Source organism: Edaphosphingomonas haloaromaticamans, from assembly GCF_001853345.1.
Classification (GTDB): Bacteria; Pseudomonadota; Alphaproteobacteria; order Sphingomonadales; family Sphingomonadaceae; genus Sphingomonas_E; species Sphingomonas_E fennica.
In genome coordinates this window covers 2,248,275-2,305,064 of record NZ_MIPT01000001.1, presented here as the reverse complement: position 1 = coordinate 2,305,064, position 56,790 = coordinate 2,248,275, and the positions used below count along the sequence as shown (strand labels likewise).

Below are 56,790 nucleotides of genomic sequence, written 5' to 3'. Positions count from 1 at the left end.
GATCGCGACGTGCGGCCGGTCACGTCGCCCGCGTTCAGATACCACATCGCCGGATAGCTGGTCTGGTGGACGGCGGTGGACAGCAGGTCGACGTCCACGTCCCTGCCCTGCCCGCTGCGGCCCGCATCGAGCAGCGCCGCCAGCAGGCCGATCGCCATCATCGTACCCGTCATGAAATCGACGATCGACAGGCCGAAGCGCGTGGGCAGCGCATCGGGCTCGCCGGTCATCGCCATGAAGCCGGCTTCCGCCTGCATAAGATAATCATAGCCCGGCCAGCGCGTGCGTTCGTTATCGCGCCCATAGGCCGAAAGATGCGCGCACACGATCGCCGGATTGGCCGCCTTCAGATGATCGTAGGTAAGGCCGATCTTCTCCGGCAGGTCGCCGCGCAGATTGTTGACCACCGCGTGCGACTGCGCCGCCAGCCGGTGGAGGATTTCCTTCCCCTCCGCCGTGTTGAGGTCCAGCGTCAGCGATCGCTTGTTGAGGTTGAAGCTCTGGAAGAACAGGCTTTCATTTTCGCGCAGGAAATGAGGCCCCACAGCACGCGCGCTGTCGCCCGACCCCGGCTGCTCGATCTTGATGACCTCCGCGCCGAGCTGGGCCAGGAACATCGTGCCATAGGGTCCCGCCCCATATTGCTCGGCTGAAAGGATGCGGTATCCGGCCAGTGGAAGATGGGACGTCACACCGGGTTCCTCTTGATCCACTGCTTGGCGATGATCATGCGCTGCATCTCGTTGGTGCCCTCGCCGATGCACATCAGCAGCGCATCGCGATAGAAGCGCTCGATCTCATATTCCTTGGAATAGCTGTAGCCGCCGAAGATGCGCATGCCTTCCTCGGAATTGCGGACGGCCGCTTCGGAGGCGAAGAATTTCGCCATGCCGGCCTCCATGTCGCAGCGCTCGCCCCGGTCATAGGCCTGGGCTGCATTGGCCACGAGCAGGCGGGCCGCCTCGGCACGCGTCACCATCTCACCCAGCTTGAGCTGGATCGCCTGGTGCTGGGCGATGGGCTTGCCCATCGTCTTGCGGACCTGCGCATATTCGGTGGCCAGCCGCAGCGCGCCCTCGGCCAGGCCCACGCCACGTGCGGCGACGTTGATGCGGCCCAGCTCCAGCCCGCCCGTCGCCTGGAAGAAGCCCTCGCCTTCCACGCCGCCGATCAGGTTTTCGGCCGGAATGCGATAATCCTCGAAAACCAGCTCCGCGCTGTCGATCGCCTTGTAGCCCAGCTTGTCGAACTTCTTGCCGACCTTGAAGCCTTCGCCCTTGGGGGCGATGAACAGGCTGATCCCCTTATAGCGGGGCTCTGCCTTGGGGTCGGTCTTCACCAACAGCGCGAAGCAGCTTCCCTGGATGCCGTTGGTGATCCAGGTCTTGGTGCCGTTGATGACATAATCGTCGCCGTCGCGCACCGCTGTGGTGCGGATGCCCTGCAGATCGGTGCCGGCATCCGGCTCCGTCAGGGCAAGGCCGCCGCGCACCTCGCCACTGGCGAACAGCGGCAACCATTTGCGCTTCTGCGCCTCGGTGCCGAACCGCTCCACCGCCGCGGACATGATGAGGTGCGAATTGACGATGCCGGTGATCGCCATCCAGTAGGATGATATCCGGGTAATGATCTTGGCATAGGTGGTCGCCGGCAGGCCGAGACCGCCATATTCCTGGGAGATGGTGGCGCCGAAAAGCCCCATCTCCTTCATCTGCTCGACCAATGCTGCCGGCCATATGTCGCCATGGTCGTGATGCATCACGACGGGGCGGACCTCGCGTTCGATCCAGCGATCGATCGCGTCGAGGAAGGCGGCTTCCTCGGCCGGATCGATATGCCTTTGGGCGTGTTCGGACATGCCAGCGCCCCTCAATCGTCCATCGGACCGCAACCGCGCTTCCAGATCAGCATGGTGCGGTTGAAGGTGCAGACGATATCGCCGTGCTGGTTCTTGCCGGTCGTCTTGACGGTGACGACGCCCTGTTCGGGACGCGAGCTGGATTCGCGCTTCTCGATCACCTCGCTCTCGGCATAGAGCGTGTCGCCGGGGAACAGCGGCTTGGTCATCTTGATATTGTCCCAGCCCAGATTGGCGACGGCCTTCTGGCTGATGTCGGACACGCTCATGCCCACCATCAGGGCGACGGTGAAGGGCGAGCAGACCAGTGGCTTTTCGAACTCGGTCTTCTTGGCGAACTCATAATCGAAATGCGCCGGATGCGTGTTCATCGTCAGCAGCGTGAACCACACATTGTCGGTATCGGTGATGGTGCGTCCGGGCCGGTGTTCGTAGATATGGCCGACGACGAAGTCCTCGAAATAACGGCCGAAGGTTTCCCGGAAACGACCGGGGCTGACTTCCACTACACCCTCACGCATCATTCTTGCTCCGCATGTCCAAAATCCTTTGGTATCGCCGCATGATCGGTGCTTCGAGCATGCGGCCATTGAAACGAACGGCGGCGCCACCGGCCGCCTGAAAAGCGTCTTGCGCCTGCCTGGCCTCGGCCACTTCCTCGGCCGTCGGGCGCAGCACCGCGTTGATCGGATCGACCTGCGCGGGATGGATCGCCGCCTTGCCGGTGAAGCCCATCGCCTTGGCGGCGCGCGTCTCCTCGACAAGCCCCTGCTGGTCGTCGAGGCGGATGAACGGCACGTCGATCGCGGGAACGCCCGCCCCGGCGCAGCCCAGGATGAAGGCCCCACGCGCCGCCTGCAGCGGCCCCCAGGCCAGATCCACGCCAAGTTCCGCCGCGAAATCGCCACCGCCGAACATCATCGCGGCAACGCCGGGCGCGCCGGCGATCGAACCTATCGCATCGAGACCCTTCACGGTTTCGATCAGCGGCACGATGCCCGGCGCGCGGGCGCCGAGCACGGATCGGATGATCGCGATCTCGGCGGCGTTTTCCACCTTGGGCACGAACAGCAGGGACGGCAGGCGCGGGGCATCCGCCAGCGCCAGCAGATCCTCCAGCCCGGCCCGCGTCGTCATTCCGTTGATACGCAGGACGAGGCGATCGACCCCTTCCGCGATCGTGGCGATCGCGGCGGCGCGCGCCTCGCCCTTCCCGGATTCGGGAACGGCATCCTCGAGATCGATGCACACGACATCGGCGTCCGACGCCAGCGCCTTGCCGAAGCGATCCGGCTTGCTGCCCGGAACGAACAGCATGGTGGATATGATGCCGATGGCGGTCAACGGTGTCTCCCTGTCAGGCCCTAAGAATTTGTCCGGACAACTTATAAGTCAAGCGCAAAAAGCCCGGCGCTCCCCCTGGCCTCAAAATGGCTTCACGGCGCCGAGATAGGATGTGGCGATCAGCAGGGCATAAACGACGAAAACCCAGATGCGGGTGCGATCCATCGTCCGGCGGAGCGGCACCTCGGTCTCGTCGCTGGAACCTTCCTTCAGCAGGCGGCCGAGCTGCGGCCCCACCGGCTTGAAGGCGACGTCGATCATGATGGCGGCGGCGAAAATGAGGCCGAAAAGCAATGCCTTCATCGCCAGCCAGGTCTCGGCGAGGGGCGCGCCCTGTGCCAGCGACTGAACCCCCAGCCAGAGATAGCCGAGGGTGATCGCGTTCTTCAGCCAGAATTCGATTCGCCGGTTGCGCGCGGCGCGCGGCGTCATGTCGTGGAAATGCGCGTCCCACACGAGCCAGAGCCAGACCAGCCCCGCCGCCCAGGCGCCCGCCAGCAGCCACGCCGGCACCGCCCAATAGCCGCCCAGGGAAACCACGGAGAGCGAGACCGGCACCATCAGCGCCCAGGCCGTGCGCGGCGTCATATCGATCAGCACGAGGAGCTTGAGCAGCGCGATCCGCTGATCGAGCGTGTAGACGAAGCGCTTGCGGAAATGCTGCCCCGCCAGGAACACGCCCACGTCGCCGCCAAGCCACAGAACGAAGAGCAGAAGGTGGAAATAGACCAGGCTCGGATAGGCCAGATCGGCGACGCTCATAAAATTCTCCCGTTTGCCCCGCGATGGGTTGACACACCCGATCGTACATGAAAATTTGTCCGGACAAATCATAAAAAGAAGCCGCAGGTGGATACGCGACACCGGGTCATCAGGGAGATTAAAAATGAATCGCTTTCTGCTCGCCGCAACGACGGCGCTTACCGCTGGATTTGCAATTGCTCCGCTTCACGCACAGACCGCCGCGGCTGATGCGCAGGCCGCGACGGACGCATCGATGGGCGGGATCGACGACATCGTCGTCACCGCCCAGCGCCGTCAGGAAAGCGTTCAGAATGTGCCGATCGCGATTTCGGCCTTCTCGGGCGATCAGCTTCGCAACCAGGGCGTTTCGAATACGCTGGAACTGGGCCGTTTCGTCCCCAACCTGGTGTCGATGAACAATACCGGCATCGGGTCCGCCAACGCCTTCTACCTGCGCGGCCTCGGCAATACCGAAACCATCCCCACCTTCGATCCGCCGGTCGGCACCTATGTCGACGACATCTATCTCAGCCGCCAGAATGCGAATAATATCAACCTGTTCGATGTGGAGCGCGTGGAAGTGCTGCGCGGACCGCAGGGCACGCTGTTCGGCCGTAACACCACGGGCGGCGCCGTCAGCGTCATCCTGAAGGAACCGGGCAAGGAATTCGGCGGCTTCGCCGAGGTCGGCTATGGCCGCTACAACAAGCGCGTGGCGCGCGCCTCGGTGGACGTGCCGCTGGCGGACAGCTTCGCAATTAAGATCAGCGGCTATTGGCAGAATGACGATGGCTATGTGAAGAACGTCACCACCGGCCAGCGCCTCAACGACGATGACGGCTGGGGCGTGCGCCTGGGCGTGCGCGGCGAGCTCAGCCCTTCGGCCCGCTGGACGAGCTCCTATGCCCATATCGTCGCCAATGGCGAGAATATCCTGAACTTCGATTGCAATCCGGCCGATCCCACCGACTGCAAGGGCCGGTTCGCCACGACGGGCATTCCCACGGGCAAAAGCTCCACGTCGTCGCCTTTCGCCTCGCTGCCGATCAGCGGGCGCAAGAAGAATTTCCTGATGGGGAATTACACGACGACCGATCTGATCACGTCCAACCTCGAATTCGACGTCGGCAAGGATCTCACGCTGAACCTGATCACCGGCTATGTCAGCCAGGATCAGCAATATGCGCTGGATTTCTATGACGGCCGCTCCGGCCCGTCGCTGTCCAATCCGGTGCCGCCGGTGATGGGCTATACCCGCGGCGGCTTCGCCATCCTCACGGACGGCCAGCACGAACAGTTCAGCCAGGAAGTGAAGCTCAACGGCAGCCTTGCGGATGGGCTGATCGACTTCGTCGGCGGCGCCTTCTACCTCGTGGAGAACAACCGCACCGATTTCGCCGACACCTTCACCCTGGCACCGACGACCACGCTGGTGCTGGCCGATCGCCTGCTGCGCAACAAGACGGAAGCGCTCGCGGGCTACATGCAGGCGGATTTCAACGTCACCGACCAGCTCAAGCTGACGGCCGGCATCCGCTATACCGACGAGACCAAGACCTTCAGCCTGCACGACAACCGGGCGAGCTGCAACGACGGCACCGTCGAGGCGACCTGCATGGATACGCCCAACCTGATCGCACCTTCGGGCCTGCTGGTGCCGGACAAGCTGAAGGCCAAGCTGTGGACGCCGCGCTTTGCGGTGAACTACAAGGCGACGGACGACGTACTGCTGTTCGCGTCGGCCACGCGCGGCTTCAAGTCGGGCGGCTGGAATGCGCGCGCCACCGCGACCAACGCCTTCCTCCCCTTCGGCCCCGAAAAGGTCTGGAGCTACGAAGCCGGCATCAAGTCCGACTGGTTCGATCGCCGCGTCCGCGCCAACCTGACCTTCTTCTACACCGACGTCACCGATCTGCAGACGCCGTCCGCGCTCGTCGCGGCCAACGGATCGGCCACCTTCATCACCCGCAATTTCGCCGACATGCGGAACAAGGGCATTGAGGCCGAATTCGTATTCGTGCCGGTGGAGAAGCTCAACCTCTACGTGAACGCCGGCTATCAGGACGCCAAATACAAGATCGATCGCAACGCGCCGGATCTCGACGAATATGGCATCCAGTCGGTCAATGCGCAGCAGCAGGCCTGCCTGGCCCTGCTGGCGGCGGGCAACATTCCCGGCGGCACCGGCACCACGGCGGCCTGCGGCGCGGGCATCGTCACGCCCGACGGCAAGATCGCCAAGCCCACCCGCACGCCGGAACTGACGCTGGCCTTCGGCGGCAATTACGAACTGGGCCTGGGCAATAGCGGGCTGACCCTGGTTCCTTCGATCAACGCCAGCTTCCGCACGAAGCAGGAAACCAACGCCGCCAACTACACCATCTACAGCGGCGAGATCACCGGCACCAACGGCACCTACCCGGCCAATCCCTACGAAGGGGATATCCTGACGGGTTCGCACGCCCCTTCGGCCTGGTTCATCAATGCCAGCCTCGCGCTGAACGGCGTGGACAAGAAGTGGCAGCTTTCCGTCTCGTGCACCAACTGCTTCAATGAGACGGCGGCGAACACCTCGCTCGTCAACACCCGCTACATCGACCAGCCGATGACGTGGATGGCGCGGGCCCGCTACAACTTCTGATCCGGCATCGCCGGCAATAAGGACGACGAACGCATGACGAGAGCCACAGGCGCGCGCTCGGAATTCAGGCTAGGCGCGAAACCGCTTGCGGCGGCGTTGATCGGGGTGGCGTGCGGCGCATCGCCGCTTCCGTTCAACGTGTTGCCGCTCGTCATGGGGCCGATCAGCGCGGAGTTCCATTGGGATTTCGCGGCGACCAGCGCGGGGGTGACCGTATTCGGCATCATCGCCGCGCTGCTCGCGCCCTTTTATGGCGGCCTTTCCGATCGCTTCGGGGTGCGGCCGGTGGTGCTGTGGTCGCTCCTGGCCTTCGCGGCGGTTTTTGCCTCCTTCTACTTCCTGCCGGCATCCAAGACGGGATATCTGCTGTTCTGGGCGGTGCTGGGCGCCATCGGCATCGGATCGACCCCCGTTACGTGGAGCCGGGCGATCAGCCTCTGGTTCAACCGGCATCGCGGGCTGGCGCTGGGCATCATGCTGCTCGGCACCAGCCTGGCGGCCATGGTGGTGCCCCAGATCGCCCAGGCGGCGATATCCCGCGGCGGCTGGCGCATGGCCTTTCCCGTGGTGGCGCTGCTGCCGCTATTGATCGCCATCCCCATCGCGCTGCTCTGGTTCCGCGAGCCGCGCGTCGACGAAAGGCCAGCGGGCATTGCCGATACCACGGGGGCCATCTTCGGCATCAGCCTGCGCGATGCCGTGCGTGGCCATCGCTTCTGGATCCTGTTTACCTCGATCCTCCTGACCGCCTTCGCTTATGGCGGCGCCCATATCCACATCGCGCAGATCGTCGGGCTCCACGGCTTCTCGGCGGAGGTCGCCGCCAGCGTGCTGGGCGTGGTCGCGGTCGGCATCCTGGTCGGCCGGCTTCTCGTCGGCTTCCTGTTCGATCGCTTCTGGGCGCCGGGCGTGGCCTTTCCGGCCCTGCTGCTGCCGGCCATCGCCTGCTGGCTGCTGATGGGCACCGATGCCGGCATGTCCCATGTGATCGTCGGCGGCTTCCTGCTGGGTTTCGCGGCCGGCACCGAATCCGATGTCATCGCCTATCTCGCCGCCAAATATTTCGGCATGGCGCATTATGGCCGGATCTATGGCGTGCTCTACATGCCCTTCGCGATCGGCTCGGCCATCTCCCCCATCATCTACGGCATGGTTCGCGATCGGACGGGCGGCTACGATCCCATGCTGATCGCCGCGATGGTGATGTTTGCCGCCGGCGGCGCGCTGCTGCCGCTGCTCGGCCGCTACCCCGATCCCCGGACATCAGGAAATGACTGACATGACTACGCTGGCCCCGATCGACCAGACCGCGCTTTCCACGATTTCGGCGGCGGTGGGCGCGGCGGCGCTCGTCACCGACGAGGCCGAGCTGCGCTATTATTCGCAGGACGTCTACAGCAACGGGCCGACGGTACTCGCCGTGTTCCGCCCGGCCGACAAGGCCATGCTGGCGCGCGGCATCGCCGCCGCCACGGCCGCCGGGGTGATGATCGTGCCCCGCGGCGGCGGCATGAGCTATACGGGCGGCTACCTCGCCCCCGCGGCCGGCGCCCTGCTGATCGATACCGGATCGATGAACCGGGTGCTGGATATCAATGCGGAGGACATGACCGTCACGGTCGAGGCCGGCTGCACCTGGGACAAGCTGCATCGCACGTTGAAGCCGCACGGCCTGCGCTCGCTCGCCTGGGGCACGCTTTCCGGCATCAACGCCACGGTCGGCGGCGGCATGAGCCAGAATGGCGTGTTCTGGGGTGCCGGCGGCGGCACGGTCGTCGATGCCGCGCTCAGCTTCGAGGTGGTCCTGGCCGATGGCACGATGGTCAGCACCGGCAGCAGCTTCTTCCGGCCGTTCGGCCCCGATGTCACCGGCATCTTCGCGGCCGATTGCGGGGCGTTCGGGGTCAAGGCCACCGTCACGCTGAAGCTGGTGCGCGAAGGCATGGCCTTCGCCTACGGCTCCTTTTCCTTCCCGGATGCCGCCGCTTTCTTCGGCGCGATGAGCGCGGTGGCGCGCGAGGGCCTGGCATCCGAAAGCTTCGGCTTCGATCCCTATCTCCAGGCGCAGCGGATGAAGCGCGAAAGCCTGACGAAGGACGCCAAGTCGCTGGTGAACATGATGAAGGCGCAAGGATCGGCGTGGAAGGCGCTGAAGGAAGGCGCCAAGGTCGTGGCCGCCGGCCGCTCCTTCCTCGATGACGTGCCCTTCTCGCTCCACCTGATCTGCGAGGGGCGCCATCAGTCCGCCGTCGATGCGGATATGAAGGCGATCGAGGCGATCGCCGCCCGCCACGGCGGCAAGGTGATCGAAAACACCATCCCCAAGATCCTCCGCGCCAACCCGTTCCCGCCGGTCAATTCCATGGTTGGCCCCGATGGCGAGCGCTGGGTGCCGGTGCACGGCTTCCTGCCGCACAGCCGGCTGGTGGAAGGCTGGAACCGCATCCAGGAGCTGTTCGATGCGAACAGGGCCGAAATGGAGGCCAACGGCGTCGCCGCCGGCGCCATGCTGGCCGCGGTCAGCCGGTCGACCTGCCTGATCGAGCCGGTTTTCTTCTGGCCCGATGCGCTGGAGGATATCCACTGCCGCTCGCTCGAGGCGGATCATCTCGCCAAGCTCAGCCGCTTTCCGGCGAACGCGAAGTCGCGCGCCCTCGTCGGCCGCCTCCGGGCGGAAATCGTCGCCATTTTCCGCGATCTGGAGGCGACGCACCTGCAGGTCGCCCGCACCTATCCCCTCGCCGCCGCCAGCGATCCGCGGGCGTGGGACATGCTGAAGGCGCTGAAGGCACTCGTCGATCCCCGGGGGTTGATGAACCCCGGCAGCCTGGGGCTCTAGGCCGATGACCGCCGCTCCCACGCCCCCGGCCCCCAAGCCCTATGCCGCGCTCGCGCTCCAGATCGCGGCGCGATCCGTGGAAAAGCAGCCCGATCGCGCGGCAGCCAGCGCCCAGATGCTGGCGATGATCGCGGAAATCGGCGCCAAGCTCCGTTCCTCCGCCATCTTCATCCAGCAATATGGCGGCACGCCGGTGCGGCTGGCGGTGCTGCCCGAATATTTCCTGACGAGCTATCCGGGGCGGATATCCATTCCCGATTTCGCCGAGAAGGCGGCGCTCGACATGGACGGGCCGGAATATGCCGCGCTGGGGGAAATCGCGTCGGCGCAGAATCTCCATCTCGCCGGCAACGCCTATGAACGCGATCCGAACTTTCCGGGGATCTATTTCCAGACGAGCTTCGTCATCGCGCCCGATGGCAGGGTGGCGCTGCGCTATCGCCGGCTGAACTCGATGTTCGCGCCGACGCCGCACGACGTCTGGTCAAAATATCTCGACATCTACGGGATCGATGGCGTGTTCCCGGTGGCGCACACCGAAATCGGCAACATCGCCGCGATCGCTTCGGAAGAGATCCTCTATCCGGAGATCGCGCGTGCCCACGCATTGCGCGGCGCCGAGATCTTCGTCCATTCCTCGTCCGAGATCGGATCGCCGCTGGCAACGCCCAAGCAGATCGCCAAGCGCGCCCGCGCCTTCGAAAACATCGCCTATGTCGTGTCCGCCAACACCGCCGGCATCGAAGGCACGACGATGCCGCTCGCCTCAGCCGACGGCAATTCCACCGTCATCGACTATAAGGGCAATCCGCTGTCGGAATCGAACAGCGGCGAAACCTTCACCGCCTTTGCCGATATCGATATCGCCGCCCTGCGCGCGCAGCGCCGCAAGCCGGGCATGACGAATTTCCTGGCCCGGCAGCGGCTGGATCTGTTCGCGCCCGTCTATGCGGCGGCCACGCACCAGCCGGCGAACAGCCTGATCGAACCGGACGGCACCGTCCGTCAGCCGGACCGCGATCACTTCCTGCGCGTTCAGGAACAGGTGATCGAACGCCTATCCAAGGAGGGTCTGATATGAAGCAGGATGTGCCCCCGCCTTATACGGCCGTCGCGCGCCACGCCGTGTTCCCGGCACCGCGCCATGACGAGGCCGCCCGCTACAACTTCCTCACCGGCCTCAACAAATATCTGTCGGGAACGATCGGCGCCGGCAACAAGCTGGCCTATGACACGCGCGTCCTGCCCGCCTTCCGGGCCGAGCATGGCCGCGATCCCAGGGATCGGTTCGAAATCCGCCACGCGATGAACCGCGATCCGTGGCACCGCTTCTGGTCTGCCTGCAAGCGCAACTCCATGGAAATGCGCCAGCAGAACGGCCGCTCCATCACGCTGCGCCAGATCGACGAGCTGGCCGGCAAGGTCCGGCAGTTCAACGAAGGCCGCGATACGCTGGAACTCGATCCGGCGGTGAAGGTGCCGCGCTATCAGGATGCGGTCGACATCCACTGCATGCCGGGCTGCTACCATGGCGAGGAACGGCCGGGGGACATGTCGGCCGGCGCCAATTACGATAGCGGCCTCTTCGCCACCACCGGCGGCGGCCTGGGTGCCCTTTCCGACGGCGGCGGGCAGGCGCTGGTGGAATGGATACGCAAGGAACGGCCCGGCTGGGCGCCGAAGCGCATCCTCGATCTGGGCTGCACCGTCGGGCACAATATCGTGCCGCTGGCGCTGGCCTTTCCCGAGGCGGAGGTGATCGCGATCGATACCGCCGCGCCGGTGCTCCGATATGGCCATGCCCGCGCGCAGGCTCTGGGGGCGACCAACCTGCGCTTCATCCAGATGGACGCGGAGCATATGGGCCGCTTCGCCGATGGCCATTTCGATTGGGTGCAAACGACCATGTATCTGCACGAGCTGTCCGGCAAGGCGCTGCCCGCGATCATCCGCGAAGGGGTGCGCGTGCTGGCGCCGGGCGGGCTGATGTTCCACCTCGAACAGCCGCAATATACCGATGACATGCCGCTCTACGAGCAGTTCATTCGCGACTGGGATGCCTTCAACAATAACGAGCCCTTCTGGTCGGCGATGCACGCCATGGACCTGAAGCAGATCATGGCGGATGCCGGCCTGCCGCTCGACTGCCAGTTCGTCACCGGCGTCCGCGCCGTGGTGGATCGCGACATATTCCCCCAAGCGCCCTCGGGCGAGCAGGAGGATCATGGCCGCGCGGCGGTGTGGAACGCCTATGGAGCCTGGAAACCGAAAGCATGAGTGACGACAGCATCGACTGGATCGCCCGCGCGGGCACCCGCGCCAAGGGCAAGCGCCCGGATTTCCTGGGCGATCCCACCTCCGAACGCATGCTTTCCATCCTGCTTGCCGTCGCCGGCGAGGTTTCCGTGCTGAAGGAACGGCTGGATACGGTGGAACGGCTGCTCGATGCCAAGGGCACGATCAGCCGCGCCGACATCGAAAGCTATAATCCGGATCGCGACGCGGCCTACGAACGCGCGGTGATGACCAAGGAATATATCGCGCGGATCATGCGCGGCGTGCAGCAGGAGATGGAAGCGATGCAGGTGCAGGAACGCCCCGTCGCCGATATCAGCGCCGATCTGAAGGACAATTGATGCAGCACCGCACGATCAGCGGCCACATCCGCTACACATCGAAGAAGCCCGAGATGCTGGATCGGGAGCGCGGCCGCGAATGGTTCAGCTTCACCCGCCATGGCGACGGCAGCACCATCTTCCGCGCCCGTTGCGAAATCGAGGAACCGGCGCCCACGGTGCTGCGCGACATCATCTACGCCCTCGATGCGGAAGGCCGGCCGCAGGACCTCCACATCCACCTCACCGTGGGGGACAGGTTCATGGGCTCGGGCTGGATGCATCATGTCCCCGGCGAACAGGGCGGCACTATCGAATGCGAAAGCTTCGGCCCCTCGATCGGCCGGCTTTCACAGGTGATGCCCTATGCTGGCACGATCGACGGCTTTGGCACGCACCCGATCGCCGGCGATGGCTACACCACCCGCTGCATGGATGTTTCGCGCGGGCCCCACCGGCGCAACATCCGCGTGTTCCTCCCTTCCCCCGATCATCGCGGCGCCACGCCGCCGATGATCGCCGAGGTCAATATCGGGCTGGAATATGTCGGCGACGAAACCGTGACCGTGCCGGCCGGCACCTTCGCCTGCCGCCACTTCCGCTTCGTCGACGATGAAGGCCCCGGCATGGGCGGCACCCAGCATCCCCATTATGACATGTGGGTCACGGCCGACGAGGATTCGATCTTCGTCCAGGGCGGCGTCGGCGGCTATATGCAGACCTGGTACGAACTGGTCGAATTACAGCGCTGACGGTCCCGGCCGTGGCCGGGGCCGGAGAATCTATTTCAGCAGCTGATTCATCTCGATCAGCGTGCCGTCCGGATCGAAGAAGTTGCAGCCCTTCACCCGGATCGGCGGCGCGCCGTTGCGGCCGGGATAGACCTGCAGGCGTGGCGGGGCCGTCATGGCGATCCCGGGCAGCTTCGCCGCCGCCGCGCAACGCCTTTCTACATCGTCGGTGTTCATGACGATGACGTGGCCGCCTATCCCCATGCGGCGGGGATAAGGCCCCGGATCGGCGAGCGGCGGATCGATCCACTGCATCAGCCCGATCCAGCCCACCCATGCATCATTGCCGTTGAGCAGCACGAGCCGCGCCCTGGCGCCCGGCTCGCCCGCGGGGAGCGCCACGCCCGATGTTTCGACCACGGTGTCGTAATTGACCTTGAGCCCCACGACATCGCGATAGAGGCGGAGCGAGGCATCGATATCGCGGACGATCAGCGTGACGCGGCGGATATCGGTGGGCACCGGCTGGGCGGGCTTTTCGACGCCGGGGGATTGCGTGACGGGAGCGGCGGGTTGCGCCGCCAGCGCCAAGGCAAGCGCCAGGGCCTTAACCACTGAGCGCCTCTTCCGAATAAGCGGCCAGCGGCAGCGCCGCGCCCGATTGGCGGATCAGCGCCTGCTTGCGGAAGAAGCGCAGCAGGCCGCTATCGCCCATGCGCGAAGGGCCGATGCCGCTCGCGCCGAAGCTCGATTTCTCCGCTTCCCACACCAGCCCGGTCAGCGAACCGTCATTGATGGAAACGCCGCCCGCCCGGAGGCGCACGGCCACCGCCTCGGCCTCCTCCACGGTGCCGGCGATCACCGCCGCCGACAGGCCGAATATGCCGCTATTGGCATGCGCCACAGCCTCGTCCACGCTGTCGAACAGGGTAACGGGAATGACGGGGCCGAACGTTTCCTCGGCCATGATCGGCATGTCGGGCGTCACGTCCACCAGCACGGTCGGGCGCAGATATTTGCCGCCATCCAGCGTTTCCACCTGCCCCCCCGCCAGCAGCTTCGCGCCCCTGGCCACGGCATCGTCAATCTGTGCCTGCACGATCTCCGCCTGCCGGGCGAAGATGAAGGGGCCGATGTCGCCCGCATTCACGTCGGGATGGTTGAGGCGCACCGCCTTCGCCCCATTCACCAGCGCCTCCAGGAAAGGCCCGGCGATCTCTCGTGCCACATAGACACGCTCGATCGACTGGCAGGCCTGGCCCGTGTTCAGCACCGATGCGCGCAGCGCCGTTTCCGCCGCCTTCACGGGATCGGCGCTGGCCAGCACCAGCATCGGATCCTTGCCGCCCAGTTCCAGGCTGGCCGGGATGAAGGCCCTCGCGGCCGCTTCGCCTACCTTGCGGCCCGTGGCGACCGATCCGGTGAAGGCGATGAAATCGACCTGGCCGATCAGCGCCGCCCCGGTTGCGCCATCGCCTTCGATCAGCGCCACCACGTCCGCCAGCTCCGGCACCTCGGCGATTGCCGCCGCCAGCGGACGCATGAAGCGCGGCGTCACTTCCGATGGCTTCACGATCACCGCGCAACCCGCCGCCAGCGCCGGGATGGCGTCGATAAGGGCCAGGGTCAGCGGGAAATTCCACGGGCTGATGATGCCGATCAATTGATAGGGCACCAGCCTGGTCGAGGCGGTGATCGTCGGGATGGCCGTCTGCCGGTCGCTGATCTCCGCCCGCGCGATGATTCCGGGCGCACTGTCCGCCCAGCGCTGCAGCGCGCGGATCATCGCCTCCACCTCGATCTTCGATATGGCCGCGCGGCCGGTATCGGCGATCAGCGCGGCGGCCAGCGCCGTGCGATGCCGGCCGATCGCCTCGGCCAGGCGGTGCAGGACGGCCCCGCGCTCCCCGGCGGTTCGTGCCGCCCACGCCCCCTGCCCCGCCCGCAGCCGCGACGCGACCGTCGCGATCGCGGTCTCGTCCAGGGGCTCGATGCTGTAATCCGCCTCGCCGGTGCGCGGGTTGACGACGGCAAGGCTCATTGCTGGCTCTCCCAGGAGGAAATGATTTCGGCGCCGGTCGCGAACCACGCCTCGGGCCGCGCGGCGAGCCTCGCCAGCAGCCCCTCGAACGCGGCGATGCGATAGGGCAGCGCCATGATATAGGGGGTGATATGCAGCGGAAGGACGCGGGCATTGGCCGATCCCGCCTCCGCCGCCAGCCAGTCGAAGGCGTCTTCCATCTGCCGGGCGTAGCTGTCGGCCGACTGCTGCTGCACGGTGATGATCTGCCGATCGGAAAGCTCGTGGTTGAGCGGCAGGTTGATGAGGCCGTTGGCGAAGCGCCACGGCAGCTCGTCATTCACCCAATCGCACGTATAGGCGAGGCCCGCTTCCTTCAGCAGCCGGGGCGTGTTCCAGCTTTCCGATCGCGTGATCGAAAGCCAGCCGGTGGGCCGCCGGCCCGCCGCCGCCTCGAGCGATGCCAGCGATCGTTCGATCAGCGCCCGCTCGTCCTCTTCCGGAAGCCCGCTTGCGATCGTGCCGTTCATGTCGGTCGAATGGGCGATGATCTCATGGCCCCCGGCGACGATATCGGCGATGATCTCCGGATAACGCTCGGCGATCGCCCCGTTGGTGGCGATCGACGCCCGCACGCCGGCTTTCGCAAAGGCATCGAGCAGGCGGTAGAAGCCCACCCGCGTGCCATATTCGCGCGCCGTATAATGGCGATAGTCCGGATAGGCCGTCTGCATATGGCCCGGCGCGCGGAACGGCGTGTCCGAAGGGATCATCGGAAACCATTCCAGGCTCACGCACAGCCATACCGCCACGCCCTTGTCGCCCGGCCAGCGCAAGGCCCCGCGATCGAAGATCGAGGACCAGGCGTAAAGGTCATGATCATATCCCTCGCGCCGCCTGGGATATTCGAGATAGGCGGGATCAAGCGCCACGGGCGGCCTCCGCATGATGATGTTCGTAATAATGGTCGGCGATCTCGCCGGCCCGCGCGATCCAGGCGCGGCCGTCCTCGGCGATATGGCGCAGCACATCGGCAAAGGGGCCGATCCGGTGGGGCTGGCCGATCAGATAGGCGTGCAGCGGAATGCACATCACCGTGCCCGATTCCGCGCCCTCCTCCGCCAGCCGCTCATATTGGCGGATCAGCGTGTCGGCATATTCGCGCGGGCTCATATTATAGACGAAGAAGCCGTAATGGTCGTTGACCTCCAGGCTGTAGGGGATGGAGATCAGCCGCCCCTGCTTCACCTTCACCGGCTGCGGCTGATCGTCGTGATAAAGGTCGCAGGTGTAATCCAGCCCATATTCGGCGATCAGGTCCAGCGTGCGCGGCGTGTGCGTCAGGGCCGGCGCCAGCCAGCCGCGGATCGTCTGCCCCGTCGCCTCGCGCACGGTGCGGATCGAATCCTCGATGATCGCGCGCTCCTGCGCCTCGTCCATCCCATAGGCGTATCGGGTGTTGTAGATGCCGTGGCTGAAGAATTCCCAGCCGCGTTCATTGGCGTCCGCCACCACTTCGGGATGATGCTGGCATAGCGCCACCGACAGCGAAACCGATCCCGGGAAGCCGTATTTCGACATCGCCTCCGCCATCCGCCAATGGGATACGCGGTTGGAATGGTCGCGATGGGCATATCCCACCACATCGGGATGCGGCTTCGTCCAGCTCTTGCGCAGCGGATTGGCCGGCGGATCGATCTCATAATATTCCAGGTTCGGCGCCACCCACACGGCCACCGCCTTGCCGCCCGGCCACGCGATCCTCGGCCGTCCGCGGTAGGGGACGAAATCATAGAGGCCGGGATCGGCCTTCTGCGCCTCGCTCATCGCCGCGCCTCCAGCCAGTCGATCACCACCTGCACGGGCTCGACATCCGCATATTTGAGCTGGAGATCGGTCAGGTTGGCGAAATGGTAGCTCTCATGCTTGTCCGCGCAGGTCTCGATCGGCACGATCGTGCGGAAGCCATAGGCCAGCGAATCCACCGCCGTCGCCCGCACGCAGCCCGATGTGCTGCCGCCCGTCACCACCACCGTATCCACGCGATGCCAGCGCAGATAGGAATTCAGCGGCGTCTCGAAGAAGGCCGAGGGCATCCGCTTGGTATATTGCAGGTCGTCGGGATCGATCTCGCAGCGCGGGTCGAAGGCATGACGTTCGCTGCCATATTTGATGTTCTGGAGCGAATCGGGCGTGTCCGTCCGCGTGCCCCACACGCCGGCATCGCCGCCGTCTTCCTTATAGCCCACCCGGCTCCAGATCACCGGCATGCCGCGGCTGCGCGCCAGCCGGGAAATGGCGTTGGCATATTCGATCTGGCGGGGATCGGTCTCATAGGCGGTCTTGAACAGATCGGTGCGGGTGTAGGCCTGCTGGAAATCGACGTTCACGATCGCCAGCCTTTCCCCGAAACCGAACTTGGCACGGGCCGGATTCGCCATCACATCCTCGAAAATCTGGCGCGCGGTGCGTCCGTCGCAGACCATCTGGGTGCCGATCAGCGTCATCATGAAACTCCTGCGAAATCGTGATTCGCACACTAGTTTACGAAAAGGGCTTGTCGAGCGGAATTTGTCCGGACAAATTAGGCGCCATGACGATCACCCGCCATTTCATCAGGGTCGGCAACCGCCGGGTCCATTATCGCAAGGCCGGCTCCGGCCCTACGTTGCTGATGGTGCACCAGAGCCCGCGCAGCTCGGCCGAATATGAACCCCTGATGGAAAGATGGGGGCGCCATTTCACCTGTATCGCGCCCGATACGCCCGGCTTCGGCCAGTCCGATCCCCTGCCCGGAACGCCCGACATAGCCGACTTTTCGGCCGCCCTCGTCGAGCTGCTCGACGCGCTCGGCATCGAACGGACGGCAGCCTATGGCTTCCATTCGGGCGGCATCATCCTGATCGGCGCGGTGAAGCGCCATCCCGATCGCTTCACCGCGCTGGCGACGGGCGGCTATGCGGTTTGGACGCCCGAGGAGATGGCGATCTTCGACCGCGATTATCTCCCGCCCTTCCGGCCCAGCGCTTATGGCGAACATCTGGCCTGGCTTTGGAACCGGATCATCGAGCAGACATGGTTCTTCCCATGGTTCGACGTGCGCGATGCCGCGCGGATCGGCGTGGCGCATGACGATCCCGTGAAGACGGACGCGGTCGTCCGCGACATGCTGGACAGCGGCGACGCCTATCGCGCCGGCTATGGCGCGGTCCTGCGCGCGCCGCGCGACATTCCGCCCGCCGACGCCAAGACCGTGCCCGTGCTGATCGCGGCCTATGACGGCGATCCGCTCCAGGCCCATATCGCCCGGCTTGGCGAGATGCCGCCAAGCTGGCGCGCCGAGGCCGTCGCCACGCCCGCCGACCTCGAAGACGCATGCCTCGCCCATCTCCGCGCGGCCGAGGCCCTGCCCTGTCCCGATCTCGCGGAAAGCCGCGACGGCGGCTTCGTCCATGTGGCCGGCACCGGCTTCGACGGGCTGATCCGCTGGCGCGGCGATCCCGCGGGCGCGCAGGTGCTGCTCCACGCGCCCGGCCGGGAAGCCGATCTGCTCGATATCGGCGACGCGCTGGGCATCGACCTGCCGGGCCACGGCCTGTCCGATGGCTGGCAGGAAGGCTTTACGCCCACACTCGCCGATTGGGCCGCCATCGTTGCCGCCGCGATCGCCGCCATCGCGGAGGGCAGGCCCGCCATAATCGGCGAGGGCTTCTCCGCCCTCCTCGCCGCCGCCGTGGCGGCCCGCACGGGCGCCCATGGCTGGGGCGCCGTCGCCGCCCATATTCCGCTCCCCNCCGCCACCGCACCGTGGATCGATCGGGCCATCCCCGATCAGGCGCCGGATCGCTTCGGCGCCTACCTCATCGCCGCATGGGGCGCCGTGCGCGCGGGCCATTTCTTCTGGCCATGGTTCGAGGCCAGGGCCGCCAACGCCATCCCCTTCGCGGCCGCCGATATCGCGCCCGATGCGCTCGCGGCGGAACATCGCGCCCTGATCCGGGCCCGCGCCGGCAAGGCGCTGCTCGCCACGCTCGCCACGGCCGATCGCGATGCGCTGGTGGCTGCCGCGCCGGCGATCATCGGCTGGGAAACCGCCGGCTGGGCGGGCGGGCGCAACGACATCTGGTCGCCACACGGTCTCTGAAAGGGAGGAAATCCATGGGAATTCGCGAAGAAATGCCGCTTCTGGCCCGCCACGAAGGCGTATGGGATGGCGTCTATACCTATTACAATGCCACCGGCGAGCAGATCGACCAGCACAGGTCCCGCCTGTTCTGCCGCTTCAAGGAAGGCAGCGAGCACCCGTATCACCAGACCAACTATTATAGCTGGGACGACGGCCGCACCGACATCCGCGATTTCCCGGCCACCTATGCCGATAAGCGCGTATGGTGGGACAATGATCTCATCAAGGGCTGGGCGGCCGAGGTCGGGCTGGATCAGTATAACCGCACGGTGATGCTCTACTGGCAGCGCCAGGGCGATCCGAGCCTCTATCTCTACGAGATGATCCAGCTTTCGGATGACGGCACCTCGCGCTGCCGCACCTGGCACTGGATCCGCAACGGCCAGCTCGAAACCCGCACCGCCATCCAGGAAAAGCTGGTCAGCCGTGACTGGGCGGCGATGGAGAAGGAAATGGAGGCACGATCTGCCTGATCCGCGCACCCTGTTCGCGAAGATCTGGGATCGGCACGTCGTCGCCTCTCTCGGCGGCGGCGCCGATCTGGTCGCCATCGACCGGATCTTCCTGCACGAGCGCACCGGCGCCGCCGCCCTGAACAGCCTCAAGGCGGCGGGCCGTCCGGTCGCCGATCCGTCGCGCGTATTCTGCGTGATGGACCATATCGTCGATACCCGGCCCGGCCGGGACGATCGCACGCTGATGCCGGGCGGACAGGCCTTCATCACCGAAACCCGCGCCGCCGCGCGCGATGCCGGCATCACCCTGTTCGACGTCACCGATCCCGATCAGGGCATCGTCCATGTCGTCTCGCCCGAACTCGGCATCGTGCTGCCCGGCTGCACCCTGATCGCGCCGGATAGCCACACCTGCACGCAGGGCGCCTTCGGGGCGCTCGCCTGGGGCATCGGCTCCTCCGAGGCCGAACATGCCATGGCCACCGGCACGCTGCGCCTCGCCCGCCCGAAGACGATGCGCGTCACCTTCACCGGCGAACTGGCGCCCGGCGTGACGCCCAAGGACATGATGCTCGCGCTGATCGCCCGCCACGGCGCCGGCGGCGGCAAGGGCCATGCCGTGGAATTCGCCGGCAGCGCGGTTGAGGCGCTCGACATGGAAGGGCGGATGACGCTCTGCAACATGGCCACCGAATTCGCGGCGATGACGGGGATGATCGCACCGGACGCAAAGACCTTCGCCTGGCTGGACGGCCGCCGTTACGCCCCCGGCGGGGCGATGCTCGCGGCCGCCGTCGCCGAATGGCGGACGCTCGCCACCGATTTCGGCGCTGCCTTCGATGCGGAGATCGCCATCGATGCCGCGACGATCGAACCCATGGTGAGCTGGGGCACCTCGCCCGAACACAGCGCCGGCATATCGGGCGCCGTGCCGATCGACGCGCCCGAACGGCCGCTCGCTTATATCGGCCTCGCCCCCGGCCAGCCGATCGGCGGCACCCCGATCGATGCCGCCTTCATCGGCAGCTGCACCAACGGCCGGCTTTCCGATCNCCGCCGCGCCGCCGCCCTGCTCAAGGGCCGCCATGTCGCTCCCGGCGTCAAGGCGCTCGTCGTTCCCGGATCGATGGCCGTGCGCCGTGCCGCCGAGGCCGAGGGGCTCGACCGCGTCTTCACCGAAGCCGGGTTCGAATGGCGGATGAGCGGCTGCTCCATGTGCTTCTATGCCGGCGGGGAGAGCTTTCCCGCGGGCTCGCGGGTCATCTCGTCGACCAACCGCAACTTCGAAGGGCGGCAGGGTCCGGGCATCCGCACCCATATCGCGAGCCCCGAAACCGTGACCGCCAGCGCCATCGCCGGCCGCATCGCCGATCCGCGGGACATTGCGGCATGATCCCCTTCACCGTCCTCACCGCCACGGCCGCGCCGCTGATCCGCGACAATATCGATACCGATGCGATCATCCCCTCGCGCGAGATGAAGAGCACGGGGAAGACCGGCCTCGCCGACGGCCTGTTCTCCGCCTGGCGATATCTCTCGCCCGGCGGCCGCGATCCCGATCCCGCCTTCGTGCTCAACCAGCCGGCCTATGCGGATGCGCGCATCCTGCTCGGCGGCGTCAATTTCGGCTGCGGCTCCAGCCGGGAACATGCCGTTTGGGCGCTTGCCGAATATGGCATCCGTGCCGTGATCGCACCGAGCTTCGCGCCGATCTTCGCCGGCAATTGCACCCGCAACGGCATCGTCCCGGTCGTCCTCCCCGCTGATGCGATCGCCGGGATCGCAGCCCATGGCGGCGCGGTCACGGTGGACCTTCCCGCCCAGCGCGTCTCCCTTGCCGATGGCCGCGCCTGGCCCTTCGATATCGGCGCGGAGGCGAAGGCCATGCTCCTCGAAGGGCTCGACGCCATCGATCTCACCTTCAAGCACAGGGCGGACATCGCCGCTTTCCAGGCCGCCGACCGCAAGGCCCGGCCGTGGATCTATCTCGGAGAAACCAAGGCATGACCCGCATCCACATCAGCGAGGTGGGCCCGCGCGACGGCCTCCAGAGCATCGACCGGGTGATGCCGCTCGAAGCCAAGAAGGCCTGGATCGCCGCCGAGGCCGCCGCCGGCGTCCCCGAGATCGAGGTGGGCAGCTTCGTGCCGCCATCGCTGCTCCCCCAGATGGCGGACACGGCCGATCTCATCGCCTTTGCCAAGGGGCTGGAAGGGCTCGCCGTCGCGGCGCTCGTCCCCAATTTCAAGGGGGCGGAGCGCGCCATCGCCGCCGGCGCGGAGAAGATATCCATCCCCTTCTCCATGTCCGAAACCCACAGCCTCAGGAATGTCCGCAAGGATCATGCGGCGATGCTGGCCGAAATCCGCGCCATCGCGGAACTCGTCGCCAGCCGGCCGGCCGATTCCCGCCCGCATTTCGAGGTCGGCCTCGCCACCGCCTTCGGCTGCACGATCGAAGGCCCCGTCAGCGAAGCGAGCGTCGTCCGCCTCGCGGCGGCCGCGATCGAAGCCGGCGCGGTCGAGGTCGGGCTCTCCGATACCACCGGCTATGCCAATCCCGCCCAGGTCCGCCGCCTCGTCCGCGCGGTGAAGGCAGAGGTGGGCGACGGCCGGCTCAACACGCTTCATCTCCACAACACCCGCGGCCTCGGCCTCGCCAATGCGCTCGCGGGGCTGGAGGAAGGCATCACCACGCTCGATGCGTCCCTGGGCGGCCTCGGCGGCTGCCCCTTCGCGCCGGGCGCATCGGGCAACATCGTCACGGAGGATCTGGTCTTCATGCTTGAGGCCATGGGGTATGAAACGGGCATCGACCTCGAAAAGCTGATGAAGGTCCGCGCGATCATCGCCGATGCCCTGCCCGGCGAACCGCTCTACGGCTTCACGCCCGATGCCGGCCTGCCGCTCGGCTTCGGCAAAGTGGCGGCATGACGGCGCCCGCCCCGCTCGCCGGCCTTCGGGTCGTCGAATTCACGCACATGGTGATGGGTCCGGCCGCCGGCGCGATGCTGGCGGCGCTGGGGGCGGACGTGATCCGCGTCGAGCCTGCCGAGGGAGACAAGACCCGCACGCTGCTCGGCTCCGGGGCCGGTTATTTCCCCATGTATAACCGGCACAAGCGCAGCATCGCGCTCGACCTCAAATCCGAACGCGGGCTGAAGGTCGCCCGCCGGCTGGCCGAACGCGCCGATATCCTGATCGAGAATTTCCGTCCCGGCGCGCTCGACCGGCTTGGGCTGGGCTACGAGGCGCTGGCGGCCGTCAATCCGCGCCTCATTTATTGTTCGGCCAAGGGCTTCCTTCCCGGCCCCTATGAAGAACGCACCGCGCTGGATGAGGTCGCGCAGATGATGGGCGGCCTCGCCTATATGACCGGTCCGCCCGGCCGGCCGCTCCGGGCCGGCTCCAGCGTCATCGACGTCACCGGCGGCATGTTCGGCGTCATCGGCGTGCTGGCCGCGCTCGAGGAACGCCACCGCACCGGCAAGGGCAAGCTGATCCAGGCATCGCTGTTCGAAACCACCGTCTATCTGGTCGGCCAGCACATGGCCCAGCTCGCCGTCACGGGCAAAGCCGCCAGCCCCATGCCCGCCCGCATCTCCGCCTGGGCAATCTACGACGTGTTCGAAACGAAGGACGATCCCGTCTTCATCGGCGTCGTCACCGATGCCTTGTGGGAAAAATTCTGCGTCCTATTCGGCCTCGACGATCTCTGGGCGGATGAAAGCCTCCGCCGCAACAATGAGCGCGTCCTCCAGCGCGATCGCATCCTGCCCCGCATCCGCGATCTGATCGCCGGCTTCACCCGCGCCGAGGTGATCGCCCGCCTCGAAGGCACCGGCCTCCCCTTCGCCCCGATCGCCCGGCCCGAGGACATGTTCGACGATCCCCACCTCGCCGCATCCGGCGCATTGGAACCCGTCACTCTGGCGGACGGCACTCCCACGCGATTGCCGACCTTGCCGATCGCGTTCGACGGAAAGCTGCTGGCGCGGTCCGGGGCGCTGCCCCTGGCGGGTGCCGACAGCCGGGCGATACTCCGCGACCTCGGCCTCAGCGAGACAGAAATTCTGGCAATTTTTCCGGATGAAACCGCTGTAGATTAGGTCGCAACAATGCAATCGGGCTAGCCGTTTTCAGGCAGAAGCCGACGCATTCGGAGCAATATTTGGCATGATCGTGCCGCCAGCACCTTCGCCGGCGGCACGATCATTTGCCTCAGGCCGCCTGAGGCAGGCGGGTGCCGCTGTTGCGACGGCGCATCGAAGCGCCGACGACGCCGAAGCCCACCAGCATCATCGCCCAGGTGGCCGGTTCCGGGACGGCCGCGATATTGAGGATGCCGGAATAGCTCGCCAGCGAGCCAGAGGACGCACCCGACACGTTATAGGTGATCTCGATCACCTTCTCGCCGGCCGTCAGGAAGATCGGGTCGAGATACCAGCTTTCGATGTTTCCGTTTCCACCGCCCGGTTGCAGGACGCGGCCATCGAACTGGATCGAGGTGAAATCCACGTTCTGGAGCCGCCCGAGCGAAATCGAGAACACTGTAAGGTTGGCCAGCATGTCTTCGGAAAGGGTGAAGGTGAAGGTGTCGGTGAACCCGGTCCCGTTCGACAGCCCGGTATTCCCGAAATAGTTGGATCCCTGCGACACGTTGATGGGGAAAACCGCGGCGGACGCGGCCTGGCTGCCGATGAGGGCGGAAGCCATGATCGAGGCGGCAACGAGAAATTTCTTCATTCGACAAACCCTTACAGTGACATACGCCCCGATATGCCAGCAAGCATCGGGCCAAACTGTCACAACGCCCGTTTTTTGCAGTGCAATATAGTTAACGCAATTTCTGGATTGTAAGGAATTCCGTCACTTATCCGCAATTTTAGGCGTCAGGCCACACCGCGCGCGACGTGCGGGTGGAAGAAGCATGCCCGCTCCGTAGATTAATGATAATCACTTGCAATAGCCAGGTCGCTCCTGTAGCGGCCACGCCGGCTAAGATAAGGGGTCGCCATGAAGCTGACATTGCGGACATTATTCTCCATCGGAACCATGCTCGCCGCTCCGCCCCTCGCCGCACAGACGATCGGCAGCGAAGGCCAGCGCGATGGCGATGGCGATATCGTCGTCACCGCTGCCCGCAGCGCCTTGCCGGCAAGCGCCCTGCCGCTGACCATTGACGTGATCGACAATGATGCGCTCAACCAGCAGGTGGCGATCAGCGGATCGGTGGTGGATGCGATATCGACGCTCACCCCATCCTTCTCGCCCACCCGCCAGAAGCTTTCGGGATCGGGGGAATCGCTGCGCGGCCGATCGCCGCTCTACGCTATCAACGGCATTCCCCAGTCCACGCCGCTGCGCGACGGATCGCGCGACGGCTTCACCATCGATCCCTTCTTCGTCGATCGGGTGGAGCTGATCTACGGGTCCAATGCCTTGCAGGGCATCGGCGGTGCCGGCGGCATCGTCAATCAGGTGACGGTTGGCCCGCCCAGGGTGGACGGGCTGAGCGGCCGCACGCTCATCCAGGGCACCGCGGACGATGGTTTTCATGACGACGGGCTAGGCGGCAAGGTCGCCGGCCTGCTGTCCTACAAGATCGATCGGTTCGACGCGACGTTCGGCGCCGCATTCGAAAAGCGCGGCGCCTTCTATGACGGCCACGGCAACCGCATCGGCATCGACAACGTCCAGGGCGAGACGATGGATTCGAAAAGCTGGTCGCTCTTCGGCCGTCTCGGCTATGCCGTCAGCGACAGCGCCCGGCTGGACCTGATCCTGAGCCGCTACGAGCTGAAAAGCGATGCCGACTATGTCTCGGTTCCCGGCGACAGGGATATCGGCCTGCCCAGCTCCACCGTTCGCGGCACGCCCCCGGGCCTGCCCGCCAAGAATCTCGCCCAGAGCGCGGCGCTTTCCTTCACCGACGACAATCTGGCCGACGGCCATCTCGTCACCCAGGTCTTCTACAGCCGCACGCACGATACGTTCGGCAGCGATCCTGCGCCCGTCGCCACCTTCCAGGATGCGTCGATCGCTCCCTATGGCACGCTGGTCGATCAATCCCAGAATCGGTCCCGCAAGATCGGCACGAAGTTCAGCTACGAACGGTCCCTGCCGGGCTGGGATGCGCTGACGGCCACAATCGGGTTCGACACTTTGTTCGACAAGACCGAGCAGGCCCTGCTGCTGACCGGTCGCGTCTGGGTGCCGCCCACCGATTTCCGCAGCCTCGCTCCGTTCGGACAGCTCAATCTCGCGCTGCTGGACGGCAAGGTCCGGCTGGCCGGCGGCGTCCGCAATGAGAATGTGCGGATCAAGATCGACGATTTCACCACGCTCGCTTCCTACGGTTCGCGCCAGGTGAAGGGCGGATCGCCCAAGTTCAGCGACACGCTGCTGAACGGCGGCGCGATCTTCGAGCCGGCACAGGGCATCCGCGCCTATGTGAGCTATGCCGAGGGCTATACGGTTCCCGACGTGGGCCGCATCACGCGATCGATCAACAGAGATGGCGTGGACCTCAGCAACTATCTCGACATCAGCCCCATCGTTTCGAACAACCGGGAAATCGGCGTCGAGGTGAAGCGCGGTCCGATCGATGCCAGCGCGGCCTATTTCTGGTCGACCAGCAAGAACGGCCAATTGCTGGTGCTGGTGAACGGCGTGTTCGAGGTGCAGCGGCAACGGGTGGAGATCCAGGGACTGGAGCTGAACCTCAGCGTGAAGCCGCCGGTGCCGGGCCTCAAGCTTTCCATGGGCTATGCCCACCTTATCGGCCGCACCGACGGCACGCCCGACGACGGCATCGACAAGGTGAATATCGATCTGGACGGCGCCAATATCTCGCCCGACCGGCTGAACTTCGCGGCAAGCTATGATCGCGGCCCGCTTTCGGCCCGCATCCAGACCCAGTTCTATTTCGCGCGCCGGTTCGATTACAGCCCGCTTCCCGATTTCGCCGGGAACGATCGCAGCAACGATTTCGGTGGCTACAACCTGACCGACGCCACCGTCCGCTACCAGACGGCATTCGGCGGGATCACGCTGGCGGTGCAGAACCTCTTCGATAAATTCTACATCGACTATAACAGCGATACCCAGCGGCCCACGGACGATACCCGTTTCTATTCGGGCCGCGGGCGCGCCTTCACCCTCGGCTGGGATTATCGTTTCTGATGATCCGGGGAATGCGCCAGCCATGCGGCTGCTAGATCGCCTGCACCGTTGGACTGGGGGACTGATCGGTCTCCTCCTGGCGCTGCTCGGCCTCAGCGGGGCCGTGCTGGTCCACAAGGATGCCTGGGTGATGCTGCCGCACGCCCGCGACGCGCAGCTGTGGGATACGCAGGCGATCGCGGCCGGCGTGGAGCGGATCATGGCCGATCCCGCCACCCGGCCGCGCAGCATCATCTTCGCCACGCGTGATTTCGGCCTGAACCGGCTGAGCTATGCCGGCGACGCCGGCGCCTATAGCGATCAGGCGGGAACGATCGTCACCCGCTGGGACAGCCAATGGCAACGCCCGGAAATCTGGCTGTTCGATTTCCATCACCATCTGTTTGCCGGCGACACCGGGGAAACGGTGATCGGCATCGCCGCCGTCTGCGGGCTGTTCTTCGTCATCTCCGGCACGATCCTGTGGTGGCGGACGCGCAAGACCTTTGCCTTCAGGCTGCTGCCCAAGCGGCTGAGCCGTCCCGCGATCGTGCGCCACCATCGCGATCTGGGCGTGGTGGCGGCCCCCCTCCTCGCGCTATCGCTGGTCACCGGATCGATCCTCGTCTTCCAGCCGCTGGCGGGCATATTCCTCGGCCCCTCCGCCCCGACGCAGATCAAGGTCGCGCTGAAGCCGCCCGCGCCGCGCAAGGCGGTGCTGGCCGATCATCCAGACTGGACCCGGATGATCCGCACCGCCCGCTCGCTCTATCCCGATGCCGAATTCCGCATCCTTTCGCTGCCGCGCAACGACAGCGGCCTCATCAGCCTGCGGATGCGCCAGCCCGACGAGTGGATCCCCAACGGCCGCACGACATTGTGGTTCGCGGCCGACAGCGGCGCACTGGTCCGGACCCGCGATGCCCGTGCGCTCCCGCGGGCGGTGAAGGCCTATAACGCCCTCTATCCCCTGCACGCCGCCAAGATAGGCGGCCTGCCCTATCGGCTGGTGATGACGGTTTCCGGCCTGGCGCTGGCCCTGCTGGGCAGCCTGGCGGTATGGTCCTTCTGGTTCCGGGGCGGCCTGAAGGTGCCCACTCAGCCGCCCAGGGCGACAAAAGTATCGCAAGGGCTCAAGCGGCCGGCCTGATGGGGCTTGCGGTCCCCGCTCCACCTCGCGCAGAGAAGCGGGAAAGCGGAAAGTGGGGATGTCGATGGGCGGACTAGCGGGGCAGCGCGCCTCGATGCGGCGGGTGGTGGTGGCATCGGCCGCCGGAACCGCGTTCGAATGGTATGATTTCTTCATCTTCGGGGCGCTGGCGCCGGTCATCGCCAAGGTGTTCTTCGCCGGGCTGACGGAAACCGCCGGCTTCGTCGCGGCGCTTGGCCTGTTCGCCGCCGGCTTCGCCTTCCGTCCGCTGGGCGCCATCCTGTTCGGCAGCATGGGCGACAGGCTGGGCCGCAAGGGCGCCTTCCTCATCACCGTATCGCTGATGGGCGGCGCCACCTTCGCGATCGGCCTGCTGCCCACGCACGCGCAGGTCGGGGCCATCGCGCCGGCGCTGCTGATCCTGATGCGCATCTTCCAGGGCATGGCGCTGGGCGGCGAATATGGCGGCGCGGCCATCTATGTGGCGGAACATTCCCCTTCCGACCGGCGCGGCTTTTCGACGAGCTGGATCCAGGCCTCCGCCGCCTTCGGGCTGATCGCCGCGTTGGTCGTGGTGCTGGCGACCCGCACCTCGATCGGCGAGGAGGCGTTCACCGCCTGGGGCTGGCGCGTGCCGTTCCTCGTTTCCGCCGGGCTGCTCGCCATCTCCATCTGGATGCGGATGAAGCTGACCGAAAGCCCGACCTTCGAGAAGATGCGCGAGGAAGGCGAGATATCGCGCGCGCCGCTGGCCGAGGCGTTCGGCCGGTGGAGCAACATGCGGCTGGTGCTGCTCGCCTTCTTCGGCGTGATGTGCGCGCAGGGCGCCGTCTGGTATTGCTATTTCTTCTATATCCAGGTGTTCCTGGAAAAATCGCTGCAGGTCGCGCCGGCGACAGTGAATATCGTGGTGATGGCGATGACGCTGGCGTCCGCCCCCTGCTACGTCCTGTTCGGCTGGCTTTCCGACCGGATCGGCCGCAAGCCGGTGATGCTGGGCGGCATGCTGCTGGGGCTGGTCGCCTTCTTCCCGGCCTTCCATGCGCTGGCCGGTTTCGTCAATCCCGCGCTGGTGGAGGCGCAGCGGCGGACGCCGGTGGTGGTCGCCGCCGATCCCGCTACCTGCTCGGTCCAGTTCGATCCCGTGGGCGCCGCGAAATTCTCCAGCGCGTGCGACATCACCAAGGGCGTACTGGCCACCGGCGGCATCCCCTATCGCAGCGCCGATCTGCCCGCCGGCACGGCGACCGAGGTGCGGATCGGCGAGGCGCGCCTGCGCCCGGCCGACGGCACCGGGCTCGGCGCCGATGCGCTGAAGACGCTGAAGGCCGAACAGACCGCCGCGATCCGCAAGGCGCTGGCCGATGGCGGCTACCCGCTGAAGGCGGACCCGGCGCGGATGAACCTGCCCGGCATCGCGGCGATCCTGCTGCTGTTCGTGGTGGCGGCGACCGCGCTTTATGGCCCGATGGCGGCGATGCTGGTGGAATTGTTCCCCGCCCGCGTCCGCTATACCGCCATGTCGCTGCCCTACCATGTCGGCACCGGCTGGGTGGGCGGTTTCCTGCCGGTGACCGCCTTCGCCATCGTCGCGATGACGGGCGATCTCTATGCCGGGCTCTGGTATCCGGTGATCTTCACCGCGATCAGCCTGCTGACGATGGCGTTCCTCGTGCCGGAGACGAAGGGCCGACCGCTGGACGCCTGACGGGCGATCAGCGGCAGGCCAGCAGGCCCGCGGCCGGCATGACGAAGCTTTCCCCGTCCGGCCGGTCCAGCCGCAGCGATCCGTCCGTCACCACCGCGCCGCCCTGCAGCGTCGATCGCTGTTCCAGCCTGACGTCGAGCGTGACGGTGGTGGTGCCGTCGCTATAGACCGCGTTGGCGAACATGCTGCCGCCGTCCCCGGCGGCGATGTTGGTGCGGGCAAGGTCCATCTGCTGGCCGCCGATCGCGATCCGCGCCATCGGCGGATCGACCCGCGCCATCAGCACGAGCCGCGCTTCATTGCCGGCTTTCCACAGGAAAAGCGCGCACTGGCCGGCGGCGAGCTGCTGGCGCGGTAGCGTGCCGAGCGGGATGCCGTCATCCACCGGAGCGGCCGGCGGCGCGGCCCGGCGGGAGGCGGACGGCTGGGCGCCGCTGCACCCCGCCAGCGTGGCGAGAAGGGCGATCAGGGCAAGACGCATCACAATGTTCCCGCAACGGAAAGCTTCAATCCATCGGCCGAGGCGGCGAAGCCGTTGGCCTCGAGCGTGCGGCTGGCGGCGGGATCGGCGCCCCGGACGACGAAATCGGCGGTATAGCCGCCACTCTTGCCGATGCGCAGCGACAGGCGTTCCATGCCGCTCTGGCTGGCGAGCGGCAGCAGCACGGCGTCGCCATCGCAGCGCGCCGTGCCGCTGAGCCCGTTGGCCAGTGCCAGCCCCGGCACGTCCCCCTGGATTTCCGCGCGGACGAGGCCATCGGCGCGATCGCACGCCCCTTGCCGGAACCGGATGCTGACATCGCTGAGGTCGAGCGCCGCGACCGGCATCGGCGCGAAAAGCCTCGCCACGGGCAGGCGCGCCGTCACGTCATCCACGCCGATACTGTGCCGCGTGACGCTGACAGCGCCCTTGAACGAGGAGGAGCCGCCCGTCTCCGCGCGATCCAGATCGATCCGCGCCCGGCCGACCAGCAAGGGAAACAGGTTGAGCCGCGCCTTCATGTCGCCCAGCTCCGCCGATCCGAAGCGCGCCTCCGCCAGCCGGGCGGACCAGATGCTGCCCCGCACCTCGCGCACCGAAAGGCCCGCGCTGCCCAGCCCCATCGCCCCCAGCATGATCCGCATCGGGAAAAGCGCGATCAGGGCCAGCACGAGCAGCGCCAGGAACAGGACGACGCGACGGACGGGAAGGCGGATCATGGCGCGCGCGTCCGCAACGTGGCTTCGACGGCAAGCGTCGCATCATTGTTGGTGGTGGCGTTAAGCCCTTCGACCACCAGCCCGTCCCGCCGCTCCATATCGGCGAGCCAGGCGAAGAAGGCCTGCGGGCGCACCGCGTTGATCACGACCGTCGCCTGCGCCGCGCTGACCGGATCGACGCGGGCGACGGTGAAGCCTGCCTCCCCCGCCCGCTGGCCGATCCACTTGTCGATCGGGGCCGGCAGCGCCTTCGGCTTCCCCCGTTCCAGCGCGGCGATCGCATCGGCCTGCACCTGCGCCTCGCCACGGGCGGTGACGGCGCGATCGTAACGCGCGCGGGAATCGGCCAGCGCATCGCCCATCGGCCGGACGAGCAGCAGCCAGCCAAGCGTAAGCAGCAGCAGGCCCGCCATCACCGCGAGCATGATGCGCTCACGCTGGGAACGCTGGCTCCACCAGGGACGGAAACGTTCGATCATCGGGCTTCTTCTCATTGGCCGCGCACCGTCAGCTCGGCGATCTGCCGGCCGCCGCCCGATCGCGGTTCGCCGGCATCCGCCGTGAAGCCTTGCGCGGCGATGCGCTGCTGCAGGGCGGCGATGTCGCTGGCGGCGCTCGCCTCCACGGTCGCCCGCAGGCTGCCGTCGCGATCGTAGCGGAGCGATGAAAGCTCGATATTCGCGGTATCGCGCACCGCCGAAAACAAGGCGGCGGCCGTGGCGCCGAAGCCCATGCCGGCGCCGCGCAATTCGGCCAGCCGCTCGGCAAGCTGGGCACGGGCATTGACGATGCGGCCCGCGCGGGGAAGGGCCTTGGCCGCGATCACGCCGGTTTCGCGCTCCACCGCATCGGCCGCGACCGTGTAGCGCAGGATCAGCGCGCCCTGGATCAGCAGGGTCAGCAGGCAAAGCCCCGCCACCATCCAGGCCATGCGCCGCAGCGATTTCCAGTCCACGGCCCAGGGACGCCGCTTGGCGAAGGCCCCCTGCCTCAAATCGACCGGAATGGCGGCCAGCGCGCCGGCCAGCCCCGCCTCGACCGCCGCGTCGTCCAGTTCCTCCACCGGGCCATCGACGAGCGCATCGGTAACGACGCTTTCGGCCGCGAAGGCGATGCGGTCGCCCCGCACCAGGTGGAGATCACCCCGCGCCCAGCGCCGCGCGCCTTCAGCGGCCGGCGGGATCAGCAGGGTTTCGGGCACCACATGATCGGGATCGAGCGCGAGCGATTGCAGCCCCGCCATCCAGGTCGCCATCCGCGATCCCGAAACCAGCGCCATCGCCCGCGCGCCATCCTCGCCGGCCGGGCCGACCGCGATGTGGAGGCGATCGACCGGCTCGGCCGCGACATCGGCGGCGGCAAGCCTGGCGGCGGCGGCGGCCTGCGCCTGCGAAAGGTTCGGCAGGTCGAGCCAGTGGACGGTGACGTCGGGGCCGGGCGCCACCGCGACGATCCGCTCGTCCTCCCCCTCCCCCACGGCCGGGATATCGCGCCCACGGCCGACGACGGCGCCACCGGCAATCCGCAGCCAGCCGCCCAGCGGCGCGCCCTCGTCGCCGGGGAAGAGCAGCAGGTAGCGATCGTCGCTCATTCGTCGCTCCCCCAGCTGCGCGCCACGATCCGCGCGGGCGCCAATGCCCCGTCGATCAGCGCCGTCTCGCTCAACTGCGCGCCGCCGATTTCCACGTCAAGCTCCAGCCGGAACCAGCGGGTGCGGAGCGAAACCTGGCTCATCGCCTCCATGTCCGGCGTATCGCCGCGGGCGGTGAAGAGGTTCCAGAAATCGACCGAGCTGTTCCAGCCATCGGCCGGGCGCTGGGCGAGGATCTGGCGCGCGCGGTTGAGATCGATCCGTTGGGGCATCAGCATGGCGATGAGCGGGGCCTGATCCATGGCAAGCGTGTTGATGTTGATCGGCGAAAGATCGGTATTGGGCAGCACGCACACCCATGGGCGGAGCAGCCGATAGATTTCGGGCGTGACGCCGGCGACCGCGCGCAGCTCGCTGACGTCGCCCAGCAGGGTGTTGGCGGCGCGATAGGGCGTCGCCGACTGGAGGTAGAAATCATCCTCCGCCCCATCGGGATTGGGAGCCGCATCGGCATCGATCCAGTCGGCGAGCGAGGCGGCGACGCGGCGCGAATCGGTGGGATCGATGCCCAGCGCTTCCATCAGCGCGATGAACTGGCGGATGCCAAGCTCACGCGGCGCATAATCGCCGGCCAGCAAGCCTTCGGCGACGCTGTTGAGGTTGAAGCAATTGCCGCCGTCGAACAGAGTAGCCGAAACGATCCCTTCCGGCAGCGGCACCGCAAAGGCCCGCCCGTTCCAGCCGCCGGCCAGCGTGGTCTTGCCCGTATCGCGCCCCGCCAGCACGCCCATGCGATCGAGCGTCATCGCCTCGGCCGCCAGCGCATAAGCGCGCGCCTGATCGATCGCGGCGCCGTTGGCGGCAAGCCGGGTGGATAGGCGAAGCTGCTCCAGCGCCGCGACGGCCAGCACCGATATCACCGCCACCAGCAACAGCACGGTGAGCAGCGCCCCGCCGCGTTCGGCATGCCCCCGCTCCTTCACGGCCCGTTCCCCGTGCCGGTGAGGAAGAGCTGGCGGACGGGGCCGATCCCTTCGATATCGATCACCGCTTCCACGGCGTCCGGCATCGCCTCGGGCCGCTCCGGGTCCCAGCGATCGCGCCATTCGCCCTTGCGGCGGTAGCGCATGGTGAGCGACTTCACGCCCCGGATGACGGTGCCCGGCCGGGAAGGCTGCGCGCCATCGAGCATCGGCCAGGTCAGCCGTTCGATCCGGTCGTCGACCAGGCGATATTCGACGCGCTGGAGCGAGGCGCGCGCCGCCGATCCGCCGTTGCTCCAGCCCCGCCGGACGAAGCCGAGCGCGACGGCGCCGGGGCCGCCGCCTTCGCCGGTGAAGGCGACCTGGCGGACGCCGCCCTCGTCCCGCACCATGCGCGGCGCCGCCTGCGCGAGATCGGACGTCATGATGGCACCCACGCGGCGGATCGCGGCAATCTCGCCCAGCCGCTCGCGCGATGCCTCCTGCGCCCGCACGCTGAAGCCCAGCAGCGCCACCCCGGCCGAGGCAAGCAGGCCGAAGATCAGCAGCGAGATCNTCAGCTCGACAAGCGTGAAGCCGTGTTCGGCGGAACGCCGCAGGGACGCGAAGCCGTGTTCGGTGGAGCGCATCAAGGAAGTGAAGCCGTGTTCGGCGGAACGCATCACGGGCCTGAAGCCGTGTTCTCCCCTGGGCGCTGGGCGGGTCATTGCAGCGCCCTGAACACGGTGAGCGAGCCCGCCGGGCGGCCGGCATCGTCGGTGACGGCGATGTCGATCTGCTGAAGGTTGAGATCGGTGGCGCGGACGGAGCGGCGCGTCCACGTCCATTTGCGGCCGCCATTCTCCTCCCGCCCGCGCGCTTCGCCGAACGACGGCGCGACGGGATCGGTCAAGGCCTCCACCGCCAGGTTGCGCGCGACGATCTGGCCGATCGTGCGGTCCGCAAGCACCCCCGTGCTGGTGAGCGTCGCGCCCTCCAGCCGCAGCAGGGCAAGCGCCGCGATGCTGAACACCGCCAGCGCGACCATCAGCTCGATCAGCGTGAAGCCGTATTCGGCGGAACGCCGCTGGGACGTAAAGCCGTATTCGGCGGAACGCCTAGAAGACGCAAAGCCGTGTTCGGCGGCGCCGTGGCGATCAGGAGCCGACATCGATCGTCCCGTCGGCGTCGATATGCACCGTCACCCGCGTGCCGTTGCGCACCAGCGCGAGATCGAGCGGCTCGGAAAGGCCGGTGGTGTCGAAGATCACGCGGGCGCGGCCGACATCGCCGACGATGGCCTGCGCCCCTTCCCAATCGCGATCGTCGAACGGCCTTTCATCCAGCCGCCGCCAGCCGCGCCGTTCGCGCCGTTCGAAGCCATAGCCGTCGGCCGTCACCCACAGCGCCATCTCGTGCGCCTCGATCACTGCGGCATCCTGCGCGGCGCGGACACGGGCGGCGAACCGCTCCGCCTGATCACGCAGGTCGCCACGCGGATCGGGCATGGCCAGCACCACCGCCCCGGTCAAAAGGCCGATGATCGCGATCACCACCATCAGCTCGACAAGCGTGAAGCCGTGTTCGGCGAAACGCCTCACGGGCGTGAAGCCGTGTTCGGCGGAACGCCTCACGGGCGTGAAGCCGTGTTCGGCGAAACACCGCAGGGACGCGAAGCTGTGTTCGGCGAAACGCCGCAGGGACGTGAAGCCGTGTTCGGCGAAACGCCGCGGGGACGTGAAGCCGTGTTCGGCGAAACGCCGCGGGGACGCGAAGCCGTGTTCGGCGAGGCGCTTGCGAGCGCCATGCTCAACGGCGCGGCTCACCTGAATGCTCTCCGGGCGCTGGCCTATTTCCAGTTGCCGATATCGGCATCGTCGCCCTCGCCGCCTTCGCGGCCGTCGGCGCCGTAGCTGAAGATGTCGAACGCGCCGTGCTGGCCGGGCGAAGCATATTGATAGGGATTGCCCCAAGGGTCTTCCGGCAGCTTCTTCACATAGCCGCCCCGGCGATAACGTTCCGGCCGGGTGAGCGACGCCGGCGGCGCAACCAGCGCCTGCAGGCCATCGGCCGTGCCCGGATAGGTCAGATTATCGAGGCGATACATCTCCATCGCCTGTTCCAGCAGGGAGATATCGGCCTTCGCCTTTTCCACGCGGGCCTTGTCGCCGCTGGGCAGCACGTTGATCGCGACGATGGTGGTAAGCAGGCCGATGATGACGATCACCACCATCAGTTCCACAAGCGTGAAGCCGTGTTCGGCGGAACGCCTCGGAGAAGCGGAGCCGTGTTCCCGCCGGTCCCGGCGCCGGCGGCGCGTCTTGGCGGTCTGTTCGGAAATTTCCATGGATGTCCTCATGCGCCCGCAAGCGTATCGAGCTGAAGAATGGGAAGGAGAATGGACAGAACGATTATAGCGACGATTCCGCCCATCAGCACGATGATGGCCGGTTCCAGCAGCGAAAGCGCGGCGCTGGTGAAGGCATCGAATTCGCGTTCCAGATAGTCGGCCGCCCGTTCCAGCATGATATCGAGCTTGCCGGCGGCCTCGCCCGAGGCGGTCATGTAGACGAGCAGCGGGGGGAACACGCCCGCCCGGCGGAGCGCCACCGAAAGGCTGCCGCCGCCCCGGATCGCCTCGACGATATCGGCAGACGCGGCCCGCAGCGCGCGGTTGTGGATCGTGCCGGTCGTCAGCGTAAGCCCCTCCAGCAGGGGCAGCCGGCTCGAAACCATGGTGGAAAGCGTGCGGGCCATGCGGGCGGCGTGGAGATCGCGGACCAGCCGGCCGATCAGCGGGATGCGCAGGATCGAACGATCCACGGCCATGCGGATATGCGGCTCCCGGAGGCCACGCCAGCCGAGAACGCCAAGGCCCGCGATAAGGATGGCCAACGCCCACCACCAGTTGCGCAGGAAGTTGGAGATGCCGATGACGATGCGGGTGAGCAGCGGCAGATCCTGCCCGACGCTGTCGAACTGGGCGACGACCTGCGGCACCACGAACACCATGAGGGCGAACACCACGCCCACCGCCACCAGCGCGAGGATGGTGGGATAAGCCAGCGCCGTCATTACCTTTGCGCGCACCGCCGCCTGCCGTTCAAGGAGATCGGACAGGCGATCGAGGATGGTGGGCAGGCTGCCCGAGCTTTCGCCCGCCGCCACCATCGCGCGGTAGAGCGGCGGAAAGCTCCTGGGCTCGCGCGCCATGGAATCGGAAAGGCGCCGGCCTTCCACCACCCCGGCATGGACATTTTCCAGCACGCGGCGGACATGCGGCTGCTCCGCCTGCCGGGCGATGGTGCGGAGCGCCTCCTCCAGCGGGGCGACCTGCGCCAGTGTGGCGACCTGGCGCGTAAAAAGGGTGAGTTGCTTGGCCGAGAGCCGGCGCTTCAGCGCGGGCGCGCCGGCCCGCGACAGGAGCGACGGCGCGGGCGCGGTCTCCGATCCCTGCTCGATCCTGACGACATAGAGCTTGCGCGCCTCCAGCTTGGCGCGGCCCTCGTTCGGCGTATCGGCGCGCACGCTGCCCCGGCGTTCCCGCCCGCCGGTATCCAGCGCGACATAATCATAATTAGGCATCGATCGCCTCGCGCCGGGTGATGCGCACGGCTTCCTCGGCCGTGGTCCGCCCTTCCAGCACCAGCGCGCGGGCGGCCGCCGTCAATGTCGGCGCGTTGCGGAAGGCATGGGCGGAGATCGCCGTCTCGTCGCCACCCGCGTTGATGAGGCCCCGTATCGCATCGTCGATGCGCACCGCCTCATAGACGCCGATGCGCCCCTTATAGCCGGTATGGCTGCACGCATCGCAGCCCTTCGCCTCATGGATCACCGTGCCCGGCGCGATCCCCAGCAGCGCCGCGATCGAGGCCGGCGCCTCGACGACATGACGGCAGACCGGGCAGAGCCGCCGCACCAGCCGCTGGGCGATCACGGCGCGCAGGGTGGAGGCGAGCAGGAAAGGCTCCACCTTCATGTCCCGCATGCGGGTGATGGCGCCGACCGCATCATTGGTGTGGACGGTGGAAAGCACGAGATGGCCGGTGAGCGAGGCCTGAACGGCGATCTCTGCCGTCTCGCGATCGCGGATCTCGCCGATCATCACCACGTCCGGGTCCTGGCGCAGGATGGCGCGCAGGCCGGCGGCGAAGGTCAGGCCGACCTTGGCGTTGACCTGCGTCTGGCCGACGCCCTCGATCGCATATTCGACCGGGTCTTCCACCGTCAGGATGTTGCGGCTGCCGTCGTTCAGCAGGCGCAGTCCGGCATAGAGCGTCGTCGTCTTGCCCGATCCGGTCGGTCCGGTGACGAGGATGATGCCGTTGGGCTCGCCGATGGCATCCCGGAACGCCGCGAGGATGGCCGGCGGCATGCCCAGCACGTCCAGCTCGATCCCGGCATTCTCCTTGTCGAGGATACGCAGCACCACCCGCTCGCCCGCACGGCTGGGCAAGGTGGAAACGCGCACGTCCAGCAGCTTGCCGCCCAGCGTAAGGCCGATGCGGCCATCCTGCGGCACGCGGCGTTCGGCGATGTCGAGGCGGGCCATCACCTTGATGCGGCTGACGACCACGGGCGCGACATGTGGCGGCATGCGCAGCGTCTCGCGCAGCACGCCATCGATCCGCATGCGCACGATCAGGCCGGTTTCATATGGCTCGATATGGATGTCGGAAACGCCCTGCCGCGCGGCATCGGCGATGATGCCGTTGATGAGGCGGATGGCCGGCGCATCGTCCGCCGAATCGAGCAGGTCGTCGGCGGTCGGCAGGTCGGTGGCCAGCATCGCCAGCTCGTCGCCCAGCCCGAGCGATCCGGCCGCATCGGCGGCCGCCTGCCCGTCCATGGCATAGGCTTCGGAAAGGATGCGGTCGAACCGGTCGGCGGAGACCTTCTCCACGCCGAAAGGCCGGCCGAAGCTGCGCCGAAGCTCGATCAGCGCGCGCGGATCGCCGCCCTCGCGGAGCGCCACGGTCACGTCGTCGCCCGCCATCAGGGCCACGCCGAAACGGCGCGCGAAGGCGTAGGGGATGGCGATGCCGGCGGCCGCGGGGCCAACGCCCCCCTCCGCCGGCTGATCGCCACGCGCGATCCTCATTGCTCGCCCTTCGACGGCGGCACCGGCACGGGCCGCACCACTTCGCGCGAGGAGCGGACGGACGGCGTTATGATCTCGGGCTGGGCCGGAACCGCACCCGGCGCAGGCGGCTCCGCCCCCATATAGCCGCGCACCATCTCGTCGATCGTCGGCTCGCGCTCGGGCCGCTGGGCGGCCTGCATGTCGCGGATATAGCCGTAGCGCTGCGCGGCGACGATGCGGGCATCCTCGGCGCTGCGCACGATGCGCGGGCGGATGAAGACCATCAGGTTGGTCTTGGTGCGCGAACGCGATCGGGATTTGAACAGCTCGCCGATGCCGGGAATGTCGCTCAGCAGCGGAATCCGCTCGATCGTCTTGCGCTCATTGTCGTCCAGCAGGCCGCCCAGCGCGATGATCTCGCCATCGTCGACGGTGACGGTGGTCTCGATCTCGCGCTTGTTGAGGATCAGCTCGCTATTGTCGTTGGAGACCGGCCCGGCGATCGAGCTCACCTCCTGCCGCAGGAACAGCTTGATCGCGCCGCCCGCGTTGATCTGGGGCTTTACCTCCAGCTGCACGCCGACATTCTGCCGCTGCACCGTGCGGAAGGCATTGTCGAAATTGTTGCTGAGCGCCTGGCCGGTGGTGACGGGGATTTCCTGGCCGACCAGCAGCTTCGCTTCCTGATTGTCCAGCGTCATCACCGACGGCGTCGACAGGATGTTCGATTCCGTATCCGATCGCACCGCATTGACGATCGCGCCGAAGATGGTGCCGTTGTCGGTCTTGCCGCCCAACCCGAAGAAACCGCCGCCCGCCCCCAGGATCGAGGCGACGGCCGCCTGCGCGAGCTGATCGGCCACGCCGCCGCTGTTGGTGGTCGTGGTGGTCGTGCCGTTATCGGTGGTGGTCGTCGTGGTGTTCAGCTCCCGCGCGCCGATGGCGCCGGCGATGGTCAGCAGGTTGGGCGCGGTATTGGAATAATTGGTCGCGGCGAAGGGGATGGCGCTGCCCTCCAGCCCGCCCAGCAGGAACTGCACGCCCAGCTTGCGGGCGGCATTGTCCGAAATCTCGACGATGATCGCTTCGACCAGCACCTGCTCGCGCCGGGTATCGAGCTGGCGGATCACCTCGCCCAGCGTGCGCTGCATGTCGCTGGGCGCGGAAACCACGATCGCGTTCGCGCCTTCGAAGCGCGCGATGACCGGCTGGCCGCGTCCCACAGGCGCGGCGCTGGAAGTGGCGGGGGCCACCGCTTCCACCACTTCGGCAGGGGCGTTGTTGCCGCCGTTCCTGTCGCCGCCGGAACGGCCGCGCGACGGCGTGGTCGAGGAGGAAGCCGGCGTCACCGGCTGGCCGACAAGCTGCTGGAGAACCGGCAGGAGCTGCGCCGCATCGGCATGTTCCAGGAAGATCACGCGGATCTCGCTGCCCGTCGCCGCCCGCCGGTCCAGATCCTCGGCGATCTGCGCGAGGCGCGCCACCGTGCGCGGATCGCCGCGCAACGCGATCGAGTTGGAGCTGTCGATCGCGACGACGGACACGCCCGGCCCGGCAGGTGCGGCGGCGGCACCGTCCCCACCGCCACCGCCCGCGCGCGGTGCCCCGGCCAGGGCCTGCAGCGACTGGGCGATTTCCCGCGCGCCGGCATTGCGCAGCGCGATCACCCGGGTGGTGGCGGCATCGCGATCGATGCGGTCGATCAGTTCGCGGATGCGGCGGATATTGTCGGCGAAGTCGGCGACGACCACGGCGTTGCCGGTGCGATTGGCGGTAACCGATCCCTCGCGGCTGACGAGCGGGCGGATCGTTTCCATCGCCGATGCGGCATCGATCGTCTGGAGGCGGAAAACCTCGGTCACGAAGCTGTTGCTGGACGTGCCCCGCGTGCCGACCCGGCCCGGCTGGGCGGCGGCGGTATCCGCCGGCTGGACGCGGAACGCGCCCCCGGACGTCGGCACCGCGACCAGCCCGTTGGCGCGCAGCGTGGAGAGGAAAACATCGAGATATTCGGTGCGGGACAAGGGCCGGTCCGTCACCACCGATACCTTCCCCTGCACGCGGGGATCGATGATGAAGGTGCGGCCCGTGACGCGGGCGGCATCCTGGATGAAGGCGCGGATATCGGCATCGCGCAGGTTGAGCATCTGCTGGGCCGCCCCCGGCGAGGCCAGAGCGAGCGCGAGCGCCGAGACGAGAACCAGACGCTTCATTGACCAGCCTTCACCCGCAGGGAGACGATGCGCCCGCCCCGTTCAACTTCCACCGGAATATCACCTCCCTGCTGGAGGCGCGATTGCAGCCGCGCGGCACCGCCGGCATCGGAAACGGGCTGGCCATCCACCGACATCAGCACGTCGCCGGGCTGGAAACCCGCCGCGCGAAAGGCGTTGCCGCCGCCCTTGGGCTGCAGCACCACGCCATCGACCGCGCCGTTGCGCAGGCGCGGCATGGCGGCGGTTTCGTCCATCAGCGGCAGGGGCGCGGGCGCCGGGCCCTTGGCGTCATAATTGTCGCCAGCGGCCACCGCCGGGCTCGGGACGCCGGCCGCTCCCTCCGCCCCGGCCTGGGCCACGGCTTCCGCCGGGGTGGACTGGTCGAGATAGACCATCTCGTCCGTTCCTCCGCGCTGCACGGTGATATTGTCGAACCCGACAGCCTTCAGCGTGACGCCCGGCAATAACTCCTCGCCCACGGCGAAGCTCGCCTGGCTGCCGTCCGGCAGGCCGATGATCGCCGATCCGCGGCCGGACGCCTGATCGGCCCGCGTGCCAAATAATTTAATGTCCAGCGCCGTGACCGCCACCGGCCCCTGCGTATCGGCAAGACGGAAAAAGGGATCGAATGCGCCGAGGATCGAAACGGGCGCCCCTACGGCCCGGTCCGCCGCGCGCCAGCCGCCGACCGGGCCGACCGGCGTCACCACCGCATAAAGCAGGCGCGCTCCCTGCACCGCCAGCAGGGCAAGCAGCAGGATTTCCGCGATATTATAGGCCGAGTAACGCGGCAATCGGCGCAGCAGGCGTTGGGCGCGCCGATCGAAAGACAATTGCATCAAATACCACCCCTGCGCCGCCCGCTAGCGCTGCATTATGACAGGTCCGTGACGTGCTGTTAACCACGGGCTTCACCCGTCCTAGCCGGGCATTGTTGAGGATTTGTCACCAGCCTCGTCAAGCCATGGCCGCGACGAGCCACAGCGGCCATGCGACGACTGCCATCAGGGCGCCCAACGGCACCTCCTGATCGGCCCGGATGCTGTCGCCGCGAAGCCGGCGGACGCCCAGCAGCGCGAGGCCGACCGAAGCACCGCCCAGCAGCACCAGAGGCAGCGCCTGCCAGCCCAAGGTCAGGCCGATCGCCCCCAGCAATTTGGGATCGCCGCCGCCCATGCCGGTGCGGCCCCGCGCGACGCGATAGAGGATCGCGATCGCCGCCAGCCCCGCGAACCCGGCCAGCCCGCCGATCAGCCGATCCGCCATCGGCGGGGCGATCCCCGCAAGGCCGGCGCTCACGCCGACGACGGCCAGCGCCGCGACCAGCTCGTCCGGCAGCCAGAAATGATCGACATCCAGTGCGATGAGCGCGACCAGCAGCCAGCCGAACATGGCGCCGCACAGCCCCNCCAGCCCCGGCGCGGCCAGCAATGATACCAGGCCGATGCCCCCGGAGGCGAGTTCGATCAGCAGANGGCGGCGATCGATAGGCGCGCCGCAATAGGCGCAGCGCCCCCGCCGCAGGAGGTGGCCGAACACGGGCAGCAGATCGACGACGCCAAGCCGGTGGCCGCAGGCGTCGCAGGCCGATCGCCCCCGCATCACCGATTGGCCGCGCGGCCAGCGCAGCGCCAGGGCCGCGAGGAAGCTGCCAGCGACAAGGCCCAGAATCGCGCCCAGCGCCGGCGATATCCAGGGCATGCCCCATCCCGCCCCGATCGGATCGGGCAGGATCATGGCAGGGGCGCGAAAAGCCGAATCATCGCGCCACGCCTATTACAGCGCGGCGCGGCAGCCCAACCGATTTCCGCGCCAAAGGGTCAGCGCGAAACGAAGCTCACCTGCGCCAGCGCCGCGCGGGCGACCTTGTCGGTCGTGGTGACGGTGCCGTCGCCCAGCGTGACCTCATAATGATGGCGCGAGCGCAGCGCCTGCCGCCAGCTTTCGGCGGCCAGCTCGGGCCGCCCCGTGGCCGCATAGACGCGGCCGAGGTTGATCAGCCGGGCAGGATCGTCGGCGGAAACGCCGCGCATCGCGCCAAGCTGTCGCTCGGCCGCCGTCCAGTCGCCCCGGTCGATCGCCGCCAGGCCGAGCGCGCCGACTTCATAGCCCGTCTCCACACGCGGGGCCGGCTGGCTGTGGGCGGTGGCAGGAATGGCGATCAACGCCAGCGACATCAACCCAAGACCGCGCATCATCTCCTCCAAGCAAAACTGATCAATTATAGAGATGAATGTTACACGGATATGACACGGCCACAACCGGCCGCATCCGGCGATTTCGCTCTTTGCAAGCAGTCGTTTCGCAGCCGCACACCAATCGCGATGAGTTGCTGCGGGACATCTTGGATTCGCAGAAAATCTCGCCTATCGGCGCATGATGCACCGCCGCAAAGGCAGGTGAAACAATAACGTCATGCAACCGTCACTCGGGAGCCATGCAGATTTCTCCGGCGCGTCATGAGGGGAGGCCATTGGCACGCCATCCGCTAAAAAGGGGATATGAAGTGAAAAAGTTACTGCTGGGCTGCGCCGTTGCAGCTCTGGCGGCGCCCGCCGCTTACGCCCAGTCCACGGGCTCGATCGACTTCGAGAATCAGGAAATCGTCGTCACCGGCGTCGCCGGCCCCAAGGCCGTCGCCGGCGTGAACACGCCCGATACGCCCAAGGCCAAGGTCGTCCTCACCCAGGAGATCATCGCCCATCAGGTGCCCGGCCAGTCGGTGAACGACATCATCAACCTGGTTCCCGGCGTCAGCTTCCAGAACAACGATCCGTTCGGCTCGGCCGGCGGCAAGATGTCGGGCTCTGTTGCAAAGATTGGCGGCAGTCACAGGTAGGCTGTCGCTCTGCGCCGATCAGGCGGCTGCTGCGAAATGGTGGTTGAGCATGTCCATGGCCTCCGTCAGTGCCGAGGGCCCAATGCCGAAAGCTCTCTCCACAAGGCGCACCTCTCCCCTGATGCCGGGCTGCAGGCACCAGGGACGAGCCTGTCCTTTGCGCAGGGCTCGCATGACTTCGAATCCCTTGATCGTGGCATAGGCCGTGGGGATCGATTTGAAACCGCGCACCGGCTTGATCAGCATCTTGAGCTTTCCGTGATCGGCCTCGATCACGTTATTGAGATACTTCACCTGCCGGTGGGCCGTCTCCTGGTCCAGCTTTCCTTCGCGCTTCAATTCGGTGATCGCTGCACCATAGCTCGGCGCTTTGTCAGTATTGAGCGTGGCCGGCTTTTCCCAGTGCTTCAGGCCTCGCAGGGCCTTGCCCAGGAACCGCTTCGCTGCCTTGGCGCTGCGGGTCGGCGACAGGTAGAAATCGATCGTGTCGCCCCGCTTGTCGACTGCCCGGTACAGGTAGGTCCACTTGCCCCGCACCTTGACGTAGGTTTCATCCAGGCGCCAGCTCGGATCAAAGCCACGCCGCCAGAACCAGCGCAGCCGCTTCTCCATCTCCGGGGCGTAGCGCTGGACCCAGCGATAGATCGTCGTATGGTCGACCGAAATGCCGCGTTCCGCCAGCATTTCCTCAAGGTCGCGATAGCTGATCGGATAGCGACAATACCAGCGCACCGCCCACAGGATCACATCACCCTGGAAATGGCGCCACTTGAAATCCGTCATCGCTCCATCCGTTCAATCTCCGCCAAGCATGCTCAAGCTTCACGATTTTTGCAACAGAGCCAGATGTCGATCCGCGGCTTCGACAACACGCGCATCTCGCAGACGTTCGACGGCCTGCCGCTGAACGACACGGGCGGCTATGCGCTCTATTCGAACCAGCAGATCGACCCCGAGCTGATCGATCAGGTGAACGTCAACCTCGGCACCACCGACGTGGACAGCCCCACCGCCGCCGCCTCGGGCAGCACGGTGAACCTGCGTTCGCGCAATCCTTCCCAGGATTTCGGCGTGAAGGTGGTCAGCTCGGTCGGCGAATATGATTTCTTCCGCGTGTTCGGCCTGGTCGACACCGGCGAATTCACCTCGTTCGGCACCCGCGCCTGGTTCTCCGCCAGCAGCGCGACCAACAATGCGATCTATGGCGGCTACGGCAAGATCGACAAGCAGCAGTATAACTTCAAGATCTACCAGCCGGTCGGCGACAATGGCGATTTCGTGTCGCTCGCCGGCCACTGGAATCAGAACCGCAACAACTTCTTCGGTTCGGTTCCCCTGCGCACCGATGTCGCGGGCGGCCGGGTCGTCGGATCGGCTTCCAGCAACCGCTTCCCGATCACCAAGGACGAGCGCTTCTATGAAGTCGCCCGCTGCACCGTCACGCCGGCCACGCCGGGCGTGAAGGATACCGCCAACAGCTGCGGCTCGCTCTACGAATATCGGTTCAATCCGTCCGACACGGGCAATATCCGCCTGAGCTCGCGCTTCACGCTCAGCGACGGCCTCGTCCTGACCGTCGATCCCAGCTACCAATATACCAAGGCCAATGGCGGCGGCACGGTGGAAGCCATCGAGTCGGCATTCAAGATCGGCGACCAGTTCTTCCCCGGCTATTTCGGCGGCAAGCCCTATGTCGGCGCCGACCTGAACGGCGATGGCGATACGCTGGATACCGTCCGCATGCTGGCCCCCAGCCAGACCAAGACGGATCGCCTCGGCCTGATCGCCTCGCTGCGCTACGACATCGACGATCATAACACCGTCCGCCTCGCCTACAGCTACGATCGCGGCCGCCATCGCCAGACCGGCGAAGTCGGCTTCCTCGACGCCTACGGCAATGCGATCGACGTGTTCCCGGTCGACAATCCCGTGCTGGGATCGGACGGCAACCGCCTGCAGAAGCGCGATCGCCTGTCCTATGCGATCCTGCACCAGGTCTCGGGCGAATATCGCGGCGAGTTCTTCGATGAACGCCTGACCGTCAATGCCGGCCTGCGCGCGCCCTTCTTCAAGCGCAACCTGAACCAATATTGCTTCACCAGCAGCAACAGCGGCTTCGTGGATTGCATGCGCGGCAACGACGCGGCCGAAGATGCCTATGCGGCGGCCAACCCGAACTTCGCCCGCCCGCAGAAGCGTGTCTTCAATTATGACAAGCTGCTGCCGACCGCCGGCGTCGTGTTCAACGTGATGCCGAAATTCAGCGTCTTCGGTAATTATTCGAAGGGTGTTCAGGTTCCGGGCACGGACAACCTCTACCAGTCCTTCTGGTATGCGCCGGGCACCGACGCCGCCGATCCCTCGCCGGAAACGACGGACAATTTCGACCTCGGCGTCCGTTACACGTCGGGCAAGATCCAGGCCCAGCTCTCCGGCTGGTATACGAACTACAAGAACCGCCTGGCTTCGTCCTACGACTTCGAACAGAATGTCACGATCTACCGGAACCTCGGCAAGGTCGAGAAATACGGCGTCGATGGCAGCATCTCCTACCAGCCGATCCCGGAAGCCTCGTTCTACGTCTTCGGTTCCTATCTGAAGTCGAAGATCAAGGACGATGTCGTCATCGGCCGCAATGGTGCCGGCGATCCGATCTATGGCCAGACGGCTGGCAAGCGCGAATCGGGTGCGCCGACCTTCACCTTCGGTGGGCGCGCCCAGGGCACGCTCGGCCCGGTGCAGCTTGGCGTCCAGGCCAAGCGGACCGGCCCGCGTTATGTGAACGACCAGAATCTTCCGGTCTTCCAGAGCGGCGTGCAGGTCTATGGTGCCAAGGCGCCGGCTTATACGCTGGTCGATCTCGATGCCCGCCTCTCGCTGGAATGGGCTGGCCTGAACGACAAGACCTACTTCCAGCTCAACGTCACCAACCTGTTCGACAAGCTCTACGTGGGCGGCTTCGACGGGACGACGTCGAACACCACTGTCACGACGGCCCAGATCGGTGCGCCGCGCACCGTGATCGGTTCGATCATCATCGGCTTCTGATCCTTCAGGCCGATATAAATATGGCGGCCGTCCTTCGGGGCGGCCGCTTTTTTTGCGCCCGTACCGGGTTTTTCAGTCGACCGCTTCGTCCTGCGCCACGCCCCACAGGCTGCGCGTCTCGATATAGCCGCGCCGGCCCTTCACGTCGAAGCGGCACCAGCCGCCGCCGCACTTATCGACCTTTCCGATCACGCCGGGGGCCACCCGCCATTCCAGCCGCGAGCCGCCATCGGCCTTGGCGTGAAGCTCCCCCGTCTGGCCGACGACGATCGCCGTGCGCTGTTCGGACAATAATATGCCCTTCACCCAGCCGCGCTCGCCCTCCGGGTCTTCCACGCGGCGCCAATCCTCGTGCACCTGGATCACGCGCAGCGGCAGGCCGGGGCGGACATATTTCCACGTCGCCGGATAATTGGTGCCGGGGCCGGTGCGCATCAGCGCCTCGCGCGCGGCGATCGAAACCCAATAAGGCACCTGCCGGCGCTGGGCCTCCGCCGCGCTCGCGCCCAGCGCCGCCGCGACCATGAAGCCCGCAACCGCCGCCCGCATCCATTTCCGCATTCACCTACCCCCGTCAGCACGGACCCGATCACCCCGTTCTAGAGCCATTTCTCGCGGAGCGGAATCCTCAGGCCATGCAATGGCGGCAACATGCTGATGCTTGACGGCGGCGGCGCCCCATGCCTAGCGCATGTCATGGCCGAGCCCGTCCGCCCCGACCGCCCGAAGATCGCCGTCACCCGCCGGCTGCTGCCCGAGACGGAAGCGCGCATGGCCGAGCTCTACGACGCCAGCTTCAACGAGGGCGATCGCCCGATGGATCGCGCCGCCCTGATCGCGGCGATGGCCGATTGCGACGTGCTAGTCCCCACCGTCACCGATGCGATCGACGCCGCCCTGATCGATGCCGCACCGCCCCGGCTGAAGCTGATCGCCAATTTCGGCAACGGCGTCGATCATATCGACCTCGCCGCCGCCCGCGCGCGCGGCATCATCGTGACGAACACCCCCGGCGTGCTGACCGAGGACAGCGCCGACATGACGATGGCGCTGATCCTTTCGGTGCCGCGCCGGCTGGCCGAGGGGGAGAAGCTCGTGCGATCCGGCCAGTGGACCGGCTGGAGCCCCACCGGCATGCTGGGCCATCGCATCGGCGGCAAGCGGCTGGGCATCATCGGCATGGGGCGGATCGGCCAGGCCATCGCCCGGCGCGCGCGCGGCTTCGGCCTGTCGATCCATTATCNCAACCGCAACCGGTTGCCCTCGGTGATCGAGGAGGAGCTCGGCGCCAGCTTCCACGCCGATCTTGATGAGATGCTGGGCGCGGTGGATATCGTTTCCGTCAACTGCCCGCACACCGCCGCGACGCATCATCTGATCGACCGGCGGCGGCTGGGGCTGCTGGCGCCCCACGTCTATCTCATCAACCTCGCGCGCGGCGAGATCGTCGACGAGGCCGCCCTGATCGAGGCGCTGGAAAGCGGCCGGATCGCCGGCGCGGGCCTGGACGTGTTCGAACATGAGCCGGCCGTCGATCCCCGGCTGCTGGCGCTTTCCAACGTCGTGCTGCTGCCGCACATGGGCTCCGCCACCTTCGAAGGGCGCGCGGCGATGGGCGCCAAGGTGATCGCCAATATCCGCGCCTGGTGGGATGGGCATCGCCCGCCGGATCAGGTGCTGGAAGGCTGGGCCTGATAAGCTCCGGGAACGTTCATCCCCGCCACGGGTTGAAGAATCGAATGGCGAGGAGACGAAGAATGGCGAAATTCTCCCCTATGGCGACGGGTTTGCTGCTGGCATCCAGCCTCGCGCTCGCGACCACCGCCTGCGCCGGAGACGGCAAGCGGGTGGTGAAAGGCGCGGCGATCGGCGGTGCGGGTGGCGCGGTCGTCGGCGCGGTGGTTCCGGGCATATCGACCGGCGAAGGCGCGCTGATCGGCGCGGCCGGCGGCGCCGTGGTCGGCGCGCTGGGCAAGGACGACAAGGGCCGCGAATGGTATCGCGACAGCGACGGCCGCAAATATTACATCGATAAGAAAGGCCGCCGCCACTATAAGTAACGGACCAGGAAGGGCGGGCGCCCTCCCCCCGGATCAGACCCGCCGATCGGCCGTCGAGAAGAAATCGAGCGACTGCACGCCAAGCCAGCCATAGACATAATTGGCGTAGAACAGGCCGAACAGCACGGCCGACACGATCGTGGTCCAGAAACATGCCTTGGCGAAGCTGAAGCGCGGCGGCGCGCTGTCCGCCTGGCCGGCGATGCGCGGTTCGGGCGCGCCCGCCGTGCGGGGGCGGAAGGGCAGCACCAGAAAGAAGCTCATGGCCCAGAACAGCGAGTAGATCGCCAATATGGACGTGAATTTCACTGCCGCCCCTCCCTTCAGACGCGGATGATCGAAACGTCGACGATCGGCTTCTTGCCGGTCCATTGCGTTGCGCGGCGGCGCACCGCCAGGCGGATCGCCTCGCGCAGCTTGGCCTCGTCCTTCGGGCCGTCCGTCGCCGCCTCCGCCGCCGCGAGGCGCGCATCGGCCAGGAAATCCTCGCGATCCTCCTCCACCGGCACGCCCTGAATCGCGATCGCGGGCTCGCCCCGCACATTCCCCCTCGCATCCAGCACAACCGTGGCGGAAATGAAGCCATGCAGCGAAATCCGCCGCCGCTCGTTCAGCGTGGCGCCATCGGCCGGCAGGATCACGTCGCCGTCCAGCACGAGGCGGCCGGTGCGCTCATGCCCCACAAGCTCCGGCCCATCGGGCGCAAGCCGGATGACCTGGCCGTTCTGCTGGACGATGCCGCGTGGCACGCCGCAGGAGGCCGCGAACCGCGCCTGTTCCGCCATGTGCCGCATCTCGCCATGGACGGGCAGGATGATCTCCGGCCGGATCCACTTATACATCAGCTCCAGCTCGGGCCGCCCCGGATGGCCCGAGACATGGACGTGCGCCTGCCGGTCGGTGACCATCAATATCCCGCGCTCGGCCAGCCTGTTCTGGATGCGGCCGATCGCGATCTCGTTGCCGGGGATCTGCTTCGAGGAGAAGACGACCGTGTCGCCTTCCGAAAGCTTGATCGGGTGGCTGTCGAAGGCGATCCGCGCCAGCGCCGCGCGCGATTCCCCCTGCCCGCCGGTCGCGACGATCATCACCTCGGACGGCGGCAGCCGCATCGCGGTTTCGAAATCCACCGTATCGGGAAAATCGCCCAGATAGCCGCACGCCTTGGCGACCTTGATGATCCGATCCAGCGAGCGGCCGGCCACGCAGAGCTGGCGGCCGGTATCCCGCGCCACCTGCCCCAGCGTCTGCACCCGCGCCGCGTTGGAGGCGAAGGTGGTGACGAGCACGCGGCCCTTCGCCTCGGCGATCACCCCGTCCAGCCCCTCGCGCACGGCGGCTTCGGAGCCCGAGGCGTCCTCGTTGAAGACATTGGTGGAATCGCAGACCAGCGCCAGCACGCCCTCGTCGCCGATCGCCTCCAGCTCGGCGGCGGTGGATGGCGTGCCGAGCAGCGGCTCGTCGTCCAGCTTCCAGTCGCCGGTGTGGAAGATGCGGCCATAGGGCGTATCGATCAGTAGCGCATTGCCTTCGGGGATCGAATGGGCGAGCGGAATATAGCTGACGCCGAACGGGCCGACCCGGAAGCTGCCTTCCTGATCGATCACATGCAGCTTCACCTTGTCGCCCAGCCCCTCCTCGTCCAGTTTGCCGCGGATCAGGCCGGCGGTGAAGGGCGTGGCATAGAGCGGCACGCCCAGATCCGCCGCCAGATAGGGGATGGCGCCGATATGATCCTCATGCCCATGGGTGAGGACGATGCCGACGAGATCCTTGGCCCGCTGCTCGATGAACTCCAGATCCGGCAGGATCAGATCGATGCCCGGATAGGCCGGATCGGCGAAGGTAAGGCCGAGATCGACCATCAGCCACTTGCCCTGCGTGCCGTAGAGATTGACGTTCATGCCAATCTCCCCGGAGCCGCCGAGGGCGAGGAAAAGCAATTCGTTACCGGGTGTCGTCACTTTCGGGGAAATCCAATCCATCTATCCGGTCCAGGCCGGGATTCGCTTGGCCGGTCGAGCCCTATATCAGGAAAACGTCGCCGGCGTGGAGCAGATGCACGCTGCCGTCGGCCAGACGAAGCTTCAGCGCGCCGCTTTCGTCGAGCCCTTCGAACAGGCCGTCCACCACCTGCCCATCCGGTCCGGTGGTGCGGAGCGGGGTTCCCGGCGGATGGGCGCGCGCCAGCCATTCGCGGCGGATGGCGGCCAGCCCCTCGCTGCGCCAGCGCCCCAGCCAGCGGGCGAAGGCGTCGGCCAGATCGACCAGAAAGGCATCGGGATCGGGCGCGCCCAGGCCCGCGGCGGCAAAGCTCGCCGTGGTGCGATCGAGCCCCTCGGGGCGATGCGCGAGGTTGACGCCGAAGCCGATGACGATCGCGCCGTCGCAGGACTCCAGCAGGATACCCGAAAGCTTCGCGCCGTCGAGCAGCAGGTCGTTCGGCCATTTGAGGGCGGTGCGCCCTNCCCCGCCATAAGCGATCGCCACCTGATGCAGCGCGAGCGCCGCGACCATCGCCAGCGTGGCGGGCGCAGGATCGCCGGGCGCCAGGCGGACGATGGTGCTGGCATAGAGATTGCCCGGCGGCGACTGCCAGGCCCGCCCGTGGCGCCCGCGCCCGCCCGTCTGGGTTTCGGCACGGAGCCAGAAACCCTCGGGCTGGCCGGCACGGGCGAGCGCGGCGACGTCGTCGTTGGTCGATCCCGTCGCCTTTATCGTGCGGATGTCGGCGATCAGAACAGCGCCCGCGCCGCCGCCATGCTCGCCGCCCCCAGCGCCGGAATGGCAAGGTAGCCGAGCGGCGAGACGAACAGCGCGGAGAGCGCGATCAGCCCGCCTTCCAGCTTGCTTTCCGCCGGCGCGAAGGCCGGGGCGGGATCGTCGAAATAGATCGTCTTGACGATCTTCAGATAATAGAAGGCGCCGATCACCGAGGTGGCGATACCGATCATCGCCAGCGGCCACATGCCGACGCCGACCAGCGCATCGAACACCAGGAACTTCGGCCAGAAGCCGAAGAGCGGCGGGATGCCGGCCAGCGAGAACATGAAGATCGCGAACGCCGCCGCCAGCGCCGGCCGCGTGCGCGACAGGCCGGAAAGGCTGGCGATCGTCTCGACCGGCTGGCCGCTCTCGTCGCGCATCTGGAGGACGCAGAGGAAGCTGCCCACCGTCATCGCGACATAGACGGCGAGGTAGGTCATCACCGCGGCCACGCCGTCCTGCGTGCCGGCGGCGAGGCCGAACAGCACGAAGCCGACATTGTTGATCGAGGAATAAGCCAGCAGGCGCTTGATGTTGGTCTGGCCGATCGCGGCGACGCCGCCCAGGATCGTCGAGGCAAGCGCCGCGAAGATCACGATCTGGCGCCATGCATCGGTCGCGCCGCCCATCGCCTCGATGGTGACGCGGGTGAGCAGCGCCATCGCCGCCACCTTTGGCGCCGTCGCGAAGAAGGCGGTCACCGGGGTCGGCGCGCCTTCATACACGTCCGGCGTCCACATGTGGAACGGCACGGCCGAGATCTTGAAGGCGAGGCCCGCGAGCACGAAGACCAGCCCGAACATCTCGCCCATGCCCAGCCCGTCGCCGAACGCGGCCGCGACGCCTTCAAACGCCGTGGTGCCGGTGAAGCCGTAGAGCAGCGAGATGCCGTAGAGCAGGATGCCCGAGGCCAGCGCTCCGAGGACGAAATATTTGAGGCCCGCTTCCGCCGACCGCGTATCGCGCCGCATGAAGCTCGCCAGCACATAGGCGGCAAGGCTCTGCAGCTCGAGGCCGACATAGAGCGTCAGCAGGTCGGTCGCCGAAACCATCATGCCCATGCCCACGCCCGAAAGCAGGATCAGGATCGGATATTCGGCGCGGACATTGCCGTTCCGCTCAAAGAAGTTGGGCGCCACGATCAGCGTTATCGCGGCCGCGATATAGATCAGCAGCTTGGCGAAGGAGGAGAAGCTGTCCGCCTGATAAAGGCCGTCGAAGGCGGAACCGCCATGGCCCGCCGGGCCGAGCAGCGCCAGGGCGGCGGCCGCGAACAGCGCGACGGCGCCCCAGCTGATCGCCTTCGTCGCCTTGTCGCCGGCAAAGGCCGCGACCATCAGCAGCACGAGCGAGCCGAGGGAAAGGATAAGCTCAGGCAGAGTGAGCGCGAGGGACTGGGTAACAGGCATCAGTGGTGCGCCCCTTCATGCGCGGCGGCAGCGGGAATAACGGGCTTGCCGGCGGTGACATGTGCGTCGCCGGTGAAACCGGTCTTTTCCATGCGGGCGACGACGACGCCGATGTCGCGGCGGATCGGCTTCAAGAAGCTTTCCGGATAGACGCCCATCCAGAGCACGGCGAGGCCGATCGGCAGCAGCAGGGCGATCTCGCGCGCCGAAAGATCGGGCATCGCGGCGACATCCGCCTTGTCGAGCTTGCCGTAGCAGACCCGCGCATAGAGATAGAGCATGTAGCAGGCGCCGAGGATGACGCCCGTCGTCGCGACGAAGGCCACCCAGCTGCTCGCCTGATAGGCGCCTACCAGGCTCAGGAACTCGCCGACGAAGCCGGACGTGCCCGGCAGGCCGACCGAAGCCATGGTGAACAGCATGAAGAACAGCGCATATTTCGGCATGTTGTCGGCCAGGCCGCCGTAACGCGCGATCTCCCGCGTGTGGAGGCGATCGTAGATCACGCCCACGCAAAGGAAGAGCGCGCCCGAAACCAGGCCGTGGCTCAGCATCACCAGCATCGCGCCTTCCAGGCCCTGCCGGCTGAACGCGAACAGGCCGATGGTGACGAACGCCATGTGCGCGACCGAGGAATAAGCGATCAGCTTCTTCATGTCGGTCTGCACCAGCGCGACGAGCGAGGTGTAGACGACGGCCACCATGCTGAGGCCCATCACCAGCCAGAACATCTGGACGGAGGCTTCCGGGAACATCGGCAGCGAGAAGCGGATGAAGCCGTAGCCGCCCATCTTCAGCAGCACGCCGGCCAGGATCACCGAACCCGCCGTCGGCGCCTGCACGTGCGCATCGGGCAGCCAGGTGTGGACCGGCCACATCGGCATCTTCACCGCGAAGGAGGCGAAGAAGGCCAGGAACAGCCAGGTCTGCGCCTCGACGGGGAAGTCATAGGCCATCAGCGTCGGGATGTCGGTGGTGCCGGCTTCCTGCGCCATCCACAGCATCGCCACCAGCATTAGCACCGAGCCGAGCAGCGTGTAGAGGAAGAATTTGTAGCTGGCGTAGATCCGGTCCGCGCCGCCCCAGATACCGATGATGAGATACATCGGGATCAGGCCGGCTTCGAAGAAGATGTAGAACAGGAACAGGTCCTGCGCCGCGAAGACGCCGATCATCAGCGCCTCCATCAGCAGGAAGGCGGCCATATATTCCGGCACGCGCTTCTCGATCGCCTCCCACGACGCGCCGATGCAGATCGGCATCAGGAAGACGGAGAGCACGATCAGCATCAGCGCGATGCCGTCGATGCCCAGCGCCCAGGAGAAGCGGCCGAACAGGTCGACATGCTCCACGAACTGCCACTGCGCGCCCGCCGGATCGAAGTTGATCCAGAGGATGATGCCCAGCGCCAGCTCGACGAAGGTCGTCAGCAAAGCCGTCCAGCGCGCGCCCTGCGCATTCTGGAACAGGCAGGCCAGCGCCGCCAGCACCGGCAGCGCGATCATCAGGGTAAGGATGGGAAAGCCCGTCATATTCTTATCAGCCCGCCATCGCCCAGGTCGCCGCGGCCGCGAGGCCGAGCAGCATCACCAGCGCATAGGTATAGACATAGCCGGATTGGAGCCGGCGGGTGAGCGCGCCGCCGCCGACGATGACGTGCGCGACGCCATCGGGGCCGAAGCGGTCGATCGTCCCCTGGTCACCCCGCTTCCAGAAGAAGCGGCCGAGCGCGAAGGCCGGACGGACGAAGAGGAAATCGTAAAGCTCGTCGAAATACCATTTGTGCAGAAGGAAGTCGTAGAGGACGCGGAACGTCGCCGTGAAGCGCGCCGGGATCGTCGTGTCGATCAGATAGGCCCAGATCGCGATCAGCAGGCCCGTGATCATCACCACCGTCGCCGAAAGCTTCACCCACAGCGGCACGCCGTGCATCGCATGCATCAGATGGCTGTTGAACGCGAGGCTGCCCTTCCAGAACTCCGCGCCATGCTCGGCATCGAGGAACGGCAGGTGGAAGATGAAGCCCGCAAGCACCGCGCCCAGCGTCAGCACCACCAGCGGCAGCAGCATCGGCCACGGGCTTTCATGCGGGTGATAGCCGGCGGTGCCGTGCTTCACCTGATCGATGCCGGCGTCATGCGCATGGGCATCGTGGCCGGCATCTTCCTCGGACGGCGCGTCATGATGGTCATGGCCGTGGCCATGCGCATCGTGAACGGCGTGCTGGATATGCTCCGACCCCGCCCAGCGCGGCTTGCCGAAAAAGGTGAGGAACATCAGGCGCCACGAATAGAAGCTGGTGAGCAGCGCCGCGAACACGCCGACGAAGAAGGCCAGGCCGCCCGCGGTCGATCCGCTGGCGAAGGCCGCCTCGATGATCGCATCCTTCGAATAGAAGCCCGCGAAGCCGAACAGGCCGGCCACGCCCACGCCGGTGATCGCCAGCGTGCCGGCCATCATCGCCCAGAAAGTGAGCGGGATATGCTTCCGCAGGCCGCCATAGAAGCGCATGTCCTGTTCATGGTGCATGGCATGGATCACCGAGCCCGCGCCCAGGAACAGCAGCGCCTTGAAGAAGGCGTGCGTGAACAGGTGGAACATCGCCGCGCCATAGGCGCCCACGCCCGCCGCGAAGAACATGTAGCCGAGCTGCGAGCAGGTCGAATAAGCGATCACGCGCTTGATGTCGGTCTGCGTCGTGCCCACCGTCGCCGCGAAGAAGGCGGTGGCGGCGCCGACGTAGGTGACGACGTTCAGCGCGACCTGGCTGGTCTCGAACATCGGCGACAGGCGGCACACCATGAACACGCCGGCCGTGACCATCGTCGCCGCGTGGATCAGCGCCGACACCGGGGTCGGGCCTTCCATCGCGTCCGGCAACCAGGTGTGGAGGCCGAGCTGGGCGGACTTGCCCATCGCGCCCACGAACAGCAGCAGGCAGATCAGCGTCATCGTGTCGACGCGGTGGCCGAGGAAGCCGATGGTCGAACCGGCCATGCCGGGCGCCGCTTCCAGGATCGCCGGGATCGAAACCGTGCCGAACACCAGGAAGGTGGCGAAGATGCCCAGCGAGAAGCCGAAATCGCCGACGCGGTTGACCACGAACGCCTTGATCGCGGCCGCCTTGGCGCTCGGCTTGTGATACCAGAAGCCGATCAGCAGGTAGGAAGCCAGGCCCACGCCTTCCCAGCCGAAGAACATCTGCACCAGGCTGTCGGCCGTCACCAGCATCAGCATGGCGAAGGTGAAGAGCGACAGATAGGCGAAGAAGCGCGGCTGGCTGTCGTCCTCCGCCATATAGCCCCAGCTATACAGGTGGACGAGGCTGGATACGGTGGTGACCACCACCAGCATCACCGCCGTCAGCGTATCGACGCGCAGCGACCAGTCGACCGAAAGGCCGCCGGAACGGATGAAGGTCAGCACCGGCTCCACATAGGCTTCGGCGCTGCCGCCGAGGAAGCCCAGGAAGATCGGCCAGGAAAGCGCGCAGGAAACGAACAGCGCGCCGGTCGTCACCGCCTTGGCGGCGACATTGCCGATCATGCGATTGCCGAGGCCGGCGATGATCGCCGCGAGCAGCGGCAGGAAAACGATGAGCTTGATCACCGTCCGCCCTCCCGCAGGCGGGAGGGGAGCTCTACGCGAAGGTCCACCATCATCCCTTCATCCGGTTGATGTCGTCGACAGCGATCGTGCCGCGGCCGCGGAAATAGATTACGAGAATGGCAAGGCCGATCGCCGCCTCGCCGGCGGCCACCGTCAGCACGAACATGGCGAACACCTGGCCGACGAGATCGCCGAGGAAGGCGGAGAAGGCCACCAGGTTGATGTTCACGCTGAGCAGGATCAGCTCGATCGCCATCAGGATGATGATCACGTTCTTCCGGTTGAGGAAGATGCCGAACACCCCCGTCACGAACAGGATCGCCGAAACGACCAGATAATGCTGGATGCCGATCACAGCTCCACTCCCTGCCCGATAGGCTGGTTGACGTTGCGCACCGCATCCTCGGGACGACGCTTGACCTGATCGGCCACGTTCTGCGGGCGGGTGCCGCCGCGGGCGCGATGGGTCAGCACGATCGCGCCGATCATCGCCACGAGCAGCACGAGGCCGGCAGCCTCGAAGATGTAGAGGTAGCGCGTGTAGATCNCGGTG

General features: G+C 66.7%; 55 protein-coding genes and 1 pseudogene (1 of these 56 cut by a window edge). 21 read left to right on the top strand and 35 right to left on the bottom strand.

Features of this window, described 5'->3' with window-relative positions:
- The 5 genes from BHE75_RS10715 to BHE75_RS10695 form a co-directional block, all read right to left on the bottom strand.
- Positions 1–692: the 5' portion of a CaiB/BaiF CoA transferase family protein gene (locus tag BHE75_RS10715; RefSeq protein WP_015456847.1), read on the bottom strand. The gene continues 502 nt to the left of window position 1, outside the view; only the first 692 of its 1,194 coding nucleotides appear in the window; it begins with the start codon at positions 690–692; its stop codon lies beyond the left edge, outside the window.
- Positions 689–1,858, bottom strand: a complete 1,170-nt coding sequence (locus tag BHE75_RS10710) for an acyl-CoA dehydrogenase family protein (protein ID WP_070933849.1) — start codon at positions 1,856–1,858, stop codon at positions 689–691. Before BHE75_RS10710 ends, BHE75_RS10715 begins: the two co-directional genes overlap by 4 nt.
- Before the next feature lie 11 nt (positions 1,859–1,869).
- The gene (locus tag BHE75_RS10705; RefSeq protein ID WP_015456845.1) at positions 1,870–2,379 is read right to left on the bottom strand and encodes a MaoC family dehydratase; all 510 of its coding nucleotides are present in this window, start codon (positions 2,377–2,379) and stop codon (positions 1,870–1,872) included.
- A complete protein-coding gene (locus BHE75_RS10700; protein ID WP_084653115.1) occupies positions 2,372–3,202 on the bottom strand; it encodes an HpcH/HpaI aldolase/citrate lyase family protein in 831 nt (276 codons plus the stop codon). The genes BHE75_RS10705 and BHE75_RS10700 overlap by 8 nt, the downstream gene beginning before the upstream one ends.
- 81 nt (positions 3,203–3,283) lie before the next feature.
- Positions 3,284–3,964: a hypothetical protein gene (locus BHE75_RS10695; protein WP_015456843.1), complete on the bottom strand. Its 681-nt coding sequence runs from the start codon at positions 3,962–3,964 to the stop codon at positions 3,284–3,286.
- Between the two features lie 124 nt (positions 3,965–4,088).
- On the opposite strand from BHE75_RS10695, the gene BHE75_RS10690 reads away from it, so the two are divergent.
- From BHE75_RS10690 to BHE75_RS10660, 7 genes are read left to right on the top strand one after another with little or no spacing between them, the layout of a single operon-like run.
- A complete protein-coding gene (locus tag BHE75_RS10690; RefSeq protein ID WP_015456842.1) occupies positions 4,089–6,587 on the top strand; it encodes a TonB-dependent receptor in 2,499 nt (832 codons plus the stop codon).
- A gap of 33 nt (positions 6,588–6,620) precedes the next feature.
- Positions 6,621–7,865, top strand: a complete 1,245-nt coding sequence (locus BHE75_RS10685; RefSeq protein WP_217494718.1) for an MFS transporter — start codon at positions 6,621–6,623, stop codon at positions 7,863–7,865.
- Position 7,866: 1 nt separating this feature from the next.
- On the top strand, positions 7,867–9,426 hold the full coding sequence (locus BHE75_RS10680; RefSeq protein ID WP_070933847.1) for an FAD-binding oxidoreductase: 1,560 nt from the start codon (positions 7,867–7,869) through the stop codon (positions 9,424–9,426).
- 4 nt (positions 9,427–9,430) lie between these two features.
- The gene (locus BHE75_RS10675; RefSeq protein WP_070933846.1) at positions 9,431–10,507 is read left to right on the top strand and encodes a nitrilase-related carbon-nitrogen hydrolase; all 1,077 of its coding nucleotides are present in this window, start codon (positions 9,431–9,433) and stop codon (positions 10,505–10,507) included.
- On the top strand, positions 10,504–11,703 hold the full coding sequence (locus BHE75_RS10670; RefSeq protein ID WP_070933845.1) for a class I SAM-dependent methyltransferase: 1,200 nt from the start codon (positions 10,504–10,506) through the stop codon (positions 11,701–11,703). The genes BHE75_RS10675 and BHE75_RS10670 overlap by 4 nt, the downstream gene beginning before the upstream one ends.
- Positions 11,700–12,062 carry a hypothetical protein gene (locus tag BHE75_RS10665; protein ID WP_070933844.1) on the top strand — a complete coding sequence of 121 codons (363 nt, stop codon included), beginning with the start codon at positions 11,700–11,702 and terminating at the stop codon, positions 12,060–12,062. Before BHE75_RS10670 ends, BHE75_RS10665 begins: the two co-directional genes overlap by 4 nt.
- The gene (locus BHE75_RS10660) at positions 12,062–12,793 is read left to right on the top strand and encodes a hypothetical protein (RefSeq protein ID WP_015456836.1); all 732 of its coding nucleotides are present in this window, start codon (positions 12,062–12,064) and stop codon (positions 12,791–12,793) included. The genes BHE75_RS10665 and BHE75_RS10660 overlap by 1 nt, the downstream gene beginning before the upstream one ends.
- Before the next feature lie 30 nt (positions 12,794–12,823).
- Here the strand turns inward: BHE75_RS10660 and BHE75_RS10655 are convergent, their stop codons facing one another.
- From BHE75_RS10655 to BHE75_RS10635, 5 genes are read right to left on the bottom strand one after another with little or no spacing between them, the layout of a single operon-like run.
- Positions 12,824–13,387, bottom strand: coding sequence for a VOC family protein (locus BHE75_RS10655; RefSeq protein ID WP_070933843.1), 564 nt, complete (start codon positions 13,385–13,387; stop codon positions 12,824–12,826).
- Positions 13,380–14,813 carry an aldehyde dehydrogenase family protein gene (locus BHE75_RS10650; RefSeq protein ID WP_070933842.1) on the bottom strand — a complete coding sequence of 478 codons (1,434 nt, stop codon included), beginning with the start codon at positions 14,811–14,813 and terminating at the stop codon, positions 13,380–13,382. Before BHE75_RS10650 ends, BHE75_RS10655 begins: the two co-directional genes overlap by 8 nt.
- Positions 14,810–15,724 carry a polysaccharide deacetylase family protein gene (locus BHE75_RS10645; protein ID WP_070935756.1) on the bottom strand — a complete coding sequence of 305 codons (915 nt, stop codon included), beginning with the start codon at positions 15,722–15,724 and terminating at the stop codon, positions 14,810–14,812. The genes BHE75_RS10650 and BHE75_RS10645 overlap by 4 nt, the downstream gene beginning before the upstream one ends.
- Positions 15,714–16,619, bottom strand: a complete 906-nt coding sequence (locus BHE75_RS10640; protein ID WP_015456832.1) for a polysaccharide deacetylase family protein — start codon at positions 16,617–16,619, stop codon at positions 15,714–15,716. The genes BHE75_RS10645 and BHE75_RS10640 overlap by 11 nt, the downstream gene beginning before the upstream one ends.
- Positions 16,616–17,299, bottom strand: a complete 684-nt coding sequence (locus BHE75_RS10635) for an isochorismatase family protein (RefSeq protein WP_139181833.1) — start codon at positions 17,297–17,299, stop codon at positions 16,616–16,618. Before BHE75_RS10635 ends, BHE75_RS10640 begins: the two co-directional genes overlap by 4 nt.
- A gap of 86 nt (positions 17,300–17,385) precedes the next feature.
- On the opposite strand from BHE75_RS10635, the gene BHE75_RS10630 reads away from it, so the two are divergent.
- The 6 genes from BHE75_RS10630 to BHE75_RS10605 all read left to right on the top strand — a co-directional run bounded on the left by BHE75_RS10630 (position 17,386) and on the right by BHE75_RS10605 (position 23,541).
- Entirely contained in the window at positions 17,386–18,936 is a 1,551-nt protein-coding gene (locus BHE75_RS10630; RefSeq protein WP_070933841.1) for an alpha/beta hydrolase, read from the top strand.
- 14 nt (positions 18,937–18,950) lie between these two features.
- Positions 18,951–19,451, top strand: a complete 501-nt coding sequence (locus BHE75_RS10625) for a DUF3598 domain-containing protein (protein WP_070933840.1) — start codon at positions 18,951–18,953, stop codon at positions 19,449–19,451.
- Positions 19,444–20,826, top strand: coding sequence for a 3-isopropylmalate dehydratase large subunit (locus BHE75_RS10620; RefSeq protein WP_070935752.1), 1,383 nt, complete (start codon positions 19,444–19,446; stop codon positions 20,824–20,826). Before BHE75_RS10625 ends, BHE75_RS10620 begins: the two co-directional genes overlap by 8 nt.
- Positions 20,823–21,440 (top strand): 3-isopropylmalate dehydratase small subunit, encoded by a 618-nt coding sequence (gene leuD, locus BHE75_RS10615; protein WP_070933839.1) that lies wholly within the window; start codon positions 20,823–20,825, stop codon positions 21,438–21,440. The genes BHE75_RS10620 and leuD overlap by 4 nt, the downstream gene beginning before the upstream one ends.
- A complete protein-coding gene (locus BHE75_RS10610) occupies positions 21,437–22,366 on the top strand; it encodes a hydroxymethylglutaryl-CoA lyase (RefSeq protein ID WP_070933838.1) in 930 nt (309 codons plus the stop codon). Before leuD ends, BHE75_RS10610 begins: the two co-directional genes overlap by 4 nt.
- Positions 22,363–23,541, top strand: coding sequence for a CaiB/BaiF CoA transferase family protein (locus BHE75_RS10605; RefSeq protein ID WP_070933837.1), 1,179 nt, complete (start codon positions 22,363–22,365; stop codon positions 23,539–23,541). Before BHE75_RS10610 ends, BHE75_RS10605 begins: the two co-directional genes overlap by 4 nt.
- Positions 23,542–23,653: 112 nt before the next feature.
- On the opposite strand, the gene BHE75_RS10600 is transcribed toward BHE75_RS10605, so the two are convergent.
- Positions 23,654–24,178 (bottom strand): FxDxF family PEP-CTERM protein, encoded by a 525-nt coding sequence (locus BHE75_RS10600; RefSeq protein ID WP_070933836.1) that lies wholly within the window; start codon positions 24,176–24,178, stop codon positions 23,654–23,656.
- 270 nt (positions 24,179–24,448) lie between these two features.
- Here BHE75_RS10600 and BHE75_RS10595 point away from each other — a divergent pair, with 270 nt between their 5' ends.
- From BHE75_RS10595 to BHE75_RS10585, 3 genes are all read left to right on the top strand, one after another.
- Positions 24,449–26,617, top strand: coding sequence for a TonB-dependent receptor (locus BHE75_RS10595; RefSeq protein WP_438830587.1), 2,169 nt, complete (start codon positions 24,449–24,451; stop codon positions 26,615–26,617).
- Positions 26,618–26,639: 22 nt separating this feature from the next.
- A complete protein-coding gene (locus tag BHE75_RS10590; protein ID WP_070933835.1) occupies positions 26,640–27,746 on the top strand; it encodes a PepSY-associated TM helix domain-containing protein in 1,107 nt (368 codons plus the stop codon).
- A gap of 64 nt (positions 27,747–27,810) precedes the next feature.
- Positions 27,811–29,454 (top strand): MFS transporter, encoded by a 1,644-nt coding sequence (locus tag BHE75_RS10585; protein WP_070933834.1) that lies wholly within the window; start codon positions 27,811–27,813, stop codon positions 29,452–29,454.
- A gap of 7 nt (positions 29,455–29,461) precedes the next feature.
- Here BHE75_RS10585 and BHE75_RS10580 read toward each other — a convergent pair whose 3' ends face one another.
- The 8 genes from BHE75_RS10580 to BHE75_RS23270 all read right to left on the bottom strand — a co-directional run bounded on the left by BHE75_RS10580 (position 29,462) and on the right by BHE75_RS23270 (position 34,808).
- The gene (locus BHE75_RS10580; RefSeq protein ID WP_015456820.1) at positions 29,462–29,935 is read right to left on the bottom strand and encodes a hypothetical protein; all 474 of its coding nucleotides are present in this window, start codon (positions 29,933–29,935) and stop codon (positions 29,462–29,464) included.
- A complete protein-coding gene (locus BHE75_RS10575) occupies positions 29,935–30,654 on the bottom strand; it encodes a type II secretion system protein N (protein ID WP_070933833.1) in 720 nt (239 codons plus the stop codon). Before BHE75_RS10575 ends, BHE75_RS10580 begins: the two co-directional genes overlap by 1 nt.
- Positions 30,651–31,133: a type II secretion system protein GspM gene (gspM, locus tag BHE75_RS10570; RefSeq protein ID WP_015456818.1), complete on the bottom strand. Its 483-nt coding sequence runs from the start codon at positions 31,131–31,133 to the stop codon at positions 30,651–30,653. Before gspM ends, BHE75_RS10575 begins: the two co-directional genes overlap by 4 nt.
- Before the next feature lie 11 nt (positions 31,134–31,144).
- Positions 31,145–32,245: a type II secretion system protein GspL gene (gspL, locus tag BHE75_RS10565; RefSeq protein WP_070933832.1), complete on the bottom strand. Its 1,101-nt coding sequence runs from the start codon at positions 32,243–32,245 to the stop codon at positions 31,145–31,147.
- Positions 32,242–33,228: a type II secretion system minor pseudopilin GspK gene (gene gspK, locus BHE75_RS10560; protein WP_015456816.1), complete on the bottom strand. Its 987-nt coding sequence runs from the start codon at positions 33,226–33,228 to the stop codon at positions 32,242–32,244. Before gspK ends, gspL begins: the two co-directional genes overlap by 4 nt.
- On the bottom strand, positions 33,225–33,857 hold the full coding sequence (gspJ, locus tag BHE75_RS10555; protein WP_254684423.1) for a type II secretion system minor pseudopilin GspJ: 633 nt from the start codon (positions 33,855–33,857) through the stop codon (positions 33,225–33,227). The genes gspK and gspJ overlap by 4 nt, the downstream gene beginning before the upstream one ends.
- 74 nt (positions 33,858–33,931) lie before the next feature.
- Positions 33,932–34,378 (bottom strand): type II secretion system minor pseudopilin GspI, encoded by a 447-nt coding sequence (gene gspI, locus BHE75_RS10550; protein WP_070933831.1) that lies wholly within the window; start codon positions 34,376–34,378, stop codon positions 33,932–33,934.
- Positions 34,365–34,808, bottom strand: a complete 444-nt coding sequence (locus tag BHE75_RS23270; protein WP_254684422.1) for a GspH/FimT family pseudopilin — start codon at positions 34,806–34,808, stop codon at positions 34,365–34,367. The genes gspI and BHE75_RS23270 overlap by 14 nt, the downstream gene beginning before the upstream one ends.
- Between BHE75_RS23270 and BHE75_RS24975 the strand changes: the two genes are divergently transcribed.
- Positions 34,788–35,120 (top strand): hypothetical protein, encoded by a 333-nt coding sequence (locus tag BHE75_RS24975; protein ID WP_254684421.1) that lies wholly within the window; start codon positions 34,788–34,790, stop codon positions 35,118–35,120. The genes BHE75_RS23270 and BHE75_RS24975 overlap by 21 nt on opposite strands.
- Here BHE75_RS24975 and gspG read toward each other — a convergent pair.
- The 7 genes from gspG to BHE75_RS10510 form a co-directional block, all read right to left on the bottom strand.
- Positions 35,057–35,554, bottom strand: coding sequence for a type II secretion system major pseudopilin GspG (gspG, locus tag BHE75_RS10540; protein WP_070933830.1), 498 nt, complete (start codon positions 35,552–35,554; stop codon positions 35,057–35,059). The two genes, BHE75_RS24975 and gspG, sit on opposite strands and share 64 nt — an antisense overlap.
- Before the next feature lie 8 nt (positions 35,555–35,562).
- Complete coding sequence (gspF, locus tag BHE75_RS10535) at positions 35,563–36,792, bottom strand: type II secretion system inner membrane protein GspF (RefSeq protein WP_015456811.1); 1,230 nt, start codon at positions 36,790–36,792, stop codon at positions 35,563–35,565.
- The gene (gspE, locus tag BHE75_RS10530) at positions 36,785–38,308 is read right to left on the bottom strand and encodes a type II secretion system ATPase GspE (RefSeq protein WP_070933829.1); all 1,524 of its coding nucleotides are present in this window, start codon (positions 38,306–38,308) and stop codon (positions 36,785–36,787) included. The genes gspF and gspE overlap by 8 nt, the downstream gene beginning before the upstream one ends.
- Complete coding sequence (gene gspD / locus BHE75_RS10525) at positions 38,305–40,503, bottom strand: type II secretion system secretin GspD (protein ID WP_070933828.1); 2,199 nt, start codon at positions 40,501–40,503, stop codon at positions 38,305–38,307. Before gspD ends, gspE begins: the two co-directional genes overlap by 4 nt.
- Positions 40,500–41,345: a type II secretion system protein N gene (locus BHE75_RS10520; RefSeq protein WP_070933827.1), complete on the bottom strand. Its 846-nt coding sequence runs from the start codon at positions 41,343–41,345 to the stop codon at positions 40,500–40,502. Before BHE75_RS10520 ends, gspD begins: the two co-directional genes overlap by 4 nt.
- 118 nt (positions 41,346–41,463) lie before the next feature.
- Positions 41,464–42,207 (bottom strand): prepilin peptidase, encoded by a 744-nt coding sequence (locus tag BHE75_RS10515; protein WP_070935744.1) that lies wholly within the window; start codon positions 42,205–42,207, stop codon positions 41,464–41,466.
- A 119-nt stretch (positions 42,208–42,326) separates the two neighbouring features.
- Positions 42,327–42,704, bottom strand: a complete 378-nt coding sequence (locus BHE75_RS10510) for a hypothetical protein (protein WP_139181705.1) — start codon at positions 42,702–42,704, stop codon at positions 42,327–42,329.
- 308 nt (positions 42,705–43,012) lie between these two features.
- On the opposite strand from BHE75_RS10510, the pseudogene BHE75_RS10505 reads away from it, so the two are divergent.
- A pseudogene (locus BHE75_RS10505) lies at positions 43,013–43,309 on the top strand (TonB-dependent receptor); the annotation flags it as partial.
- Positions 43,310–43,363: 54 nt separating this feature from the next.
- Here the strand turns inward: BHE75_RS10505 and BHE75_RS10500 are convergent.
- Entirely contained in the window at positions 43,364–44,128 is a 765-nt protein-coding gene (locus tag BHE75_RS10500; protein ID WP_013054031.1) for an IS6-like element IS6100 family transposase, read from the bottom strand.
- Between BHE75_RS10500 and BHE75_RS10495 the strand changes: the two genes are divergently transcribed.
- Positions 44,105–46,393, top strand: coding sequence for a TonB-dependent receptor (locus tag BHE75_RS10495; RefSeq protein ID WP_438830586.1), 2,289 nt, complete (start codon positions 44,105–44,107; stop codon positions 46,391–46,393). The two genes, BHE75_RS10500 and BHE75_RS10495, sit on opposite strands and share 24 nt — an antisense overlap.
- Before the next feature lie 72 nt (positions 46,394–46,465).
- Here BHE75_RS10495 and BHE75_RS10490 read toward each other — a convergent pair whose 3' ends face one another.
- Entirely contained in the window at positions 46,466–46,954 is a 489-nt protein-coding gene (locus tag BHE75_RS10490) for an SH3 domain-containing protein (protein ID WP_041864739.1), read from the bottom strand.
- Between the two features lie 135 nt (positions 46,955–47,089).
- Here BHE75_RS10490 and BHE75_RS10485 point away from each other — a divergent pair, with 135 nt between their 5' ends.
- Positions 47,090–48,088 (top strand): 2-hydroxyacid dehydrogenase, encoded by a 999-nt coding sequence (locus BHE75_RS10485; protein WP_070935743.1) that lies wholly within the window; start codon positions 47,090–47,092, stop codon positions 48,086–48,088.
- A 62-nt stretch (positions 48,089–48,150) separates the two neighbouring features.
- Positions 48,151–48,453 (top strand): YMGG-like glycine zipper-containing protein, encoded by a 303-nt coding sequence (locus BHE75_RS10480; protein WP_015456801.1) that lies wholly within the window; start codon positions 48,151–48,153, stop codon positions 48,451–48,453.
- Between the two features lie 33 nt (positions 48,454–48,486).
- On the opposite strand, the gene BHE75_RS10475 is transcribed toward BHE75_RS10480, so the two are convergent.
- From BHE75_RS10475 to nuoK, 7 genes are all read right to left on the bottom strand, one after another.
- Positions 48,487–48,762, bottom strand: a complete 276-nt coding sequence (locus BHE75_RS10475; protein WP_015456800.1) for a DUF1467 family protein — start codon at positions 48,760–48,762, stop codon at positions 48,487–48,489.
- Positions 48,763–48,776: 14 nt separating this feature from the next.
- The gene (locus BHE75_RS10470) at positions 48,777–50,357 is read right to left on the bottom strand and encodes a ribonuclease J (protein ID WP_245896954.1); all 1,581 of its coding nucleotides are present in this window, start codon (positions 50,355–50,357) and stop codon (positions 48,777–48,779) included.
- A gap of 121 nt (positions 50,358–50,478) precedes the next feature.
- Positions 50,479–51,192 (bottom strand): biotin--[acetyl-CoA-carboxylase] ligase, encoded by a 714-nt coding sequence (locus BHE75_RS10465; protein WP_438830619.1) that lies wholly within the window; start codon positions 51,190–51,192, stop codon positions 50,479–50,481.
- A complete protein-coding gene (gene nuoN, locus BHE75_RS10460; protein ID WP_015456797.1) occupies positions 51,189–52,628 on the bottom strand; it encodes an NADH-quinone oxidoreductase subunit NuoN in 1,440 nt (479 codons plus the stop codon). The genes BHE75_RS10465 and nuoN overlap by 4 nt, the downstream gene beginning before the upstream one ends.
- Positions 52,628–54,160 carry an NADH-quinone oxidoreductase subunit M gene (locus BHE75_RS10455; protein ID WP_070933823.1) on the bottom strand — a complete coding sequence of 511 codons (1,533 nt, stop codon included), beginning with the start codon at positions 54,158–54,160 and terminating at the stop codon, positions 52,628–52,630. Before BHE75_RS10455 ends, nuoN begins: the two co-directional genes overlap by 1 nt.
- A 7-nt stretch (positions 54,161–54,167) precedes the next feature.
- Positions 54,168–56,237 (bottom strand): NADH-quinone oxidoreductase subunit L, encoded by a 2,070-nt coding sequence (nuoL, locus tag BHE75_RS10450; protein WP_070933822.1) that lies wholly within the window; start codon positions 56,235–56,237, stop codon positions 54,168–54,170.
- Between the two features lie 49 nt (positions 56,238–56,286).
- A complete protein-coding gene (nuoK, locus tag BHE75_RS10445) occupies positions 56,287–56,592 on the bottom strand; it encodes an NADH-quinone oxidoreductase subunit NuoK (RefSeq protein ID WP_015456794.1) in 306 nt (101 codons plus the stop codon).
- Positions 56,593–56,790: the final 198 nt, after the last annotated feature.

Excerpts from the sequence above, each read along its gene's own strand:
- BHE75_RS10710 (WP_070933849.1), bottom strand. The coding sequence starts at position 1,858 with ATGTCCGAACACGCCCAAAGGCATATCGATCCGGCCGAGGAAGCCGCC.
- BHE75_RS10705 (WP_015456845.1), bottom strand. The coding sequence starts at position 2,379 with ATGCGTGAGGGTGTAGTGGAAGTCAGCCCCGGTCGTTTCCGGGAAACC.
- BHE75_RS10695 (WP_015456843.1), bottom strand. The coding sequence starts at position 3,964 with ATGAGCGTCGCCGATCTGGCCTATCCGAGCCTGGTCTATTTCCACCTT.
- BHE75_RS10690 (WP_015456842.1), top strand. The coding sequence starts at position 4,089 with ATGAATCGCTTTCTGCTCGCCGCAACGACGGCGCTTACCGCTGGATTT.
- BHE75_RS10685 (WP_217494718.1), top strand. The coding sequence starts at position 6,621 with ATGACGAGAGCCACAGGCGCGCGCTCGGAATTCAGGCTAGGCGCGAAA.
- BHE75_RS10680 (WP_070933847.1), top strand. The coding sequence starts at position 7,867 with ATGACTACGCTGGCCCCGATCGACCAGACCGCGCTTTCCACGATTTCG.
- BHE75_RS10675 (WP_070933846.1), top strand. The coding sequence starts at position 9,431 with ATGACCGCCGCTCCCACGCCCCCGGCCCCCAAGCCCTATGCCGCGCTC.
- BHE75_RS10670 (WP_070933845.1), top strand. The coding sequence starts at position 10,504 with ATGAAGCAGGATGTGCCCCCGCCTTATACGGCCGTCGCGCGCCACGCC.
- BHE75_RS10665 (WP_070933844.1), top strand. The coding sequence starts at position 11,700 with ATGAGTGACGACAGCATCGACTGGATCGCCCGCGCGGGCACCCGCGCC.
- BHE75_RS10660 (WP_015456836.1), top strand. The coding sequence starts at position 12,062 with ATGCAGCACCGCACGATCAGCGGCCACATCCGCTACACATCGAAGAAG.
- BHE75_RS10650 (WP_070933842.1), bottom strand. The coding sequence starts at position 14,813 with ATGAGCCTTGCCGTCGTCAACCCGCGCACCGGCGAGGCGGATTACAGC.
- BHE75_RS10640 (WP_015456832.1), bottom strand. The coding sequence starts at position 16,619 with ATGAGCGAGGCGCAGAAGGCCGATCCCGGCCTCTATGATTTCGTCCCC.
- BHE75_RS10635 (WP_139181833.1), bottom strand. The coding sequence starts at position 17,299 with ATGACGCTGATCGGCACCCAGATGGTCTGCGACGGACGCACCGCGCGC.
- BHE75_RS10625 (WP_070933840.1), top strand. The coding sequence starts at position 18,951 with ATGGGAATTCGCGAAGAAATGCCGCTTCTGGCCCGCCACGAAGGCGTA.
- leuD (WP_070933839.1), top strand. The coding sequence starts at position 20,823 with ATGATCCCCTTCACCGTCCTCACCGCCACGGCCGCGCCGCTGATCCGC.
- BHE75_RS10610 (WP_070933838.1), top strand. The coding sequence starts at position 21,437 with ATGACCCGCATCCACATCAGCGAGGTGGGCCCGCGCGACGGCCTCCAG.
- BHE75_RS10605 (WP_070933837.1), top strand. The coding sequence starts at position 22,363 with ATGACGGCGCCCGCCCCGCTCGCCGGCCTTCGGGTCGTCGAATTCACG.
- BHE75_RS10600 (WP_070933836.1), bottom strand. The coding sequence starts at position 24,178 with ATGAAGAAATTTCTCGTTGCCGCCTCGATCATGGCTTCCGCCCTCATC.
- BHE75_RS10595 (WP_438830587.1), top strand. The coding sequence starts at position 24,449 with ATGAAGCTGACATTGCGGACATTATTCTCCATCGGAACCATGCTCGCC.
- BHE75_RS10590 (WP_070933835.1), top strand. The coding sequence starts at position 26,640 with ATGCGGCTGCTAGATCGCCTGCACCGTTGGACTGGGGGACTGATCGGT.
- BHE75_RS10585 (WP_070933834.1), top strand. The coding sequence starts at position 27,811 with ATGGGCGGACTAGCGGGGCAGCGCGCCTCGATGCGGCGGGTGGTGGTG.
- BHE75_RS10580 (WP_015456820.1), bottom strand. The coding sequence starts at position 29,935 with ATGCGTCTTGCCCTGATCGCCCTTCTCGCCACGCTGGCGGGGTGCAGC.
- BHE75_RS10575 (WP_070933833.1), bottom strand. The coding sequence starts at position 30,654 with ATGATCCGCCTTCCCGTCCGTCGCGTCGTCCTGTTCCTGGCGCTGCTC.
- gspM (WP_015456818.1), bottom strand. The coding sequence starts at position 31,133 with ATGATCGAACGTTTCCGTCCCTGGTGGAGCCAGCGTTCCCAGCGTGAG.
- gspL (WP_070933832.1), bottom strand. The coding sequence starts at position 32,245 with ATGAGCGACGATCGCTACCTGCTGCTCTTCCCCGGCGACGAGGGCGCG.
- gspI (WP_070933831.1), bottom strand. The coding sequence starts at position 34,378 with ATGTCGGCTCCTGATCGCCACGGCGCCGCCGAACACGGCTTTGCGTCT.
- gspG (WP_070933830.1), bottom strand. The coding sequence starts at position 35,554 with ATGGAAATTTCCGAACAGACCGCCAAGACGCGCCGCCGGCGCCGGGAC.
- gspF (WP_015456811.1), bottom strand. The coding sequence starts at position 36,792 with ATGCCTAATTATGATTATGTCGCGCTGGATACCGGCGGGCGGGAACGC.
- gspE (WP_070933829.1), bottom strand. The coding sequence starts at position 38,308 with ATGAGGATCGCGCGTGGCGATCAGCCGGCGGAGGGGGGCGTTGGCCCC.
- gspD (WP_070933828.1), bottom strand. The coding sequence starts at position 40,503 with ATGAAGCGTCTGGTTCTCGTCTCGGCGCTCGCGCTCGCTCTGGCCTCG.
- BHE75_RS10520 (WP_070933827.1), bottom strand. The coding sequence starts at position 41,345 with ATGCAATTGTCTTTCGATCGGCGCGCCCAACGCCTGCTGCGCCGATTG.
- BHE75_RS10510 (WP_139181705.1), bottom strand. The coding sequence starts at position 42,704 with ATGATGCGCGGTCTTGGGTTGATGTCGCTGGCGTTGATCGCCATTCCT.
- BHE75_RS10495 (WP_438830586.1), top strand. The coding sequence starts at position 44,105 with ATGGCGCCACTTGAAATCCGTCATCGCTCCATCCGTTCAATCTCCGCC.
- BHE75_RS10500 (WP_013054031.1), bottom strand. The coding sequence starts at position 44,128 with ATGACGGATTTCAAGTGGCGCCATTTCCAGGGTGATGTGATCCTGTGG.
- BHE75_RS10490 (WP_041864739.1), bottom strand. The coding sequence starts at position 46,954 with ATGCGGAAATGGATGCGGGCGGCGGTTGCGGGCTTCATGGTCGCGGCG.
- BHE75_RS10480 (WP_015456801.1), top strand. The coding sequence starts at position 48,151 with ATGGCGAAATTCTCCCCTATGGCGACGGGTTTGCTGCTGGCATCCAGC.
- BHE75_RS10470 (WP_245896954.1), bottom strand. The coding sequence starts at position 50,357 with ATGAACGTCAATCTCTACGGCACGCAGGGCAAGTGGCTGATGGTCGAT.
- nuoN (WP_015456797.1), bottom strand. The coding sequence starts at position 52,628 with ATGCCTGTTACCCAGTCCCTCGCGCTCACTCTGCCTGAGCTTATCCTT.
- BHE75_RS10455 (WP_070933823.1), bottom strand. The coding sequence starts at position 54,160 with ATGACGGGCTTTCCCATCCTTACCCTGATGATCGCGCTGCCGGTGCTG.